General features: G+C 44.4%; 51 protein-coding genes, 1 tRNA gene and 1 pseudogene (2 of these 53 only partly in view). 25 read left to right on the top strand and 28 right to left on the bottom strand.

What is annotated here, in order from left to right; all coding sequences use genetic code 11:
* The 7 genes from EO131_RS03510 to EO131_RS03480 all read right to left on the bottom strand — a co-directional run.
* Positions 1–920, bottom strand: partial view of an ABC transporter permease gene (locus EO131_RS03510; RefSeq protein WP_127018953.1) — the start only. It extends 1,513 nt beyond the left edge of the window; 920 of the gene's 2,433 nt are visible here — the first part of the coding sequence; it begins with the start codon at positions 918–920; the stop codon falls past the left edge of the window.
* A 23-nt stretch (positions 921–943) separates the two neighbouring features.
* The gene (locus tag EO131_RS03505) at positions 944–3,343 is read right to left on the bottom strand and encodes an ABC transporter permease (protein WP_127018952.1); all 2,400 of its coding nucleotides are present in this window, start codon (positions 3,341–3,343) and stop codon (positions 944–946) included.
* Positions 3,344–3,363: 20 nt separating this feature from the next.
* Positions 3,364–5,781: an ABC transporter permease gene (locus tag EO131_RS03500; protein WP_127018951.1), complete on the bottom strand. Its 2,418-nt coding sequence runs from the start codon at positions 5,779–5,781 to the stop codon at positions 3,364–3,366.
* A gap of 20 nt (positions 5,782–5,801) precedes the next feature.
* Complete coding sequence (locus EO131_RS03495; protein WP_127018950.1) at positions 5,802–8,159, bottom strand: ABC transporter permease; 2,358 nt, start codon at positions 8,157–8,159, stop codon at positions 5,802–5,804.
* 30 nt (positions 8,160–8,189) lie between these two features.
* On the bottom strand, positions 8,190–8,885 hold the full coding sequence (locus tag EO131_RS03490) for an ABC transporter ATP-binding protein (protein ID WP_127018949.1): 696 nt from the start codon (positions 8,883–8,885) through the stop codon (positions 8,190–8,192).
* A gap of 63 nt (positions 8,886–8,948) precedes the next feature.
* Complete coding sequence (locus tag EO131_RS03485; protein ID WP_127018948.1) at positions 8,949–10,199, bottom strand: efflux RND transporter periplasmic adaptor subunit; 1,251 nt, start codon at positions 10,197–10,199, stop codon at positions 8,949–8,951.
* Positions 10,200–10,207: 8 nt separating this feature from the next.
* On the bottom strand, positions 10,208–11,548 hold the full coding sequence (locus EO131_RS03480; RefSeq protein ID WP_127018947.1) for a TolC family protein: 1,341 nt from the start codon (positions 11,546–11,548) through the stop codon (positions 10,208–10,210).
* A gap of 201 nt (positions 11,549–11,749) precedes the next feature.
* Between EO131_RS03480 and EO131_RS03475 the strand changes: the two genes are divergently transcribed.
* From EO131_RS03475 to EO131_RS03465, 3 genes are read left to right on the top strand one after another with little or no spacing between them, the layout of a single operon-like run.
* Entirely contained in the window at positions 11,750–13,114 is a 1,365-nt protein-coding gene (locus tag EO131_RS03475) for a sigma-54-dependent transcriptional regulator (RefSeq protein ID WP_127018946.1), read from the top strand.
* Positions 13,114–14,466, top strand: a complete 1,353-nt coding sequence (locus EO131_RS03470) for a sensor histidine kinase (protein WP_127018945.1) — start codon at positions 13,114–13,116, stop codon at positions 14,464–14,466. Before EO131_RS03475 ends, EO131_RS03470 begins: the two co-directional genes overlap by 1 nt.
* A gap of 9 nt (positions 14,467–14,475) precedes the next feature.
* Positions 14,476–14,919: a 3-oxoacyl-ACP synthase gene (locus EO131_RS03465; RefSeq protein WP_127018944.1), complete on the top strand. Its 444-nt coding sequence runs from the start codon at positions 14,476–14,478 to the stop codon at positions 14,917–14,919.
* A gap of 3 nt (positions 14,920–14,922) precedes the next feature.
* Here EO131_RS03465 and arfB read toward each other — a convergent pair whose 3' ends face one another.
* The 3 genes from arfB to EO131_RS03450 are packed head-to-tail and all read right to left on the bottom strand — an operon-like array spanning position 14,923 to position 18,508.
* Positions 14,923–15,327 carry an alternative ribosome rescue aminoacyl-tRNA hydrolase ArfB gene (gene arfB / locus EO131_RS03460; protein ID WP_127018943.1) on the bottom strand — a complete coding sequence of 135 codons (405 nt, stop codon included), beginning with the start codon at positions 15,325–15,327 and terminating at the stop codon, positions 14,923–14,925.
* On the bottom strand, positions 15,305–16,300 hold the full coding sequence (locus EO131_RS03455) for a sulfate/molybdate ABC transporter ATP-binding protein (protein WP_127018942.1): 996 nt from the start codon (positions 16,298–16,300) through the stop codon (positions 15,305–15,307). The genes arfB and EO131_RS03455 overlap by 23 nt, the downstream gene beginning before the upstream one ends.
* A gap of 39 nt (positions 16,301–16,339) precedes the next feature.
* Complete coding sequence (locus EO131_RS03450; RefSeq protein WP_127018941.1) at positions 16,340–18,508, bottom strand: prolyl oligopeptidase family serine peptidase; 2,169 nt, start codon at positions 18,506–18,508, stop codon at positions 16,340–16,342.
* A 173-nt stretch (positions 18,509–18,681) separates the two neighbouring features.
* Here EO131_RS03450 and EO131_RS03445 point away from each other — a divergent pair, with 173 nt between their 5' ends.
* On the top strand, positions 18,682–19,929 hold the full coding sequence (locus EO131_RS03445; RefSeq protein ID WP_127018940.1) for a S8 family serine peptidase: 1,248 nt from the start codon (positions 18,682–18,684) through the stop codon (positions 19,927–19,929).
* A gap of 63 nt (positions 19,930–19,992) precedes the next feature.
* Here the strand turns inward: EO131_RS03445 and EO131_RS03440 are convergent, their stop codons facing one another.
* The 4 genes from EO131_RS03440 to EO131_RS03425 all read right to left on the bottom strand — a co-directional run bounded on the left by EO131_RS03440 (position 19,993) and on the right by EO131_RS03425 (position 23,427).
* Positions 19,993–21,006 (bottom strand): aspartate-semialdehyde dehydrogenase, encoded by a 1,014-nt coding sequence (locus EO131_RS03440; protein WP_127018939.1) that lies wholly within the window; start codon positions 21,004–21,006, stop codon positions 19,993–19,995.
* Between the two features lie 193 nt (positions 21,007–21,199).
* A complete protein-coding gene (gene mscL, locus EO131_RS03435) occupies positions 21,200–21,607 on the bottom strand; it encodes a large-conductance mechanosensitive channel protein MscL (RefSeq protein ID WP_127018938.1) in 408 nt (135 codons plus the stop codon).
* 73 nt (positions 21,608–21,680) lie between these two features.
* On the bottom strand, positions 21,681–22,790 hold the full coding sequence (gene alr, locus EO131_RS03430; RefSeq protein ID WP_127018937.1) for an alanine racemase: 1,110 nt from the start codon (positions 22,788–22,790) through the stop codon (positions 21,681–21,683).
* The gene (locus tag EO131_RS03425; RefSeq protein WP_127018936.1) at positions 22,783–23,427 is read right to left on the bottom strand and encodes a thymidine kinase; all 645 of its coding nucleotides are present in this window, start codon (positions 23,425–23,427) and stop codon (positions 22,783–22,785) included. The genes alr and EO131_RS03425 overlap by 8 nt, the downstream gene beginning before the upstream one ends.
* A 158-nt stretch (positions 23,428–23,585) precedes the next feature.
* On the opposite strand from EO131_RS03425, the gene EO131_RS03420 reads away from it, so the two are divergent.
* The 9 genes from EO131_RS03420 to EO131_RS03380 all read left to right on the top strand — a co-directional run bounded on the left by EO131_RS03420 (position 23,586) and on the right by EO131_RS03380 (position 30,262).
* Positions 23,586–24,257, top strand: a complete 672-nt coding sequence (locus EO131_RS03420; protein WP_127018935.1) for a hypothetical protein — start codon at positions 23,586–23,588, stop codon at positions 24,255–24,257.
* A gap of 47 nt (positions 24,258–24,304) precedes the next feature.
* Positions 24,305–24,976, top strand: coding sequence for a 16S rRNA (cytidine(1402)-2'-O)-methyltransferase (rsmI, locus tag EO131_RS03415; protein WP_127018934.1), 672 nt, complete (start codon positions 24,305–24,307; stop codon positions 24,974–24,976).
* A 29-nt stretch (positions 24,977–25,005) separates the two neighbouring features.
* Positions 25,006–26,043 (top strand): succinylglutamate desuccinylase/aspartoacylase family protein, encoded by a 1,038-nt coding sequence (locus EO131_RS03410; protein ID WP_127018933.1) that lies wholly within the window; start codon positions 25,006–25,008, stop codon positions 26,041–26,043.
* Position 26,044: 1 nt separating this feature from the next.
* Positions 26,045–27,172, top strand: a complete 1,128-nt coding sequence (locus tag EO131_RS03405; RefSeq protein WP_127018932.1) for a DUF819 family protein — start codon at positions 26,045–26,047, stop codon at positions 27,170–27,172.
* A gap of 75 nt (positions 27,173–27,247) precedes the next feature.
* Positions 27,248–28,315 (top strand): helix-turn-helix domain-containing protein, encoded by a 1,068-nt coding sequence (locus EO131_RS03400; RefSeq protein ID WP_127018931.1) that lies wholly within the window; start codon positions 27,248–27,250, stop codon positions 28,313–28,315.
* A gap of 75 nt (positions 28,316–28,390) precedes the next feature.
* Positions 28,391–28,741, top strand: a complete 351-nt coding sequence (locus EO131_RS03395) for a nuclear transport factor 2-like protein (protein ID WP_127018930.1) — start codon at positions 28,391–28,393, stop codon at positions 28,739–28,741.
* Between the two features lie 9 nt (positions 28,742–28,750).
* Positions 28,751–29,104 carry an SPW repeat domain-containing protein gene (locus tag EO131_RS03390; protein WP_127018929.1) on the top strand — a complete coding sequence of 118 codons (354 nt, stop codon included), beginning with the start codon at positions 28,751–28,753 and terminating at the stop codon, positions 29,102–29,104.
* A gap of 30 nt (positions 29,105–29,134) precedes the next feature.
* A complete protein-coding gene (locus EO131_RS03385) occupies positions 29,135–29,608 on the top strand; it encodes a YHS domain-containing (seleno)protein (protein WP_127018928.1) in 474 nt (157 codons plus the stop codon).
* Between the two features lie 84 nt (positions 29,609–29,692).
* Entirely contained in the window at positions 29,693–30,262 is a 570-nt protein-coding gene (locus EO131_RS03380; protein WP_127018927.1) for a uracil-DNA glycosylase family protein, read from the top strand.
* Between the two features lie 31 nt (positions 30,263–30,293).
* Here the strand turns inward: EO131_RS03380 and EO131_RS03375 are convergent, their stop codons facing one another.
* On the bottom strand, positions 30,294–31,025 hold the full coding sequence (locus tag EO131_RS03375; protein WP_127018926.1) for a toxin-antitoxin system YwqK family antitoxin: 732 nt from the start codon (positions 31,023–31,025) through the stop codon (positions 30,294–30,296).
* A gap of 15 nt (positions 31,026–31,040) precedes the next feature.
* On the bottom strand, positions 31,041–31,643 hold the full coding sequence (locus tag EO131_RS03370) for a carboxymuconolactone decarboxylase family protein (RefSeq protein WP_127018925.1): 603 nt from the start codon (positions 31,641–31,643) through the stop codon (positions 31,041–31,043).
* 53 nt (positions 31,644–31,696) lie between these two features.
* Here EO131_RS03370 and EO131_RS03365 point away from each other — a divergent pair, with 53 nt between their 5' ends.
* The 4 genes from EO131_RS03365 to EO131_RS03350 all read left to right on the top strand — a co-directional run bounded on the left by EO131_RS03365 (position 31,697) and on the right by EO131_RS03350 (position 35,840).
* Positions 31,697–32,119, top strand: a complete 423-nt coding sequence (locus EO131_RS03365) for an OsmC family protein (RefSeq protein ID WP_127018924.1) — start codon at positions 31,697–31,699, stop codon at positions 32,117–32,119.
* Positions 32,120–32,292: 173 nt separating this feature from the next.
* Positions 32,293–32,868, top strand: a complete 576-nt coding sequence (locus EO131_RS03360) for a lysoplasmalogenase (protein ID WP_164731600.1) — start codon at positions 32,293–32,295, stop codon at positions 32,866–32,868.
* 20 nt (positions 32,869–32,888) lie between these two features.
* Complete coding sequence (gene recJ, locus EO131_RS03355) at positions 32,889–34,577, top strand: single-stranded-DNA-specific exonuclease RecJ (protein WP_127018922.1); 1,689 nt, start codon at positions 32,889–32,891, stop codon at positions 34,575–34,577.
* 6 nt (positions 34,578–34,583) lie between these two features.
* The gene (locus EO131_RS03350) at positions 34,584–35,840 is read left to right on the top strand and encodes an MFS transporter (protein WP_127018921.1); all 1,257 of its coding nucleotides are present in this window, start codon (positions 34,584–34,586) and stop codon (positions 35,838–35,840) included.
* Here EO131_RS03350 and EO131_RS03345 read toward each other — a convergent pair.
* The 4 genes and pseudogenes from EO131_RS03345 to EO131_RS03330 form a co-directional block, all read right to left on the bottom strand.
* Positions 35,837–36,604, bottom strand: a complete 768-nt coding sequence (locus EO131_RS03345; RefSeq protein WP_127018920.1) for a UDP-2,3-diacylglucosamine diphosphatase — start codon at positions 36,602–36,604, stop codon at positions 35,837–35,839. The genes EO131_RS03350 and EO131_RS03345 overlap by 4 nt on opposite strands.
* Before the next feature lie 100 nt (positions 36,605–36,704).
* Complete coding sequence (locus EO131_RS03340) at positions 36,705–37,472, bottom strand: enoyl-CoA hydratase/isomerase family protein (protein WP_127018919.1); 768 nt, start codon at positions 37,470–37,472, stop codon at positions 36,705–36,707.
* Positions 37,473–37,560: 88 nt separating this feature from the next.
* A complete protein-coding gene (locus EO131_RS03335; protein WP_127018918.1) occupies positions 37,561–38,895 on the bottom strand; it encodes an MATE family efflux transporter in 1,335 nt (444 codons plus the stop codon).
* Positions 38,896–38,907: 12 nt separating this feature from the next.
* A pseudogene (locus EO131_RS03330) lies at positions 38,908–39,408 on the bottom strand (GNAT family N-acetyltransferase).
* Between the two features lie 53 nt (positions 39,409–39,461).
* Here EO131_RS03330 and EO131_RS03325 point away from each other — a divergent pair.
* The 4 genes from EO131_RS03325 to EO131_RS03310 all read left to right on the top strand — a co-directional run bounded on the left by EO131_RS03325 (position 39,462) and on the right by EO131_RS03310 (position 41,632).
* Positions 39,462–40,259, top strand: a complete 798-nt coding sequence (locus EO131_RS03325) for a universal stress protein (protein ID WP_127018917.1) — start codon at positions 39,462–39,464, stop codon at positions 40,257–40,259.
* A 56-nt stretch (positions 40,260–40,315) separates the two neighbouring features.
* Positions 40,316–40,389 (top strand) — tRNA-Ala (locus EO131_RS03320).
* Between the two features lie 88 nt (positions 40,390–40,477).
* Complete coding sequence (locus EO131_RS17475) at positions 40,478–40,684, top strand: GIY-YIG nuclease family protein (RefSeq protein ID WP_127018916.1); 207 nt, start codon at positions 40,478–40,480, stop codon at positions 40,682–40,684.
* A gap of 237 nt (positions 40,685–40,921) precedes the next feature.
* A complete protein-coding gene (locus EO131_RS03310; RefSeq protein ID WP_127018915.1) occupies positions 40,922–41,632 on the top strand; it encodes an SDR family oxidoreductase in 711 nt (236 codons plus the stop codon).
* Here the strand turns inward: EO131_RS03310 and EO131_RS03305 are convergent, their stop codons facing one another.
* The 4 genes from EO131_RS03305 to EO131_RS03290 form a co-directional block, all read right to left on the bottom strand.
* The gene (locus EO131_RS03305) at positions 41,633–44,359 is read right to left on the bottom strand and encodes a PD-(D/E)XK nuclease family protein (protein WP_127018914.1); all 2,727 of its coding nucleotides are present in this window, start codon (positions 44,357–44,359) and stop codon (positions 41,633–41,635) included.
* A gap of 64 nt (positions 44,360–44,423) precedes the next feature.
* Entirely contained in the window at positions 44,424–45,782 is a 1,359-nt protein-coding gene (locus tag EO131_RS03300; protein WP_127018913.1) for an OmpA family protein, read from the bottom strand.
* A gap of 123 nt (positions 45,783–45,905) precedes the next feature.
* The gene (gene kbl / locus EO131_RS03295) at positions 45,906–47,099 is read right to left on the bottom strand and encodes a glycine C-acetyltransferase (RefSeq protein WP_127018912.1); all 1,194 of its coding nucleotides are present in this window, start codon (positions 47,097–47,099) and stop codon (positions 45,906–45,908) included.
* Between the two features lie 14 nt (positions 47,100–47,113).
* Positions 47,114–50,230, bottom strand: coding sequence for a UvrD-helicase domain-containing protein (locus EO131_RS03290; RefSeq protein WP_127018911.1), 3,117 nt, complete (start codon positions 50,228–50,230; stop codon positions 47,114–47,116).
* A gap of 121 nt (positions 50,231–50,351) precedes the next feature.
* Between EO131_RS03290 and EO131_RS03285 the strand changes: the two genes are divergently transcribed.
* Positions 50,352–50,960, top strand: a complete 609-nt coding sequence (locus EO131_RS03285) for a superoxide dismutase (protein ID WP_127018910.1) — start codon at positions 50,352–50,354, stop codon at positions 50,958–50,960.
* Positions 50,961–51,619: 659 nt separating this feature from the next.
* Here EO131_RS03285 and EO131_RS03280 read toward each other — a convergent pair.
* The 4 genes from EO131_RS03280 to purN all read right to left on the bottom strand — a co-directional run bounded on the left by EO131_RS03280 (position 51,620) and on the right by purN (position 55,785).
* Entirely contained in the window at positions 51,620–53,518 is a 1,899-nt protein-coding gene (locus EO131_RS03280) for an amidophosphoribosyltransferase (protein WP_127018909.1), read from the bottom strand.
* Between the two features lie 44 nt (positions 53,519–53,562).
* Complete coding sequence (locus EO131_RS03275; protein WP_127018908.1) at positions 53,563–54,489, bottom strand: PfkB family carbohydrate kinase; 927 nt, start codon at positions 54,487–54,489, stop codon at positions 53,563–53,565.
* A gap of 97 nt (positions 54,490–54,586) precedes the next feature.
* Positions 54,587–55,222, bottom strand: coding sequence for a ribonuclease H1 domain-containing protein (locus EO131_RS03270; RefSeq protein WP_127018907.1), 636 nt, complete (start codon positions 55,220–55,222; stop codon positions 54,587–54,589).
* Positions 55,222–55,785 (bottom strand): phosphoribosylglycinamide formyltransferase, encoded by a 564-nt coding sequence (gene purN, locus EO131_RS03265; RefSeq protein WP_127018906.1) that lies wholly within the window; start codon positions 55,783–55,785, stop codon positions 55,222–55,224. The genes EO131_RS03270 and purN overlap by 1 nt, the downstream gene beginning before the upstream one ends.
* 161 nt (positions 55,786–55,946) lie before the next feature.
* Here purN and EO131_RS03260 point away from each other — a divergent pair, with 161 nt between their 5' ends.
* From EO131_RS03260 to rnc, 3 genes are all read left to right on the top strand, one after another.
* Positions 55,947–56,180, top strand: coding sequence for an acyl carrier protein (locus EO131_RS03260; protein ID WP_009778413.1), 234 nt, complete (start codon positions 55,947–55,949; stop codon positions 56,178–56,180).
* A 99-nt stretch (positions 56,181–56,279) separates the two neighbouring features.
* Entirely contained in the window at positions 56,280–57,530 is a 1,251-nt protein-coding gene (fabF, locus tag EO131_RS03255; RefSeq protein WP_127018905.1) for a beta-ketoacyl-ACP synthase II, read from the top strand.
* 9 nt (positions 57,531–57,539) lie between these two features.
* Positions 57,540–57,671, top strand: the start of a protein-coding gene (gene rnc / locus EO131_RS03250; protein ID WP_127018904.1) for a ribonuclease III. Its footprint extends 606 nt past the window's final position; 132 of the gene's 738 nt are visible here — the first part of the coding sequence; it begins with the start codon at positions 57,540–57,542; its stop codon lies beyond the right edge, outside the window.

The raw sequence follows: 57,671 nt of genomic DNA, 5'->3' as shown, positions 1-57,671 counted from the left end.
AGGATCAGCGCAATAGCCCCCAGGATGTAAACATTTTTTATATCGCTTACCGGACTAAATTCCGGGCCTCTTCCTGAATATAGGTGTATATCCGTTAGGGCTATGGTCGAATATTTCATGTAATTGCCGGAATCCAAGAACTGTTGTTCGGTAATGCCCGGAAAAAAAGTTTGCGCATATGGAATCAAATATTTGCCTACCATGGACTGCATTTCAACCTGTAAATTTTCAACTGATGCACTGGGGATTAATTTGATGAGCGTATAATAATTATGGCTGCCCCATTCCGCCATTCGGGAATCCTCATACCCGGCCATGGCCAAGAACAAGTCTCTGTCCCTCAAAAACGAATTGTCTGGCATGTCGTCCACAATGCCGGAAACCGTGTAAACTTCGCGATCGTTCAGCACTACGGTTTTTCCAATGGCCTGCTCAATGGGGAAGTGTTTTTCTGCGGCCGATTTGGTCATCACCAACGTGTTGGGTTCTGTTAACGCTGATTTTTCATCACCATAGATCAGTTTTATGCCCAACATTTTAAAAAAGGTGGAATCGGCATAGGTAACCCCTGGTTCTCGAACATTGCTTCGTGCACCTTCCTCTTTAATGAAAACACTTCCAATGCCCCTGAATCGTGTTGTGAGTTCCACCTCGGGATAATCGTTCATCATTGCACCTGCCATGGGCGCAGAGACCTCGGCCATTTGTTCTTCCTTACCACCAAACTTCATATCTGCATTGAGCCTATAAATTCGATCCGCATCGGTGAACATGGTATCGTGGGTAAGCTCATCATAAATGTAGAGGCCGAGCAAGAGTCCGCCCGCCATTCCAATGGCCAATCCAAAGGTGTTGAGAAAGGTAAAAAAGGGTTGCTTTTTAAGGCTTCTCCAGGCTATTTTAATATTGTTTTTGAACATGACTTTGGTTTTTTGATGATGAATTATTCTGTACGCAAACTTTTGGTGGGGTTGGATCGCGCTGCTTTTATGGCCTGAAAACTAACAGTAATGACGGTGAGCAATAGCGCACCGATCATGGCAAGGGCGAAAATCCACCATTTAAGGATCACACGGTAGGGATACTCCTGAAGCCAACCATTCATCACATAGTAAGCGATGGGCACGGCGATGAAACAGGAAATGATTACCAATTTCAAAAAGTCCTTGGAGAGCATGTTCCACACATTGAACACAGTTGCCCCCAATACTTTTCGCACACCAATTTCCTTGGTACGCTGTTCGGCCACAAAGGAGGTAAGGCCAAAGAGCCCCAAGCAGCTGATCAAAATGGCCAAAGCTGTGAAAATGCCCGACAACCTGCCAATACGCACTTCAGAAGCAAATTTTTTGCCGTATTCCTCATCCACAAAAGCGTATTGGAAAGGAATGTTCGGAAAATGTTCTTTAAAAACCCGTTCTACGATAGCCAGGTTCTGCGCTGCACTTTGGTTGGGGTTCAATCTCATGTTGTAATACGAACCGTTCCCATGCCTATCATACACATACATGCCCTGCTTTACGGGTTCGTAGGGAGACTGGGCGATCATATCTTCCACCACACCTATGATTTTCATAGGTTCGAAAGGGTTTTCCGTGTCGGAATCGGTAATGAATTTGCCAACGGGGTCTTTGAGTCCCATATATTTTACAGCGGTTTCGTTCAAGAGCACGGCCGTGGAATCGGAGGCAAACTCCCTCGAAAAATCCCTTCCAGCCACAATCTTGAGATTAAGACTCTTTGCATATTCTGGAGAAACCTCGGTCCAGGCGAGATCTTCCTGAAAGCCTTCCGGTTTTCCTTCCCAATCGAATCCACTTCGGTTCGACCATATATTGGTGGTCGGTGCACTGGAAGTTGACATTTCAGTAATCGCCCCTGAATTGATGAACTCCTCACGCATCAATTCAAACTTACCCGTAAAGTCTTGGCTCATGGTCGGTATTTGGACCAATCCTTCCTTATCGTAACCAATGGGCCTGTTCTTGGCATGGTTGATCTGCTGCATTACGATCACTGTTCCGATAATGAACGCCACCGAAACCGTAAACTGGAAGACCACCAAGATTTTTCGGGGCAGGCCAGAGTGTTTCCCTGCCTTAAAAGTGCCCTTCAATACATCCACGGGTTTGAAGGAAGAAAGATACAGTGCCGGATAGCTTCCGGCGAGCAATGCGGTAAAAAAGATAAAGGCCAGCGAAGATCCCCAAAATGTAAGGGAGGTCCAAGGGAAACTCATCTCTTTTCGAGCCAATTCATTGAATCCGTTCAAGGATAACACCACAATAAAAACGGCAATGGCAAATGCGAAAAACACCACCAAGAACGATTCGCCCAAAAATTGGTTGATCAACTGGTTGCGTTGCGAGCCAATGGATTTACGAATACCCACTTCCTTGGCCCTTTTTTCGGAACGGGCCGTACTCAGGTTCATGAAGTTGATACATGCCAACAACAGCACAAAAGCACCGATGATACCAAACAACCAAACATATTTGATCCGACCACCTACTTGTTTGCCATTTTCAAAATTGGAACGCAGATGCCAATCCTTCATTGGAAGCAGAAAGAGTTGGGGGTTGAATTCCACTTCGTTTTCATTGGCCATTTTTTTAATGTCCTTTATGGTCGAGGTCACCCTTTCCATGGTGGTGTTGTCGGCCAGTTGTACAAACATTTGGAACGAGTTGTTGCCCCATTGGTCCTCCGCATTTTTGATCCATTCGTTCACCGAAACATATTTGTCCCATGGCATGATATACTTGGTGTCGTTAAAGGAATTGTTGAAGGGAATGTCTTCATATACCGCGGTCACCATCATATCGTACTGACTGTTGACCTCGATTGTTTTTCCAATGGGATCTTCATCTCCGAAAAGGGCATCGGCCGTTGATTCGGAAAGCATTATGGAATTGATTTCCCTGACACCGTCTTTCTCTCCCTTTAAAATGTTCAAGTCGAGCATTTCAGGGGCGTCCCGCTGCATAAAATTCCCGTCCCTGGAAATACTGTTTTCCCCGTATTTTAAATATTGGGGAGTGTTCCAGGATGCCATGACCACGTATTTGAAATTATCCATGTACCCTTCCCGGACCGCCATTTCCAAAGGGCGGGGAATGGCGGGACCTGTCCCGGTTTCTCCATTAAAGGTCTGTGATTGGAATATTTGGGCAATTTGGTCCTTGTTGGAAAAATAGTCGTTGTGGCTCAGTTCGTCGTTGATCCAAAGTCCAATGATCAGCGTTACGGCCATGCCCAAGGCCAGCCCACCAACGTTGATGATGGTATAGCCCTTGTGCTTGATTAGGTTTCTCCAGGCGATTTTTAGATAATTTTTAAACATGATGATCGATCTTGATTGATTTATTCGTTTCGTAAACCTTTTGTGGGTTTCATTAATGCAGCTCCAATGGATTGATAACTGATTGTTAGTATTGCTATGCTGAGTGCTATTAAGCCTGCGGTAAAAAATATGCCCCATCCAATAGTAATGTGGTATGCAAATCCCTCCAACCATCTGGACATTAAAATCCATCCCACAGGTATGGCCAAACAGATGGAAATAAGAATCAGTTTTAAGAAGTCGAAGGTGAGCAGTTGGTAAATGTTCTTGAAAGGAGCTCCCAAAACCCGCCGGATACTGATTTCCTTTCGTCGTTGCTCGACCATGAATGCCGATAGCGCAAAAAGTCCCAAACAGGCCACTAGGATGGCAAAGAGGGCAAAACTGTTGAAAATTTCTCCCATACGCTGAACATCCAAATGCATTTGGGCAAATTCTTGTTCCAAAAATGTATAACTGAGCGCTTGGTTGGGCACATTCCTGTTCCACACATTTTCTATGGCTGCCAGGGCATCTGAAGGATTCCCTTTTTCCAGTTTGATGGACACGGCTCCGAAATCTTTGCCTATGACCAAGGAAAGTGCAGAAATATCCTCTTTTAAGGATTTAAAGTGAAAATCTTCTATAACACCAATGACTGTAAAGGTTTGGCCGCCATTCTCCAACTTTTTTCCAATGGGATCTTGTAGTCCCAAGTCTGAGGCCATTTGGGAATTGATTACGATGGAATTGATGGAATCGTAAGCAAACTCCTTCGAAAAATCCCTTCCTTTTATAAGTTGGATCCCCAATGTTTTTATATAGTCGTAATCCACTCTCCAGATTTGGGCTGGAATACCTCTGCCCCCGTCGTCCTGGTCTTCTATATTAAAGGTGTTGCCGTTACGGCTGCCTCCCTCAATGGGCAAATAATTGGTGGCGGTTACATCTTTGATTTGGGATAAGGTCGCAAGTTGATCTTTGAAAGACTCCATCTTATCCCCGAGAATGTTGGTTCCCTCCAAAACCACAACCCGTTCTTTGTCGTAGCCTAATTCCTTTTGGGTGATGAAGTCCATCTGACGATAAATGATCAAGGTGCCAATGATCAATATTACCGAAGTGGTAAATTGGAAAATGACCAGGCCACTTCGCAACCTTCCACTTTTACTTCCAATGCTTAACGTTCCTTTCAATACATTCACGGGCTTGAAGGCAGACAGATAAAAAGCCGGGTACAATCCCGCCAGAATGCCAACGAGCAAAGCACTCGCCAATAGAGATGGCAAAAACCACCAAACGGACCAAGGAAGCACCATGCTTTTGGCCGCGATTTCATTAAAAGTGGGAAGTAACGCCCATGCCATGGCTATGCCCAAAACAAAGGCAATGATGCTGAACACCACGGACTCGGTAAGAAACTGGTTTACAAGGTTTTTACGGTAGGCCCCAATGGTTTTTCTAAGCCCCACCTCTTTGGCTCTATTGGCCGATTTGGCCGTGGAAAGATTGATAAAATTGATTATGGCCAAAACCAACACAAAAGCAGCAATGGCCGCAAACAACCAAACAAATTTGATGTTGCCGTGCTTAAGGCCATCTTGCATTTTCAGGTCCGATTTAAGATAGATGTCCGTTACCGGCTGTAATTTGTATTCCACCGTTCTCAATACGTCGATAAAATCGGCTGAGCGGCCTCTTTTTATTTGAGCGGGAATAACATATTTTTCAACAATGGAGGACATTTTTTGCTCCAATTCCTGAATATTGGTGTTGGGGTTGACCAATACGTAGGTAAAGTAATTCTGGTTGGTCCAACTGCCATAGGGGTCTTCTATGGGAAGAAGAAAATCAAAATCGAGATGTGAATTTTCAGGTATATCTTCCATCACCCCTGTAACGGTGTAGGGATTGGAAGCATCGTTGTCCAAGATTATCGTTTGCCCCAAAGCATTACCATTCGGAAAATATTTCCGCGCTTTGGATGCCGATAGTATAAGGCTCTTAGGTTCCGTCAGTGCGGTTTTTGGGTCGCCTTGCACAAGGGTCACCTCCAAAATATCGAACGCTTCTTGATCGGCCAGAATAAAGTTCTCCTCAAAGGTGTTCTCTTGCTCCCCTGACAGACGCATTCCCCGTTTTCCGGCGCCAAAAATTTCAATGGTATTTACTTTTCCTGCTTTGATAATTTCTGGAAAGTCAGATTGGAGCGCATCGGCAAAAGGCAGTTGAAAGTGGGTGCTTTTCATCACTTCGCCTTGGAGCACGCCTTGCATTACCACTCTGTAAATCTGGTCCTTTTTGGCGTAATGCTTATCGTAGCTCAGTTCATTCCGAATATAAAGGGCAATCAAAATACAGGCAGCAATGCCCACAGCAAAACCTCCTATTTTGATAACAGTGAAGAGCCTGTCTTTTTTAATGGTTCTCCAAGCGATATTTAGGTGGTTTTTAAACATGTTGTTCGATCTTGATTGATTTATTCGTTTCGTAAACTTTTGATGGGGTTGGTCAGTGCCGCCCTGATGGATTGAAAACTTACTGTGAAAAGAGCAATGCCCAGGGCAATAATCCCGGCAAGGGCAAACACCCACCAATGGATTTCGATTCTATAGGCAAAGCCTTCGAGCCAATTTTCCATAAAAAAATAAGCTATTGGAAAACCAATGAGCAGACTGAGCAGCACCAACTTGGCAAAGTCCATGGAAAGCATTTGACCAATCTTGGCCACGGTTGCCCCAAGAACTTTTCGTATGCCTATTTCCTTTCTCCGCTGCTCTGCAGTAAATGTGGAAAGGCCAAATAGTCCTAAACAAGAAATGATTATGGCAAGGAGCGCAAAAATTTGTGAAAGGTTGCCCACAAGTTTTTCGCTTTTGAATCTTGAACTAAACGCATCATCGACAAATTCGTACTCAAATGGAAAAGCCGGATTGTATTTTTTCATCACTTTTTCCATGGAGGCAAGAATTGAAGACATGGTATAGCCGGGCTTTGCCCTTACGTACATGTTATAGGTATATTGAGGGTAATTGTAGAACATGACCGGATCACTTGTGTTATACAAATTGCCGTATAAAAAATCCTTGACTACACCGATTACCGTAAACTGGTCTTCATCGCGGCGGATCGTTTTGCCTATAGCGGTTTCATCGCCCATTAATTTGGCAAGGGATTGGGTTATCAACACGTTTGTGCTGTCCAGTTCGACATTGTCACTAAAACCATGGCCTTCAATGATTTCCAGTCCCGCAGTGTCAAAAAAGCCGGAACTAACGAACCTATGGGAAATGAGCACATCCTTGGTGTCTTTACCTCCTGGCCATTCCCAACCAGAACTATTACTGCCCCCTGAAAGTATGGACGTATTTAAAAGAGCAACATTTTCAACAGTGCCAGACGCAATCATTTCTTGTTTTATAGGAACAAAATCCTTTAATACATTGCCATTTACGGGTAGTTGAATAAGATTTTCGCGATCATATCCCATATCGCGGCTTTGAACATGCCCAATCTGCTGGTATACAATAATGGTACTGATTATAAACACTATGGAAAAAGTGAACTGTACGACGACCAAGCCTTTTCGAATTAAAGGAGCGCTGCCTTCTTTCACCTTTATTCCCTTAATTATTTTTATTGGTTTGAAAGAGGAGAGATAAAAGGCGGGGTACCATCCGGCAAGAACACCGCAAAATAGATTGATTCCCAAAAGAGCAAACAAATGGGTGTAATTGAAGAGGTTTAATTCAATTTGCTTTTGCACAAGAATATTGAACTTGGGGAGAAGAAGTACCAACAGTAATACACTCAAAATGGTGGCCATTGTTGCGGTAAGCAATGCTTCGGCCATAAACTGCAGGATCAATCTTTTTTTGTTGGAACCCAACACTTTGCGCACGCCCACTTCCTTGGCCCTTTTTTCACTGCTTGCCGTGGAAAGATTCATAAAATTGATGCAGGCGATAAGCAAAATTATTATTGCGATCACAGAAAATAATCGCACATAAACAATCTGTCCACCAACTTTTTTACCGTTCTCAAAACTGGACCGTAAATGCCAATCTTTCATTGGGTGCAAAAAGGCATATTTCCCTTCTTTACCGGTCTTGGAAGGAATCAGCTTTTCCACTTTTGCGTTCACCGTTTCAAAATCAGCTTCCGGTGTAAGCTCAACAAAGATGTCGGCAAATCCATTTTGGTATTCATTGATCCAGTCTTTTCCAACAGCGAACCTTTCAAAGGGGGCAACCCAATCAAATTTGACGGTTACATTATTGGGCAAGTCTTCAAAAACTCCGGTTACTCGATAATTGGATTCATTGTTGACCCTGATCACTTTGCCCAAAGCATTTGACTCTTGGCCGAACAATTGGGTCGCCAACTTTCTTGAAATCACAATGGCATCAAAATCCTTTAAGGCATTCGCCCTATTTCCTTCAACAAAAGAAAGGCTGAACATGCTTAAAAAATCCGGATCTACAAAGCGACCAGATTTGTTAATGCCATTGTCGTTAACCGTAAACAACAGATTTTCCGCTACGGTTCTAGCGCTGCCAATTACGCCAGGAACTTCATCTTTTATTGCTTTTGCCAGGGGCCCTGGTGCAGATTCGTAAAACGTACGCCATTCACCTTCGTACAAGTTGTTGGTGGGCACATAGTATAACTGATCCTGTTTGGGAAAAACACTGTCGTAGTTTACTTCGTCTTCCACCCAAAGCAATATTAGGCCAGTACAGGTAATACCTATGGCAAGCCCAATAATATTTAGGGCAGTGAAGCCTTTGTTTTTCCAAAGATTTCGCCAAGCGATTTTTAGATAGTTCCTGAACATAATGTTCGTTTATGATTGATGAATAAACTCTTAGACCATGGCTCCCATAGGTTTGTTCTGGCTTTCGGTCACTATTTGACCGTCGAACAGGTTGATGACCCTGTGCGCGTAGTGCGAATCGCGATCGGAGTGGGTTACCATTACAATCGTGGTCCCTTCTTGGTTCAACTCGGTAAGAAGGTTCATCACCTCGATACCGTTCTTGGAATCCAGGTTACCCGTTGGCTCATCCGCCAATATCAGTTTGGGGTTGGTCACTACCGCACGGGCTATGGCCACCCTTTGTTGCTGACCTCCCGAAAGTTGTTGTGGGAAGTGCTTTTCCCTGTGGGCAATTTTCATGCGCTCCAATACTTTCTGGACTTTCTCCTTTCTTTCCGCTTTGCTCATTTTCAAATAAATAAGCGGCAACTCCACATTTTCGAAAACAGTAAGCTCATCGATCAGGTTGAAACTCTGGAAGACAAAACCCAAATTTCCTTTTCTGAGTTGTGTGCGTTGACTTTCTTTTAAGCCACCTACTTCGTGTCCGGCAAAATTGTAGCTGCCGTCGGTCGGGTTGTCCAACATGCCTATGATGTTCAACAAGGTGGATTTACCGCATCCGGATGGGCCCATAATGGCGACAAATTCCCCTTCGGCCACATTCAGGTTTACCCCGTTCAGGGCCAACGTTTCCACTTCCTCTGTTCGGAAACTCTTTTTAAGATTTTTGATCTGTATCATTTCTTTGATGGTTGTTTAAGATATATTAAAGACTCTTTTTTTCATTGCTGTTACACTTCTGGATCATTTGAGCACGATCCGTTCCGCATCACCAAACGTATCATAGTTACTGGTGATGACCTGTTCTCCTGGTTGAAGCCCTTCCAGGACCTCATAATATCTTGAATTTTGTTTGCCCAATCGCACATTTCGCCTAATGGCTTCATTGCCATTCGGATCTACCACAAACACCCATTGGCCCCCGGTACTTTGGAAAAATCCACCCTTCGGCAACAAAAGCGCGTCATTGGATTCGCCCAACTGCAATCTGATGTTATAGCTTTGCCCTGCCCTTATGGTTTCGGGCTTTTCATCCACAAAAACCAAATCCACGCGGAACCTTCCGTTTCGTACTTCGGGATAAACCTTGCGCACACGAAGTTTGTATTCGTTTCCGTTGCGCTCCAAGGAGGCAGATAGGTCACGTTTTACACGATCGATATAATGTTCGTCGATATCGGCCTCAATTTTAAAGTCGGTCAATACGTTGATCTGTCCAATGCGCTGTCCTTGTTGGATGTTTTGCCCGATTTCGGCATCCAAAAAGCCCAATTGGCCATCGGCAGGGGCCCTTACGTTGAGGTGGTCCAAGCGTTCGTACACCATGGAAAGGGTCTTGTGCATCCGCTCCAAATCAGTATCCAGTCCTTTTAGGGAAGTTTCCCGCAATTGGTCATCCTGTTCGGTCTGTAGCTTAACTATTTCATGTTGTTTTTGTGCCAGTTCATAATCCTCTTTGGCTTTCAAATAGACTTCTTTTGAGATCAATTCATCGGCATACAACTCTTGGTTCTGCTCAAAATTACGTTTGGCTCTTTGTAGATCATATTGAGCCGTGGCCAACGATTTTTTTCCTTCCACCTGTCGGGAATCGAAGGTAAGTTTGGTGGAGCGCAAATCGTTTTGCTTGAGCGCGAGGTTACTTTCGCTGGCCAATATTTGCTCGTAAAGCGCCATGTTTTCCAGTTTCAGGATGATGTCGCCTTTCTTGACCATGGAGCCTTCCTCGATCAACTTTTCCGAAACCCTCCCGCCTTCATAAGCATCCATATAAATGGTGGCAATTGGAGCAACGTTACCATTAATGGTAATATAGTCATCAAACTTGCCGTCGGTGACCGTTGCAATGGAAAGCCGTTCCTTTTCCGTCCTAAAAGTGGACAAGCTTGTGGCAAAGATCAGTTTCCATCCCACAAATAGGAGCAAAATTCCCAATGCGATATAACCGTAGTGCTTTGGTTTTAGTCCTTTCTTTTTTTCTAATTGTATATCCATGGTTGTTTTTAGTTGATATTAAAAATGGGCAGACCGCTGTAAAAATCGATAGTGCGTTGGTTCACCTTCAGCTTGAGCGCTGCCTGTAGGTTTTCGTTTTGTGCGATGCCATAAAGGTTTTTGGCCTGAAACAATTCCAAAGCGTTGATCAGTCCTTTTTCGTAGCGCTTTTGTGCAATGGTAAAGGCCAATTGTTGGGCTTTTACCTTTTGTGTGCTTTGGTCATATTCTGCCAATATGGCCTGGTTGTCCTGAACCAATTGCTGGATAAGTTTGAACAATTCCTGCTCTTGGATCTCCAGGTTGTTCTTGGCCTGCATATAGGCAATCTTTTGCTGTTTGGCCCTAGAGTGGGCCGACCATCCATTGCTTATAGGGATGTTCAACTGTGCGCCCACAAATTTGGAGGTATTGTCGTTGAACTGTGTCTTAAAAGGAATCACATTGCCGTTTTCATCCACATTCGTCTCAAAATAACTGGTCCCATAACCAGCCACCAACGATAGGGAAGGAAATAATGAACCACGGGTGGCATGCAGTTGTTTCTTGGCTGCCGTGACCCTATATTCTTGGGATTTTACCAAGGGTACAAAATTTCTGGCGGTCTGGTATATGGAATCCAAAGTAACTTCTTCGTTTTGTTCTGGAATCACCTCTTCCAATGTTTCCTGTATTTCAATGGTGTCAACATCGGTCAGGTTCATTTCCTGCATTAGGATTAATTTGGCATTGGCCAGTAAGTTTTTATTTTGGGTCACCAATAATTTATCACCCAGCAGGTTCGATTCCGCTTCATAAAGATCGGCACCCGCCATTATCCCCAGTTCCACTTGTTTTTGGACCAGATCAAAATTGCCTTGGGAAATTTCCAATTGCTCCAAGGAGTTGGCAACAAGCCCTTCATAGAATTGAATATCGTAAAAAGCGCGCATCACCCTAAAAGCCAGCAAGAATTTTTGTTGCATCACATCTTCTTGGGTGGCCTTGTAGATAAACTTGGTTGCTTTGATGGTATTCAATTTTTGAAATCCCCGAAACAAATCCAGGTTGGCTCCCAACGAATAATTGTTGCTAAAGAAATCGGTGTTCACAAAATCGTTGGTTTGTGGATCGGCCGATCGACCATATCGAATGGTGTAATCGGTATATCCACTCACCGAGGGCAACAGGTCCCTTACGGATTGCCTGTAACTTTCTTTACTGGAATCGTTATTGAAGGCCGTGTTCTTCACTTGAAGGTTGTGTTCAATGGCATAGGCCACACACTCATCCAATGTCCATTTTTCTTGCGAAAAGGAAACCAGGGAGACAAGTAAAACGAAACTTGATATGTATTTTTTTAGGTTCATAGTTTATTCCTGTGCCAAACTAATGACCATTCTTATGCCAAAAACATAAACAACAGATAATCAGACAGATATAAAAACAACTTATATCAATTTAAGAAGAACGTGTAAAAAAATTGTACAAAAAACGTCCAAATATTTTACACATTGATTGGTCGTATTGGGTCAATTTGTAGTTTTAGATGTCTTTTTGAGTCTTGAATTATGGTAGATGCCAATATTTTGGTCATTGATGACAACCGAAGCGTACTGAGTGCTTTGGAGATTTTGTTGCAGTTTGAGTATAAAAGTGTGCAGACACTTTTTAACCCAAACCAGATTTCTTCGTTCCCCAATATGGAGGACATCGACATTGTGTTGCTGGACATGAACTTTTCGGCAGGAGTAAATACCGGAAATGAAGGTTTGTATTGGTTGGGCGAGATCAAAAAGAAATCTCCCAACACTTCGGTGATCATGATGACCGCTTATGGGGCCGTGGACCTTGCCGTTACTGCCTTGAAACGGGGCGCATCCGATTTTGTACTGAAACCCTGGAACAACGAGCGTTTGATGACCACCGTAAAATCGGCTTATGAACTTCGGAAGTCAAAACAAGAGATTCACAATCTGAAGAAAAAAGAGAGCAACCTGAAGCAGGTGATCAATGAGGGACGAAATTTCATCATTGGTCAGTCCAAGGCTTTGACCTCTGTATTGAATTTGGTGGCCAAGGTGGCCAAAACGGACGTGAATGTGCTCATTACGGGAGAAAATGGAACCGGTAAAGAGCTTATTGCACGGGAACTTCATCGATTATCGGCCCGTAAGGATGAGGTGTTCATAAATGTGGACATGGGCTCAATTGCCGAAAATTTGTTCGAAAGCGAACTTTTTGGACATACCAAGGGCTCCTTTACCGACGCCAAGGAAGATCGTGCCGGAAAATTTGAAGCCGCCCACCAAGGCACATTGTTTTTGGATGAGATTGGGAACCTTTCCCTTCAAATGCAGGCCAAGTTGTTGTCTTCCATCCAGAACAGATCAGTGGTCCGGGTGGGATCCAACAAACACATACAGGTGGATATACGATTGGTGTGTGCCACCAACTGCAATCTGGAACAAATGGTGGCCGATGGGCTTTTCAGGGAAGATTTGCTCTATCGTATCAATACCATTCATATTGAAGTGCCCCCCCTTCGCGAACGGGGAGAGGATGTTCTGGTCCTAGCGGATTTTTTCCTGAAGAAATTTGCCCATAAATACGACAAACCCGGGTTGCGCATCAACAATGTGGCCCAAGAAAAGTTGATGGAATATCCATGGCCAGGCAACGTGAGGGAATTACAGCACACTATGGAGCGGGCCGTGATCTTATCCGATGGCAATGTGCTCAAACCTTCTGATTTTTTGCTACATGCCAAACCATCACAATCATTTGACCATCATCCGTTGACGCTGAATGAGATGGAACAACAAATGATCCTGAAAGCCTTGGAGCAGCATGAAGGAAACTATAGTGCTGCCGCCGAGCAATTGGGCATTTCCCGACAAACCCTGTACAACAAATTGAAGAAAAGGCACGACTGATGGCCAGTAGAAATTTTTACATCCAGCTCATTCTTCGGGTCATTTTTATGACGCTTACGGCTTTGGGTCTTGCGTTTTCCATTGTGGAAGGATGGTACTTTACTTCAGGATTTTGTCTTTTGTTGTTATTGGCCCAAGTGTACGGACTCATCACCTTTATCAATAGCACCAACCGAAAGATTGCCTATTTCTTCGACGCCATTAAAAATGAGGATTTTACCCTTCGTTTTCCAGAAGGGGTCACCATCAAATCGTTCAAGGAACTCAATCAAAGCTTGAATCGGGTAAACGGATTGATCCAAGAAGTGCACCTGCAACTCCAAATTCGGGAACAATACTATCAGGAAATCCTGAAACAGGCCAGCATCGGCATCATGACCTACAACGAAAAGGGACATATCCTTTTTGCCAACCCCACACTGGAAAAATTGTTGGATTATACCCCATTGAACCACATCAAACAATTGATGCAGGTTGATGAAAACCTGTATCATGTCTTCAAAAACTTTAAGCCTTTCGAGCGGAAACTGTTCCAGTTGGCCAATGAGCGGGAGCAGACCCAATTGGCCTTAAAGTCCACCCCATTGACCCTGGACGGGCAATCACTGCTTTTGGTCGTGGTACAGGACATTCATAAGGAATTGGATGAAAAGGAAACCGAATCGTGGGTGCGATTGATTCGGGTACTGACCCACGAGATCATGAACACCATAACCCCAATCGCCTCCATTTCAGATTCCATCATCAAATATTATAGAAACAATGGCAAGATCACCCCTTTGGAAGAATTGGAAGAGAGCCAAATTCGAAACACGCTAAAAGGATTGGAAGTGATCAAGGAACAAGGTGGTGACCTTATGGATTTTGTGCAATCGTATAGAAGCCTGTTGCATGTACCGGACCCCAACAAATCGATCGTAAAGGGAAAAGATCTTTTGGAAAAGATCGAGGTGTTGATGTCGGCCCGGCTGCATGAAGGAACTCCCGAGTTCAAAGTGCAATGCCACCCAGAAACCCTGGAGTTTTTTATAGATGAAAAACAGATTTCACAAGTATTGATCAATTTGGCCAAAAATGCGCTGCAATCTGTGGGCGATATGGAAGGAGGAAAAGTGATCATGATGGCCGGAACCGATACAAATGGGGCAAAATATATCGAAGTGGTGGACAATGGGCCGGGGATTACCCCAGAGGTGATGGAGGAGATTTTTGTGCCCTTTTTTACAACCAAGAGTGAAGGCACTGGAATAGGGTTGAGTCTTTCCAAACGGGTGATGCAATTGCACGGGGGAACCATTCAGGTACGATCGGTTCCCAATCAAGACACGGTATTTCGATTGACATTTGCTTAATACACAAGAATGAAGAAAGCATTGTTGCAATTTTGTTGGGACCATGTTGAGGTGCGGTCCAAACGACTAAAATTAAGTCTGGAAGGATTGCAGGAATCGCTGGATTCCGAGACCAAAAGTACCGCCGGAGACAAACACGAAACGGGAAGGGCCATGGTACAATTGGAGCAGGAAAAGTTGGCCCAGCAGGTACAGGAACTGGAACAAACCCGGAACATTCTCAAGAAAATCGATATTGAACGAAAGTCGAACAGTATTGGTTTGGGGAGCTTGGTCAAAACCAGTTTGGCCGATTACTTTATTGCCATTTCAGCCGGGACTTTTAAGCATGAGAGCGGCATGGTGTATTGCATTTCCGCCAAAGCGCCCATTGCGCAGCTGTTGATTGGAAAATCGATGGGGGACAATTTTATGTTCAATGGCAAAACCAACGCTATTTTGTCATTTGAATAATTTTCAATCCAATTTTGGAGGTTTTCGAGTAGCCTTCCGTTCAGCTGACATTTTTTTGAGCTTTAGCCTTTTTTCGACTGAAGATCTTGTGGGTTTGGTCGGCTTTCGTTTTTTGGGGACCATCAAGGCGTTTTTCAGCACCTCAAAAAACCGTTGGATCACGATATCCTTGTTTTTGTGCTGGCTCCGGGCTTCATCACATTGAAGTTGGAGCACTCCATCGTTGGTCAAACGTGATTTGAGTTTCAACAATACCCGTTGCTTTTCGGAATCGGACAACCCTTCGGAATCGGTCACATTAAAGGTGAGCTCCACTTTGGATGACACTTTGTTCACATGTTGACCTCCGGCACCACTGCTGCGCACTGCCTTAAATTGCAATTCCCTATGGATTTGATCCTTGTCCAACCTGAAGTCGTTTATTGATGGTCTTTAAAGATACATTAAGAAATACGTTTTTGCCCGCTATCTGTTTGTCCTCCGAATTGAAAAAAAGCGTAATCCCCTCCTCGGTTTTTCCTTCATTTAGGAAGTGGCTTCCTTTAAAAAATGAATGTACGACCTCCACTTTCAGGCCAGATGTCTTGGATATTTGAAACTCATGCGGATAGACCAGCACGGAGCGGTCGATTTCCGCATAGGATTTGAGCAGTTTAATGGGCACTTGGTTTACTTCGCCAAATAAGGATGCGGTGTAATAGTTTGGCGGTGTCCGATACAGTTTCTTGGTTTTTTGGTCGGCAATGATCTGTCCCTTTTCCATGATCAGGGTCCGCTTGGCAAATGGGAGCACATCGTTGGGGTCGTGGCTGGCGGTTAACACGGTAATGCCCTTTTTCTCGAGATAAAGGAAAAGGTTTCTCCGTAACGAATTGCGTTTAAAATTATCGATATGTCCGAAGGGTTCGTCCAGCAACAGAATCTCCGGCTCTTGCGCCAAAACCCTCGCCAACGCCACCCGTTGTTGTTGGCCACCGCTAAGGAATTGAACTTTGGTCTTGGCAAACTCTTCCATTTCGATGAGTTCCAATAATTCGGCTATCCGTTCGGGATGGTTGTCCCTTTCAAAAACCGATAAAAACTGGCCAATGTTCTCCTCCACCGAAATGAAGGGCATCAAATCAAAGTCCTGGGCCAAGTATTTCATGTAGGGCTCACCGGGCACCAAATTGAAGTTGGGGCCCATTGCTTCTGTCTCGCCCCAAAAAATGGAACCCTCTTCCACATGGAGCAAACCGTAGATGATTTTGAGCAACGTACTTTTTCCCGATCCACTCTCCCCCATCAGGGCCAAATGCTCCCCTTTGGCCACTTCAAAATTAATGTCCTTTAAAATGGTTTGGTCATTATACCCAAAGGATGTTACCTGAACTTTTAGCATAAATAAAAGGGCCGCTAACTAACGGCCCTTCGGTATTGTTTAGTCTTTAAATTCTTTTAGGACCGCTTGGTTGGGCAACTCATCATAGCCCATGTTGAAAAAGGTAAACCCAAAAATATCGGCATACTGTTCAATGGTCTTGCTCACCGGTGTCCCCGCACCATGACCGGCATTGGTCTCGATTCGGATAAGGGTCGGGTTGTTTCCGGCCTGCTTTTCCTGTAGTTCCGCAGCAAACTTAAAACTGTGTGCCGGTACTACACGATCATCGTGATCGCCCGTAGTCACCAAAGTAGCGGGATAGGCAACGCCTTCTTTCACATTATGGACAGGGGAATATCCTTTCAGATATTCAAACATTTCTTTGTCGTCCTCGGCGGTTCCGTAGTCATAGGCCCATCCAGCTCCTGCTGTAAAGGTGTGATAACGCAACATGTCCATAACACCCACAGCCGGCAGGGCCACTTTCATTAGATCGGGTCTTTGGGTCATGGTGGCACCCACCAACAATCCACCGTTGGATCCACCTCTTATGGCGAGGTAGTCCTTGGAAGTGTAATTGTTTTCAATCAGATATTCCGCGGCTGCGATAAAATCGTCAAAAACATTTTGCTTTTGAAGCTTGGTACCGGCAATGTGCCATTTTTTGCCATATTCGCCACCACCTCTTAGGTTTGGAACGGCATAGATGCCTCCTTGCTCCATCCACACGGCATTTACAATGCTGAAAGAGGGGGTCAGGCTAATGTTGAAGCCTCCATAACCATACAAAATGGTCGGATTTTTTCCATTGAGCTCCAATCCTTTTTTATAGGTAATGATCATTGGCACTTTGGTGCCGTCCTTAGAGGAGTAGAATACCTGCTTGGATTCATAATCATCCGGATTGAAATCGATTTGGGGCTTCCAATACTGTTCGTAAGCACCCGTTTCCACGTTGTACTTGTACAAAGAACCGGGAGTGTTATAATTGGTGAAGGAGAAGTAGAACTCCTTGTCTTCCTTTTTACCACCAAAGCCTCCTGCACTTCCCACACCGGGTAATTCCACTTCGCGGATCAACTTTCCTTCATAGTCGTACTGCATTACTTTGGAGATGGCATCCACCATGTATTCGGTGAAGAAATAGCCGCCACCCGTACCGGCGGTCAACACATTTTCGGTTTCAGGAATCAAGTCCTTCCAATTTTCAGGGGTGGGGTTTGCCGCATCCACGACCACCACTTTTTTGTTGGGGGCCTCCCTATCGGTCACCAAAAACAATTGGGGACCTTCGTTGTCGATCACATAGGTGTCCGAATCGGTATCGTCCAAAATGGTCACGAGTTCGGGATTTTCTTGGGTGAGGTCCATCATAAACAATTTATTGCCCGAAGTGGAAATGGATGCTGAAATGAAGAGGTAATTTTGGTCTTCGGAAACATAACCGCCCACATATCGGTGCTTTTCTTCGGGGGTGCCTCCAAAAATGACCTTGTCCTCGGATTGGGGCGTACCCAGTTTATGATAGTACAATTTATGTTGGTCCGTTTTGGCAGAGAGCTCACTACCTTCCGGTTTGTCGTAGCTGGAATAGAAGAACCCTTCGTTGCCTTTCCAAGAAATGCCACTGAATTTGATGTCCACCAAAGTGTCCTCTACGATTGTCTTGGTTTCTGCATCGATTACAATGCCCTTACGCCAGTCGCTTCCGCCTTCAGAAATCAAATAAGCGGCTTTCGAGCCATCCTTTGTAAAACTGAGTCCCATTAACGAAGTGGTCCCGTCTTCAGAGAAAGTGTTGGGGTCCAGGAACACTTCTTCGTCCCCATCTCCTTTTTTGCGGTACACCACATATTGGTTCTGCAACCCATTATTTTTGTAGTAATAGGTGTAATCACCTTCTTTGAACGGGGAACCTATTTTTTCGTAGTTCCAGAGTTTTTCCAACCTATTTTTAAGGTCTTCCCGAAAAGGAATCTTGTCCAAATAGCCAAAGGTGGCCGCATTTTGTTCTTTGACCCATGCTTCGGTCTCGGCACTGCGGTCATCTTCCAACCAACGATAAGGGTCTTGTACATCTGTTCCGAAGTAGTTGTCGACCGTATCGACTTTTTTGGTAGTTGGGTAGTTCACGGTGATAGTTTCGTTTTTTGGTTCTGATTTACATCCTACAAACAGTATGGTTACTGGTAGCATATAAATCAATCGATGAAGGTAGTTTTTCATGTTGTTTAGAGAATTTTTTTAAATGTATGATACAATAGGGAAAGGTAGAATAACTAGGTAGTTTTCATGTCCATATTTAACTTGCTTTAAGATTTTTTTAAGAAATATTTGATTTGATAACAAATAATTAGGAGGAAAAGTATTACATTCAAACCAATCAAAATTATATCATTATGAAAAGACCTCTTTTAAAAAGTATGGCCCTTGTGGCCAGCACCGGTTTGATTCTGTTCTCTTGTTCAGAGGATAGCCAAACAGAAATGGAAAACATCGAAAACCAAATTGCAATTCCTGAAATTGAAGAAGCAGTGATGTTCAATCAAGGCAGTTATGAGATTGAAGGATCGTACATTATCGTATTCGACAAAAAGGTTACCGGTGATGTGGGAGCAAAATTCCCAAATGATTACACCTCGGCCAAAAGTGCAGTAAAACAATTGGCAACGGATGTTTTGGGCAGTTTGCAAATGAAAGGTGAAGCCATCAATAATGTGTATAGTAAGTCTTTAATGGGTGTCTCTGCATCCATGACGGCGGAACAGGCCGCAAAATTGGCCAATGATAATCGAGTGGCCTATATAGAAAAAGATCAGATGTTCACCTTGGCGCCTCCTCCAGGAAAGGGACCAGGCGGCGGTGGCGGTGGCGGTTCCACAGGCCAAGAGACCCCTTGGGGCATTGCCCGTGTAAATGGTGGCACTACCTACACTGGTAATAACGTAGCCTGGATCATCGACTCGGGTATCGATTCCAGCCATGAAGATTTGAATGTGGATGCCAGTCGAGGTTTCAACGCCTTTACAAATGGCCCAGATTCTGATATTTTGGTTGACAACAACGGACACGGAACCCACGTGGCCGGTACTGTTGCTGCTATTGATAATTCCGTGGGTGTTGTGGGTGTCGCCGCAGGCGCCACTGTTATTCCGGTAAAAGTATTGGACCGTCGAGGTAGCGGTTCCTATTCCGGGGTAATTGCCGGGATTGATTTCGTGGCGGCCAATGGTTCCAACGGGGATGTGGCCAACATGAGTCTTGGTGGTGGATTTTCTCAAGCGGTAAACGATGCGGTTATTGCGGCGTCTTCCACTGTGAAGTTTGCCATCGCTGCCGGTAACGAAAGTTCTGATGCGAACGGTTCGTCTCCTGCCTCTGCAAATGGTCCGAACATTTATACCATTTCGGCGATGTCACAGGGAGATAACTGGGCGTCCTTCTCGAACTACGGAAACCCACCAGTGGATTATTGTGAGCCAGGTGTGGCCATTAAGTCCACATGGCCAGGTGGGTATAACACCATTAGCGGTACATCCATGGCATCGCCACACGCTTGCGGTATTTTGCTACTGGGCAATATTGGCAATGGTGGAACAGTTAGCGGAGATCCAGATGGTAATGCCGATACCATTGGTGTCAACTAAAACAAACCAAACTAAAAGGAAAAAGGGGCCATTTGGCCCCTTTATTTTTTGAACACTATAATATTATGAGATGGCTTCAGGCGTGTTTGAAACCAAATTATGCGCCACCAAATATTCTGCAATTTGAACCGCATTGGTGGCAGCTCCTTTTCTTAGGTTGTCTGCAACGATCCACATGTTCAAGGTATTGGGTTGGGTTTCGTCCCTACGGATGCGTCCCACAAAAACATCGTCCTTGCCATTGGCGAACATGGGCATCGGATAGGTGTTGGTTTCTGGATTGTCCTGAACCACCACACCTGGGGTTTCGCTCAATAATTTGCGCACCTCTGCCAAATCAAAATCGTTGTGGAATTCCACGTTCACCGATTCGGAATGCCCACCAGCTGTTGGTATGCGAACAGCAGTTGCAGTAACGGAAAAGGTACGGTCGTCCAATATTTTTTGAGGCTCCCGGGCCAATTTCATCTCTTCTTTGGTGTAACCGTTTTCCAAGAACACGTCGCAGTGTGGCAAGGCATTTCTATTGATGGGATAGGGATACGCCATTTCCCCATCAATGCCGGCAGCTTCATTTTCCATTTGTTGTACCGCCTTTACCCCAGTTCCTGAAACGGATTGATATGTGGATACGATGACCCGTTTCATTTGGTATTTTTTGTGCAAGGGATCAAGGGCCATCACCAATTGAATGGTGGAGCAGTTCGGGTTGGCTATGATTTTGTCCTCAACTGTAAGTTGATCCGCATTGATTTCGGGCACCACCAATTTTTTGGTGGGATCCATCCGCCAAGCTGATGAATTGTCGATTACCGTGGTACCTACTTCCGCAAACTTGGGTGCCCATTCCAAAGAAGTGTCTCCTCCAGCGGAAAAAATGGCAATATCGGGTTGGGCAGCAACCGCATCGGCCAAACCAATCACAGTATATTCCTCATTTTTATAAGTAAGTTTTTTGCCCACAGAGCGCTCCGAGGCAACCAACAACAATTCGGTAATGGGGAAGTTTCGCTCTTCCAGCACCTTCAACATAACTTCGCCGACCATTCCGGTGGCACCTACAACTGCTACTTTCATTTTAATTTGATTTCTTGCCGCAAAGGTAACCCAGCCAACGGTTTAAACAAGTAATTTCGCCATCAATAATCAAAAAATAACAAAATGTTATAAATAAAACAACCATCAACATGTTAGCGAAACACATTGATGGTTTTTAATGGATTATTGTGGTGTAGCGGCAGTGCCGAAACTAAATCGACACCAACGATTTTTATTTCTTCAACAAATCGCGAATTTCTGCCAACAGCTCTTCTTGGGTTGGTCCTTTTGGAGCTTCTGGAGCAGATTCTTCTTTTTTCTTCATCTTGTTCACACCTTTCACGATCATGAACATAACGAAAGCAACGATCAAGAAGTCGATAACGTTGGTTAAGAACTCACCGTACATTACGGCTATTTCCCCCACGGTTTCCCCAGCATCATTCACAGTTCCCTCGTTAATTACATATTTTAGGTCGTTGAAATCGGATTTGAACAGCAAACCGATCAATGGTGAAACAATGCCACCGGTAAAAGAGGAAACCACTTTATTGAAAGCGGCACCCATAACGAAACCTACGGCGATGTCCACCAGGTTTCCTTTCATTGCAAAGTCTTTAAACTCTTTTAGAAATCCCATTTTATAGTCAAGTATTGGTTAACAGGAAACAAATTAAGTAAAAAAGGTATTATTTCTTAAAAAAAGTTTAAAATCAATCATTGAAAACTACTCTTTTCACACGTTGGGATATAGCGGTCAAAATTTCATAGGAAATGGTACCAGCTCCCGAAGCAAAGCTTTCAGCTGAATTTTGGGGGCCAAAAACGATGACCTCATCCCCTTCTGCACAATCGATATCGGTAACATCGACCATGATCATGTCCATGCAAACGTTGCCGATCAACGGAGCCATTTTGCCATGGATTTGAACAGCGGACCTTCCCTTGCCATATTGTCTGTTGATGCCATCGGCGTGGCCAATGGGCAGTGTTGCCGTACGTTTCATTGCCCCGGATTTGAACGCTCTGTTGTACCCCACGGATTCATTGGGACCTATTTCGTGGATTTGCGAAATGATGGTCTTTAAAGTGGCTACAGGCTTTAACTCGGCATCCACGACAGCTTCGTTCCCATATCCGTACAAACCGATGCCACTGCGGACCATTTCAAATTGTGCCTCCGGATAATTGATGATCCCGGACGTGTTCAGCATATGTCGCATGGGCGCATAGCCCAACTTTTGTATCAAAGCGTCACTTGCTTTTTTAAAGGATTCGATTTGTCCCAAACTAAAAACGCGCTCGTTTGGATCTTCCGAGGCGGCCAAATGGGAAAAAACGGATTTGACCCGTATAGTATCATTATTGGTTACCTGTTGTGCGATCCAACTGGTATCATTTTCACCAAAGCCCAAGCGGTTCAATCCGGTGTTGAATTTGATATGGACGGGATAGTCTTGTTGCTGTTTGGCAGCTGCCACCTCCAAAAATTGTGTCAGTAAGTTTCTGGAGTACAGGTTGGGTTCCAGACAACGGTCGATCAAATCATCAAAATTGGAAGCCAAGGGGTGCAATACCAAAATGGGTGTTTTTATGCCTGCATCCCTGAGCAGTACGCCTTCCCCCACATAGGCCACGGCAAAGTAATCCACTCCGAGTTTTTCCAGTTTTTTGGAAATTGCAACCATATCGCTGCCATAGGCAAAGGCCTTAACCACGGCCATGAATTTGGTTTCAGGCTCAATTTTGGTCCGCAGATAGTGGTAGTTGTGTTCCAGGGCGGCAAGGTCGAGGAACAATGTGGTCTCGCCAACCTTAACCATTTGAACCTTTCTTTTTGGGAACAACTTCCTCTGAATTTACATCCATTTGGCTGATTTTTTCTCGCAACATCGCCTTGTAAAAAGCAGCACGGCTCAAGGGTTCGTATTCTTCGGTTTCTCCAAGGAGCACCAATTTTTCGTTGTGTGATTTCCGAAAACTATAGTTGGCCAAATTTCCGGTGCGGGTGCAGACCGCATGCACCTTGGTCACATATTCGGCTGTTGCCATTAGGGCAGGCATGGGTCCGAAGGGGTTTCCTTTGAAGTCCATATCGAGCCCGGCAATCACCACCCGTACCCCACGGTTGGCCAAATCGTTGCAGACAGTTACAATTTCATCATCAAAGAATTGGGCCTCATCAATGCCCACCACATCACAATCATCGGCCAATAGGCGGATGTTGGCCGCGGCCGGCACCGGGGTGGAACGAATTTCATTGGCATCGTGTGACACAACCATTTCCTCATGGTATCGGGTATCCACGATGGGTTTGAAAATTTCCACTTTCTGTTTGGCGAACTGGGCCCGCTTGAGCCTGCGGATGAGCTCTTCGGTTTTTCCGGAAAACATGGAGCCGCAAATGACCTCAATCCATCCAAACTGTTCTTTATGATTGACCGTGTTTTCGAGAAACATACCTTATTTTTGAAAGAAATTGTGTGTTTTCCCGTTTAATATTGGGACAAGCACAAAGCTACTAAAAAAATGTACCCCTGTATTTGGTTTGAAATTTAACCTTTCATTCATAAGGGGATTGGCAAATAGGTTATATTTTTATAAGAAATACTACAGCTATGATCAGGAAATTGCGGGAAGAATTGATAAAACTATCAACAGAGATCATCACGGCTCGGGAAGATTCCGACCTAACACAATTGTATGATACGGCAAAGACAATCTATGAGAAATTGGCCGTGCTCAAATTTATAGATGAGAAATTGTCCGATGTACAGGTGGATGTTTCCAAAAATGTGATTGCCACCCGTTTTGAAAAAGTGGCCAATGCGGTGTTGAGTGGAAACCTATCCGTGCCTGAAAGCAACCCGCATGAAGAGGATATCATGACTCCTGGCATGGACACCATTAAACACATGGTTTCCGAAATGCCCTCCGAAGCAGCTTTGGAACAGGTTTTTGCGGAATTTGTGGCGAAGCCCGATTACATGAAAAATGAAAAGGACATTATTGCTCCCAAGGAGAACACCATAAAAACGCAGTCCCTGAACGACAAACTCAATAAAGACCTTCAAGTAGGGCTCAATGACCGGCTGGCCTTTGTGAAGCATTTGTTCAACAACAGCATGGAGGATTACACCCGGGTATTATCGCAGCTCAACACGATTGATACCGAGGAGCGTTCCATTGCCTTCATCAACAACATGGTGAAACCGGAATACAACAACTGGGAAGGCAAGGAGGAATACGAAGCCCGTTTCCTTTCCCTGATTGAGCGCAGATTCGCCTAATTCCTATTTTATAACCATATTTTTCGGGAAGACCGTACCTTTGGATCATGGGAAAATTGTATCTGGTACCGACACCCATAGGAAATCTTGAGGACATCACACTTCGAGCCATTAAGGTATTGAAGGAAGTAGATGTGGTTTTGGCCGAAGATACCCGAACCAGTGGCAAGCTCCTGAAACATTTTGAAATAGACACCCCCTTACAGAGTCACCACATGCACAATGAGCACAAGCAAGTCGAGCATTTGGTGGGAAAATTGAAGGGAGGAGCTGTTTACGCTTTGATTTCCGATGCCGGTACCCCCGCCATTTCCGACCCTGGGTTTTTATTGACCCGCGCCTGCGTGGAAAATGGTATCGAAGTGGAATGCTTGCCCGGTGCCACGGCTATTGTACCCGCTTTGGTGAACAGCGGTTTGCCCAACGACCGGTTTGTTTTTGAAGGGTTTTTACCCGTGAAAAAGGGACGCCAGACCCGATTGCAACAATTGGCGGAAGAAACCCGCACCATGGTGTTTTACGAATCGCCCCATAAGCTCGTAAAAACACTGACCCATTTTGTTGAATATTTTGGGCCGGACAGACCCGTTTCGGTATCCAGGGAACTTACCAAACTCTATGAGGAAACCGTTCGTGGCACTATGGAGGAGGTGCTACAACATTTCATTCACAAACCTCCAAAAGGCGAATTTGTGATCGTGGTGGGTGGGAAGAAATAAAGACTATATTTATTTCAAATACCAACACCATGAAAACCAAGCTCTTTTCCTGTTTCATATTCGTATGCGCGATACTTTTTGGACAAAAGAACAACTACCCAGTTGTGGAGCAATTGGACCTTTCTCAGTATGAAAAAGGCCAAATTCACAACCTATGGTTGAAACTGGGCGAAGACACGGTTGGGGAACCGATCAAAATACCGGTTATTTTGGCCATTGGAAGTCAAGAGGGAGAGGTATTGGGACTTACCGCCGCCATTCACGGCAACGAATTAAATGGGATAGCCATCATCCAACGAATCATGTCCTCTTTGGATACGGCGACGATGAAGGGCACCATCATAGCCATTCCAGGGTTAAACCCTTTGGCGATAGCCAACAACCAACGCGAATTTATCGACCTACAGGATTTGAACCGCTTATTCCCGGGAAAGGAGAAAGGCAACCGTTCCCAACAAATGGTCTATCAAATTGCACAAAAAATCATTCCCCTTTTTAATTATCATGTGGACCTGCACACCGCAAGTTTCGGACGGGTAAATACCCTGTACGGACGAGGTGATATGCAAAACGACACCTTGTCGACCATGCTGCGGCTTTTGGAACCGGACATCATCGTTTCCAACAAGGGAACGGCCAGTTTTGGCGAAGCCAGTGGCCTTACTTTGCGGGCCTATGCCATTTCCAAGGGTGTACAGAGTATTACCTTGGAGTATGGCAATCCACAGGTCTATCAAGAAGAAATGATTGAAAGAGGAACTAAGGGCCTTCAAAATTTGATGAAATGGCTGGGTCTTCAACCGGGCGAAGCAACTATTCCTCCAGCCAGAAATATGTGTTCCAAATCGTATTGGATGTTTACCCAAAAAGGGGGGTATTTGGAGCTTTATGTGGATTTGAATGAAAAACTGATCAAAGGTCAGCCCATTGGAACCATGCGAAATGCGTTTGGTGAAATCATCGAGGAGTATGTGGCACCAGAGGCCGGTATCGTTATCGGAAAAAGCACGAATCCCGTGAATATTTCGGGCGGACGCATCATTCATCTGGGCATTTTACAGCAGTAGCATGGAGTGGTTGCCATGGAGCATAACAGTATTTACGGTGGTCTGTGTGTATTTTTTGGACCGTTGGGAACACAAATGGATCAAATCACTGTTCGATTGGGTGCCTGCCATACTCCTTTCCTACGTAATTCCGGCCATCATTTGCCATGTGTTCGGTTTCGATTTTTCGCAGGCCAACATCCACAACCTGAGCCGGGACTTTTTTATTCCGTTAACCATTGTTGCCGTAATGGCCAGTTTGTCCCTGGGTCAGTTGAAGTCTATAGGCTACAAACCCATCGTGGTGTTTGTGGCGGGCTCTTTGTTCATTGCGCTGTTTCCAGTGGTGTTCATTTGGGGTTTTACCGACTCCGAACTTGTATCCACTACCTTGGCGGCGAAAGGGTTTTGGAAGGGCGTGCCTCCAATTGTGGGTAGTTGGATCGGGGGAAGTACCAGTCAGTTAGTGCTCAAGGAACTGGTGGAATGCCCTGAGAATATTTTTCTTTCCGTATTGGTGATGGACAATATTTTGGTGAATGTCTGGACCATCATTATGTTCCAGACCATCAAAAAGAGTGATGGATTGAACAGGGCGCTGCGCATTTCTGACCAAGAAATCCCCGAGCGTATTGTTGATCAAAAAGAAGTTCTGCTTTCTTCATGGTGGTGTATGGGCATTTTGCTGTTGGTGGTTTTGGCGAGCCATCTTATTCTCGACGTTTTTGTTGCAAAAGTGGTTGTACTTTCCCTAATCGGATTGCTTTTGGGCAATGTTGTGCCCAAATGGAATTTTCGCTTTACGCTTAAAATCGGGAGTATTCTGATACTTTTGGTGATGTCGATCCTAGGCTTGAAACTGCAATTTGCCTTGTTCGGTTTTGATATGTCCTTTTTTGGATTTTTGTTAATCTGGCTTGTGGGCCACTTTGTGTTTATGGTGTTGGTGGCCAAACTGTTGAACGTAAACATGGCGTGGGTTCCCATTGCCAGCATGGCCAATGTGGGAGGCATCGCCACGGCCCCAGCGGTTACGGCGGCCTACCGTCCCAATTGGATGCCACATGCCATCATTCTGGCGATTTTAAGCATGGCCACCGGTACGTTTTGGGGAATGCTCACCATTTATCTATTGCAACTCATTCTTTAGAATGGGATGTACCTGTAGGTTCATCTTGATAGCTAAGACACTTCAATACGACCAAGTATAAAAACACTTGGGAAGATGGTCCAACTGTTCAATCCAGAACTGAATAAAGTGTATTTCATCAATCAGTACACATTGCTGCACATCCTTTCGGGATCGGGCGGTATTCAGGTCGATTTTAAAAACTACTTTGACTGGGAAGACAAGGTCATCTATCTGGAAAAAGGCCAATACATCAAGTTCTTATCGGATGATTTTAAGGCGCAGAAAATGGAGTTTCCCAGTAAAACGATTTTTGAGAACAGGGAGGTACGTGTCTTGTTCAAGCATCTAATTTCCTTGGGTTACATTGATGCCCTGCAGGGATCGCCTTTGGAAAAATACTTATCGGGAAAAGCATCCCAACCCGATTCGAGGGAAATTATCGACCATTCTTTGGTACAATGGTTCCAACAAAACCCTTTTAATGCCAGTAAATCGGAATACCGATCCATTTTTGATGTAAAGGAAAGCATTGATCAACTGTTTTCGACACAGGTTGCCCTTTTGGAGCTGAGAGATCTGGCCTGTGGGGACGGAATGGATGCTTCCCGCCTCATAAAGGAAAAACTTGGGGTAACCGTGCGTTCCATGTTGGAGGAGAAGCGATTGGTGGAAAGCAAGAAAAAAGTGGTTTTTACCGATTGTAGCGTTCAGGAAGTCTGCTTTGATGTTGGTTTTAAAGATCCGGCCTATTTTAATCGGGTCTTCAAAAAAAGAACAGGCTATACACCGATTGAATTCAGGGACAATTTTGATTACGAGCGACAAGACCGCTTTGTGGAAAATTTGATGGAGCTTATCCGTCTGCACCATAAAAATGAACACCAAATGGAGTTTTATGCGGATAAAATGAACCTTTCCGTAAAGGCCCTCGCCAAAAAGACCAAGGACAAAATGCACGATACCTTGGGAAGCCTGATTCGAAACGAATTGATCGGCACTTCAAAAAAAATGCTTCAGCAAGAAATGTCCATTAAAGAAATCTCCCTTCAATTGGGTTTCGAGGAGCCCAATCATTTCTCAGCGTTCTTCAAGCATAGCACCGGAGAGACCCCGTCCCAGTACAAAAACAAAAAAGTACAAGGGATTACTCCTTTTTTGTAGGTCTTCCCCGCCCATCCTACAAGACATTTGCCCTGTAATTACAACACAAATTGTTTAATCAGTAAAACATAGCAAATGGATATTAAAAATCTAGCTACGGACATGGACAGCATTGTTGCACAAGGTGCGATCGTTGAAGCTGTCGAGAAGTATTTTGCCGAGGACGCGAATACTTCGGACTACAACCAGGTGACCACGACCGGAAAGGAACAAATGGTGGAAAAAATGACCGGATTTGCAGGTGCCATTGCACAGGTGAATGGCATACAATTGCACCGTACAATTGTGGACGGAAACGTGTCGGCCTCCGAGTTTACCTTCGATTTTTTGATGAAGGACAACAGCAGGGTGTATTGGCACGAAATCATTCGCCGAATCTGGAACGACGAGGGCAAAGTGGTCCACGAGGAATACTTTAATGCTTAATCTTCGCCCATGAACTTAAGGTTTATAACGCCCACGCTGCATGGCGTGGCCGATTACACAGCTGGTTTGGGGCTATTGGTCGCTCCCTTTTTACTGGGTTTGGGCGAATCCTCGTCCATGGCGGTCTGGTTTTCGGTGGCTACTGGGTTGGCCGTATTTGCCGCAAGCCTGCTTACCGATTACAAACTGAGCATTTTTAAGGTGATTCCCTTTGAAGGGCATTTGGCCATCGATCTTTTGGTAGCGGTGACCTTTATGATCGCTCCCTTTGCCTTCGGGTTCGAAGGAATCGATGCCATTTACTACTGGTTCAACGCAACCGTAGTGTTCTTGGTGGTGGCCCTGAGTGCCAGTGACAATTAAAAACAAAAACAATTAAAAATTTTACAAACAATGAAAGCAATTAAAAACATTTCAATTTTAGCGGTAATGGCCCTTAGCATCAATTTGGCCGTTGCCCAAGACAAAAAAGCGTACAACATCGATAACAGTAACATCGCCTTGGAAGGCTATAGCCCGGTTTCCTACTTGGATCTAGGTATTGCACAAAAAGGATTGAAGCAATTTAAGTCGGAACATGAAAAGGTGGTTTATTATTTCACCGACGCCGATCAAAAGAAGAAATTCGATAAAAACCCAAGCAAGTATTTGCCCCAGTATGGCGGTTACTGTGCTTTTGGAGTGTATGCGGGCGCAAAGTTTAGACCGGACCCGAATAAGTTTATCGTAAAGGATGGCAAATATTTTCTGTACCTGTACAACATTGAATTGGATGCCCAACAATTATGGTTGGCAGAGAACAACCACGCGAAGTTGGTGGGAAAGGCCAACGAAAACTGGAGCAAGTTGAAAGGCACCTATAATTAATCATTTTGGTGATAGGGTGTGAAAGCGTCCCGACTGAAAGGTTGGGGCGTTTTTATAATTTTATACCACAGGAATCACAATAAAATGAACGAGTTACTCCAACAGATTCGAAATTGTACACTTTGCCAAGAACACCTTCCGTTGGGTCCACGGCCCATTGTGGCCGCCAACCCCAAAGCACGGATTCTGATCATCGGACATGCCCCGGGAACCAAAGTTCATGAAACCGGGGTACCATGGGACGATCCCAGTGGGAAACAACTCCGCAATTGGATGGGTGTTACCGATGCAGAGTTTTACGATGAAACCAAAATTGCCCAAATGCCCATGGGATTTTGTTATCCCGGAAAGGGAAAATCGGGCGACTTGCCCCCTCGGCCCGAATGTGCCCCACAATGGCACCAAAAAGTATTGGAGGGCATGCCCAATTTAAAATTAACCCTGCTGATCGGCCAATATGCACAGAAACATTACCTCGGTGATCAAATGGAAAAAAACCTCACGGAAACCGTTAGGAACTACAAAGCCTATCTGCCCCAATACTTTGTATTGCCCCATCCATCACCTCGAAACCGGTTTTGGTTGAGCAAGAATCCTTGGTTTGAAAAAGAAATAATACCTACTTTAAGGAAACAGGTATTAGGACAATTTTAAGGTAGAAAAAATCTTCACTTTGTAAAAGCCATCACATCCCTTTATCCATAGACATTATTAATTGCATCGCTTTCATTCTATCTTTATTTGGGTCGACGGAATCCACCACCATATCGTGCTCATCCAAAATATAAAGTAAATCTTCCTTCATGGTGTTGTCAACCATAATGAAACCAAGGGAAAGTTTCACCTTACCAGTTGTATCATATACTCGAGAAACCCCAAGTTCTTGTCCATTATAATCAATATCATACTCTTCATGAACGAGTTTTCCATTTTCAAAAAATTTGGAACGTGATTTCCCGTTTTCAATTTCCCATTCCATATATACACTGCCATCTTCCCTAAATTCTGTTGATTTACCTATTAGCTCTCCGTTTAGGTATTCACTTTTTCGTTTGACCTTACCCGATTTAAAATAAAAGATATCTTCTCCGTTCTTGATTCCATTGTTGTATTGAATTGTATTTGCCATGGAACCATCAGGATAATATGTTGTGAAAGTATTATACAACAATCCATTTTCCACATAAAACTCTTCTGATTTCACAGTATCTTTTTCCACAACATAATGGCCGGTCATCTTTGAATCATCGCTGAAATGGTAGACTTTGTTTTCATTTGGGTCATAACTGATATAGTAGTCATCGCTTGCGATAATTTCGGAATCATTTTCAACTGATTCCTCCGATTGCGGGGTTTTGAATTGTATACAAGAAGCGAGTAAGCCAGTAAACAAGAGAATCAACGATTGATTTTTCATAAATAAATTGATTTTTCAATAAATACTACCATCATGCTTTCCTTTTTCCCAACCGTGTTTGCCCAAATACTGTTCGGCACTTTCCACGGCACCGTCTTCAATGGAAGTGCCCATGGAGTCGTTCCAACGGTTGAGGTAGCCAAAAAGGGATATCACTCCCAACATTTCCACAATCTCCCCTTCGTTCCAATGTTGGTACAGTCGGTCCTTGATTTCCTTGGAAACCGCATTGGGTACTTGGGAAGCCGCCAGTGAAAAATCCAAAGCGGCACGCTCTGCTTCCGAAAAAGCGGGGTGGGTGCGGTACTCCCAAATATGGTCCAATTGTTCCTGTTCGGCGCCATACCGTTCTGCGGCACGTATGGCATGGGCTTGGCAATACCGGCATCCTGTGGCATTGCTGCTTACCCAGGCAATCATGCGTTTTAATGCCGAAGTTACTCGGCCCTCGTTGGCCATTACCGCTTTGTTGAGGTTGATAAAGGCCTTGGAAATAGCAGGTCTGTGCTGCATGGTCAAAACCGAATTGGGACAAAATCCCAGGGTCTCGTTAAAGAATGCTGCCAATTGTTTGGTTTCGGGATCATGATTGGGGTCTAAGGGTTGAACTAAGGCCATGGATGCGATTTTAAATTGTATTTTTGAACAACAAGAAACGAAAAATTGACTTCATGACAAATCATATAACAACCACCTGGTTGGGTGGAATGGCATTTGAAAGCAATAATCCCTCGGGACATACCTTAAAAATTGATGCAGGACCCGAAAGTGGCGGCGATGGTTCCGGTCTACGACCCAAGGCATTGATGTTGTCCTCACTGGCTGGATGTTCCGGATTGGATGTCGCTTCCTTGATCCAAAAAATGAAGCTGGAAGTGGACGATTTCAAAATCGATACCATTGCGAACTTGACCGAGGAGCATCCAAAATTTTACGATTCGGTGGTAATCGAGTATCATTTTTACGGTTCCAACCTAAAAGAGGAGAAATTGAAAAAAGCGGTCGATCTATCTGTCGAACGCTATTGTGGGGTCATGGAAATGTTCCGGAAATTTGCCAAATTGGACATCAAGATCGTGTACCACCACAAATAGGAAGTGCTCTTAAGGACAACAACCCCTGGTTCCTTTTATTGTTGAATGTCATTAAATTAAATAGTATGTGGCTATCTAAAAATTGGGCTTATGGGTTATTGGCAATAGCCGTTGTTCTTGCCATTTTGGGGGTGACAACCTCCAATTTTGTTTTTAAATCTGGCACGGCCGGAATGGGAATTATTATTATTTTGGGATTCCTGTTCGGCAGAAAGGGAAACAACAAAAACCTTTGGATGCTGGTGGGCGCATTTGTGTGTTCCATTATTGGCGATTGGTTTTTGTCTCGCATGAACGGCGATGTTTCCTTGTTCGTAAAGGGAATCGCCCTATTTTTCTTGGCCCATGTCGGATATCTGGTGTACGCTTTGCTGAATGGAAAGATGCATTGGAAAGCAACCGCAATAGTACTGATCGGGTTTCTTGCCTTTTTCTTTCTGGTGCTGTACCCAAAAATTACCGATACGGCCTTAATGGCGGCATCGTTGATCTATTTGCTTATCTCTTGTTTTTCGTTGGGCGCTTCCATGGGCATGGCGGTGGACCAGACGGAAAAATGGAGTTATGTCGTCGGAATTGGACTTATCCTATTTTCTGATACCATCATCGCCTTTAAGGAATTTGTAGGTTATCATACCTTTGATTTTTTGATCACACCGACCTATTACCTTGCCCATATTTGCATCACCTATTCGGTGATCAAACGATTTGAAGCAGCAGCAATCCAGACCCCAAATGTTACCCAATAAGAACCTATTTGAACTGAATTATGCGTTGGACCGTAAAACCCATCCCTACACAAGAAACTATCGACGATCTCGCTAAAGAATTGAAGGTCGAGAATATAATTGCCCAACTCCTTATCCAAAGGGGAATCACCAATTATGACGAAGCAAAGGCCTTTTTTCGGCCCGAACTTTCCCATTTGCACGATCCCTATTTAATGAAGGACATGGACAAGGCCGTGGTTCGGATAGAGCATGCCATGCAGGAGGAGGAAAATATTTTGATTTATGGGGATTATGATGTGGATGGCACCACTTCGGTAGCGTTGGTATCGTCCTTTTTATTGGAATTTTACCCCAATGTAGCCACTTATATCCCCGACCGTTATTTGGAAGGTTACGGCATTTCATTTCAAGGTATTGATTTTGCAGCGGACAACGATATTTCCCTGATCATTGCCTTGGATTGCGGGGTTAAGGCCTTGGACCAAATTGCCTATGCCAAACAAAAAGGCATCGATGTTATTGTATGTGATCACCACCGCCCTGGCGATACTTTGCCCGATGCCGTTGCCATTTTGGACCCCAAACAAGAGGCATGCCCATACCCGTACAAAGAGCTTTGTGGTTGTGGCGTGGGCTTCAAGTTGATTCAGGCTTTGGGTGTACGCTTGGGCAAGACCATACACGATTTGGTGCCGTTTCTGGATTTGGTGGCCACGGCCATTGCTGCAGATATTGTGCCGATTACCGGAGAGAACAGGGTGTTGGCACATCATGGTTTGCAGGTCATCAATTCCAATCCCAGGATTGGTTTTAAGGCCATTATCGATCAAATCAAAAAGAAAGAATTGACCATAACGGATGTGGTCTTTATCATTGCCCCACGCATCAATGCCGCAGGCCGAATGAAACATGGGCAGCATGCCGTTGAATTATTAACAGCGGCCGATTTTCTTACGGCCCAACGATTTGCACAAGAGATTGAGGTGTTCAACGCGGAACGTAAAACGTTGGATCAAGAAATTACCGAAGAAGCCTTGTTGCAGATTCAGGAGAATAGTGAAGAGGACCGATTTACTTCCGTGGTGTACAAAGAAAATTGGCATAAGGGTGTAATTGGCATTGTAGCATCCCGACTAACAGAGACCTATTACCGTCCGACCCTGGTTTTTACCAAAAGCGGAGATAAACTGGCGGCCTCTGCACGGTCGGTGAAGGGTTTTGATATTTACAATGCCCTTGAAGGGTGTTCCGATTGGCTGGAGCAGTTTGGCGGACACATGTATGCCGCCGGGTTGACCTTGATGGAAGAACAATACGAACAATTCAAGACACAGTTTGAAAAGGTGGTGGCAGAAACCATCGATCCCAAATTGTTGCAACCCGAAATTACCATTGATGCCAAGATCAATCTTGACCAAATTACCCCAAAATTGATGCGCATCTTGAAACAGTTTGCTCCCTTTGGCCCAGGTAATATGACCCCTGTTTTTATGGCGGAGGGTGTTATGGATTCAGGTTATGCCCGAGGCGTTGGTGAAGATGAAAAACATTTGAAATGCGCTTTGTACCAATTCGGTTCGGCACCCATTGGAGCCATCGGGTTCAATTTGGGAAATAAAATAGATCGTGTTAAAAACGGAAAGCCATTTGATGCCGTATTTTCGTTGGATGAAAATGAATGGAACGGCACAGTGAGCCTTCAACTAAAACTGAGAGATATTCGCTAGCAACCTATGGACCCCTACGCTGCGCTTCGTTATAAGGAATTCAACATATTTTTAATTGTTCGCTTTGCCATGGTATTTGCCTGGTCCATGCAGTTCATTGTGATTGAATGGCAGGTGTATTCGTTGACCAAAGACCCTTTATCCCTAGGTATTATCGGATTGATGGAAGTAATTCCTGCTGTGGGCATGGCCCTTTTTGCCGGACATATTGTGGACCAACGGGAAAAGCGAAACTTGTTGGTGTTGTGTATTAGCGGGTTTTCAGTGATCAGTTTGGGCTTGTTTGCCTTGAGTTGGCCGGGGCTGGAAGATACATGGGCGCCCAAGACCATTCTGTACTCCATTTATGCCTTGGTGTTTTTGGGCGGGTTTGTACGATCATTTTTGGGACCTACGATTTTTTCGTTGATAGCCTTGATCGTACCCAAAAAAATCTATCCCAATGCAGCCACATGGAGCAGTTCCACATGGCAAATGGCCTCGGTTTTGGGACCTGCCTTGGCGGGGTTTTCCATCGGCTGGATAGGGGTGCATTGGAGTATGTGTGTAATCTTTGGTTTTTCGTTGATAGCCCTAATTTTTCTATTCCGCATTCCCCAAAAACCCATATTAAACCCGAAAATTGGCGAACCCGTCTTCCAAAGTTTAAAGGACGGTCTCAAGTTTGTTTTTAACAGTAAGGCCATTTTTGGTGCTTTGACGTTGGATATGATCGCTGTACTTTTTGGAGGAGCTGTTGCCCTGTTGCCCGTGTATGCCCAAGATATTTTGCATGTGGGTTCCGAAGGATTCGGAATTTTAAGAGCAGCACCTGCCGTTGGTGCCTCAATCACCATGTTGGGGTCCACAAGGTTCCCCTTGCATAGAAATGCGGGCAAAAAATTATTATGGGCGGTTTTTGCCTTCGGAATCTGCATTATCGTATTTGGCCTTTCGGAACTTTTCTGGTTGTCGGTCCTGGCCTTGTTCATCAGTGGTGCGGTGGACGGCGTTTCCATGATCATTCGGCAGACCATTCTACAAATAAAAACACCCGATCATATGCGGGGAAGGGTAGCATCTGTCAATTCCATTTTTGTGGGATCGTCCAACGAGTTGGGCGCTTTTGAAAGTGGATTGGCAGCCAAATTAATGGGAACGGTGACTGCTGTGGTCTTTGGCGGTACCATGACCTTGTTGACGGTTGGTGCAACCGCAGTGATTTCACCCTCGTTCAGAAGACTGGATTTGCAAAATGATATTGACGAACATGAAAAGGACTAACCTTCCAGTTTTTGCAAGGTCAGTTGCTCCCCATCAAAAACAGCATAGGTAAAATAGGAAATCCAATCCCCAAGGTTGGTGTAGGTCGATTTCTCGTTCAATTTGATTTCCAATGGTAAGTGTCGGTGACCAAATATAAAATGGTCGTAATGGTGCTGTTCCAATTTTCGCTTGGCATATAAAATCAGCCATTCCTTATCCTCGCCTAAGAATTTGGCATCAGCTTCCCCAGAAATGATCTTGTTGTTTACGGAAAGATGTTGACCCAAACGCACGCCCAAATCCGGATGTAACCATTTGAAGAACCATTGGGCCACAGGGTTGGTAAACACTTTTTTCATGCGTTTAAATCCCTTGTCGTGGGGTCCCAAACCATCACCATGGCCGATAAAAAAAGAGGCGTCGTTAATGGTAAACTGTTGCGGTTTGTGGTAAACGGGTATGTTTAGCTCTTCTTCAAAATACCCATTCATCCAAAGGTCGTGGTTGCCCACAAAATAGGTAATCTGAATGCCCATATCCGATAACTCGGCCAATTTGCCCAAGGTACGCGTGAAGCCTTTGGGAACAACGGTCCTGTATTCGAACCAAAAATCAAAAAGATCGCCCATCAAGAAAATGGCATGTGCATCGTGTTTGATGGAATCCAACCAAGCGACGAACTTTTTTTCACGCGGAAGGCTCTCCTTTCGGGTGGGCGCTCCCAAATGATTATCGCTGGCGAAATAGACTTTTTTGCCTTTCGGCAGATCGATGTTCTTCATCTATCGTTTATATCGTCGGTTGCTTCGTACTCTATTGACCACATAGACCACGACAACAAAAAGGGCCAATAAGGGGAACAATAAATCGGTCATAATTCTTTTATTTTTTAAATTTTTCCAACGCTTTTTTGGTATTCGGGGACAATGCCAATTTGCCGGATGCTTCGGCGCGTTCCAACAATAATTTGTCCCAATGTTCGGTTCCTTCCCACAACACTTTCTTCATTTGGGACAGGGCCTCTGGATTGTAACCGGCCAATTTTTGAAGGTGAATGTCCAGTTCCTTGTCCATTTCTGCAATGGAATCGTAGACTTTGGCAAACAGGCCCTTTTCTTTGGCCCAATAGGCATTTTTCCATTCCGTGGGATAGAGGGTCAGCTCGGCAAGAGCAGCTTTTCCCATTTTGCGTTCCACGGCAGGTGCGATTACAAAGGGTCCGATTCCGATGGAAATTTCCGATAGTTTGATGGCGGCATCCACGGTGGCGTGCACATAATCGCAGGCAGCGGCCAATCCGACCCCTCCGCCAACGGTTTTGCCTTGCACCCTACCTATAATGGGTTTGGGACAGCTGCGCATGGCATTGATCACATGGGCAAAACCACTGAAGAATGCTTTGCCTTCCTCCAAATTGGAGATGGCCACCAACTCATCGAACGATGCCCCGGCACAAAACGCACGGTCACCCTCCGAACGCAGCACGATCACCGAAACCCCATCATCCGAAGAAAGCTTCTTTAACTCATGGGCCAGTCTGGACAACAGTTCAGACACAAAGGAATTGCTGGCCGGGTGGCCAAATTCGATGGTGGCAATGCCATTTTCGATTTTTGTGTATAAACTACCGTTGGGTCTTTCTGTGGACATGTTGCAATAAACAGTTTACAATGAACAATACGCAATTATCAAATTTCTGATATCTGATGTCCGATTTCAGACTTCTGACGTTGCTAAATTACGGGTTTTGAACATAGGGCCTGAATTTTCTCCTAAATTTCCAGACCAACGAAAAGCCCCGTATCATCATCCAAACCACAAAGGCAATCCAAATGGCATAGAATCCCCATCCCATAAATTTGCCGAGGCACAGTGTGGGTACAAAGCCCAAAAAGGTGGCGGACATAAGCACGTTTCGCAAATATTTCATTTCGCCAAGACCTTTAAAAAGGCCATCGAACACAAAGGCGAGCGTATTCATGGGCAATCCTAAAATCACAATGTAAAATATGCCATAAAAGGTTTGGAGCACAACAGTTTCATTGGAAAAGAGATGGCCGATGGGACGGTAAAAAAGAAAACCAAATACCATCAAGACCACACTGACGACCATACCATAGGACACTACTTTTTTGGCCAAGTTCCAAAGCCCATCATAATCACCAGCCCCTAAAAGCTTGCCGCCCATGCTGTTGCCGGCGGCGGCAAAACCATCGATAAAAAATGCGGCGAACAACCAAAGGTTAATGGCGATGGTATGAGCACCGATATAGGCATCGCCCAAGGCCGTGGCCTCCCGTACTGCTAAGATCAAGGCTGCGTTTAGGGCCAAGGCACGAACAAATAGGTTCAAGCTCATGAACACCACCCGTTTGATCTCTTTGTTCAACGGAAAGGTAAGTTTCATGCTGATTTCGGTTTTTTTCAATAACAACACAAAGGCCATCAATGCCATTACTGCTTGGGCGATTAGGCTTGCCCAGGCAGCCCCCTCGAGGTAAAGTGCAGGCACCCATCCTTCCACGCCATACACCAAAATGAAGTCCAGCACAATGTTGAGCAAGGCTCCGATAATGGCTATGATCATCGGGTAATACGTGTTTTGAAGTCCCCTAAAAATGCCAAAAATGGCAAAGGTGAAGAGGGTTAACGGAAACCCCCAAACCCGAATGGAGTAGTAGGAGATGCAATAATCCAAGATTTTACCCGAGGCATTGAACAGTTCAAAAATGGGTTCAATGATAAAGACCGTGGACAAGAGCACCACAACACTCAACATAATATTGAAAAAGATGGCTTGGGCGGGCAGGTTTTTTACCTCTTCCAATCGGCCGGCCCCCAAATATTGCGAAATGATTGCCGAAATGGAGCTTCGTGTCTGGCCCAACACCCAAATGAGCATGGATAAGAACGAACCCACAATACCCGCAGCAGCCAAGGACTCCAAGCCATCCACGGGAATATTGCCCACAACGGCCGTATCCGTGATGTTCAACACAGGTTCGGCAATGCCCGAAATGGTTGCGGGAATAGCTAGCCTATTGATGCTCTTAAAGTTTACTGGTGTGCTCAAAACGGCTGCAAGTTACAGCACTAATTCATAACAATGAAAGGGATGCTCGCTTTGTTTGGGAAAGAAGATATCGCCCAGTTTTTGATACCCTCTTTGTTCGTAGAACCGTTGGTTGCGTAGGTTTTGGGAGAAGGTGTCCAAACGCACCGAAACAAAACCCTGTTCCCGTGAATAACTCTCGGCGAAATCCATGAGTTGTTGGGCATAGCCCTTGCCTTGAAGGTTGGGATGTACGCAAAGACGATGGATGTACGAACTATTGCCATTGGGAGTGAGCCAATCTATGGGTTCGTATTCCTCATCCATCCATGTAGAAACCACGACGGCCCCAATAATTTGATGGTTTTCTTCCAACACGTAGAGCTCGCCTCGGTCCACATCGATTGCAAACGCCTTTTCATTGGAGTAGTGCTCGTTTCATTGAAAAATGCCATTATCCTGCATTTTTTGGGCACAGGCCTGGGTAATGGTCAAGATATCGGGGATTTCAGATATCTTTGCACGTCGTATCATTGCTTCGTTTTAATTAAATTGTAAATTTAAGTGTTAATCATAATCGCCAAACCATGAACAACATACTTGTACCGATCGGAACTTCACCGGATTCCTCCAAAACTTTACAATATGCCATTGATTTTGCCATCAATTTTGGAGCTAAGATCTATGTGATGGATGTATTCTCCGTGACCACAGCCGTGGGGAGTTTGGCCAATGTGGAAGAGAAGGTGGCCAAGACCAGCAAGGAACATCTCAAGGAAGTGATCGACCAGGTGGACACCAAGAACTTGGACATTAAGATAGCTACCTATAACGGGGACATTATTGACGGACTCAATGAAATCAACAAAGAACTCGGTATCGATTTGATCATTATTGCCCCGCGAAGCAACGATATTAAGGAAGAGTTGTATTTGGGGCATACTTCGGGACGCATAATCAAACAAACGGATATTCCCACGCTGATTGTGCCGAAGGGAACCGAATTTAAACCCATGAAAAAGATAATGACGGCCTTTGGATCGGGGATTTTAAAACGCAGCAGTATTTTGAATCCATTGGCGATGATCAAGAACAAATTTCGTTCAGAGATCAGTTTATTGTTGGTAAAAAGACCTGGCTATACCGAGGACGATCTTAAGGTTAATACGGCCTTGTTGGACTTGAGCAAGAAACTAACCATCACCGAAAATGCCACTACGTATTTGGGGGTGATTGAACATTACCAAGAGGAACATCCTGATATGTTGTGTGTATTCCGCAGAAAGCGTGGGTTCTTTAAAAAACTCTGGGAGAAGAACACCATTTTAAAATCGGAGTTCTACGTGCCCGTACCCGTATTGGTATTGAGCGTTAAAAAAGACTAAGCAAGGGGTTTAAATTTTGATACTTTCAGAAAAAGTATTTCCTTTGCACGCACTTTGGGGGATTAGCTCAGTTGGCTAGAGCGCTTGCCTGGCAGGCAAGAGGCCACCGGTTCGAATCCGGTATTCTCCACAAAAATCAATAGCACCTCGATCGAGGTGCTTTTTTTATGGAGTATTTTGTGTACATCATTTATAGTGAATCGGTTCACTGATACTATGTGGGGCATTGCCAAGATTTGGAAGATAGGATAGGCCGGCACAAAGGCGGACGGTCTAAGTACACGAAAACCGCTACAGATTGGGAAGTAAAGTACACCGAGCGTTTTTCAACAAGGGGTGAAGCTATGATAAGGGAAAGGGAAATCAAGAAAAAGAAGAGTAGGAAGTATATTGAGTTCCTTATTTGTGGAGGGCAGATTGGCTAGAGCGTTCCGAGGGCTTTCGGAAAGGCCACCGGTTCGAATCCGGTATTCTCCACAAAAATCAATAGCACTTCAATCGAGGTGCTTTTTTATTGGGGTTGTTTTTGTGTTGTTGTTTGCCACAAGATGCAATCTTGCGGCAGCAGGGGACGGTATGCCACATAAAATTAACCATCCTTTAGGATGGTTTTTTTGTTTTTGGCCCTGTCTTTTTTGAACTTTACTTCAAAACAAATCAACATGAAATTAGAAGGAAAAGTGGCCTACATTACAGGAGGCACTAAAGGAATAGGCTACGGTATTGCGGAAAGTTTGTTGGATCAAGGCATGAAGGTGGCCATTAGTGGCCGTGGGCAAAGGGGAGTGGACCAAGCAGTGGATGCCCTTTCAAGAAAAGGTGAAGTATTGGGCCTGGTGTCTGACGTAACCAAATTGGTAGATGAAGAAAATGCCGTACAGTCCATTTTAAAGAAATTTGGACGCTTGGATGTGGTCATGGCCAATGCAGGGGTTGGGCATTTTGCACCTATTGATGAAATGTCGGAGCACGAATGGCACGGCATGATCAACACCAATTTAAATGGGGTGTTCCACACCTTAAAAGCATCCGTGGAAGCCTTGAAAGAATCCGAAGGCTATTACATGACGTTGGCCAGTTTGGCCGGCACCAACTTTTTTGCCACAGCGGCCGGCTATAATGCCACAAAGTTTGGGGTGGTCGGGTTTACCCAGGCGGCCATGTTGGACTTGAGGAAGTACAACATCAAGGTCACCACGATCATGCCGGGATCCGTGGCAACCCATTTCAATGACCATGAACCCTCGGAAAAAGATGCCTGGAAAATTCAGCCCGAAGATATCGGAAAGCTGGTGGTGGATTTGCTGAAAATGCACCCACGAACATTGCCCAGTAAAATTGAAGTGCGGCCCACACGGCCGGATTTGAAATAATCAGTCTACCTTTTCAGTCAAGGGGATTTGCACATTGCAAATTTCCTTGACCAAAGTATGTAGTTGCTGCTCGAATTTGGCCAAGGTCTGATGGTCGATTATACCATTTTTGTCTTCAGTGAACCGAAACAATCCTTGACTTAAATTTTTGAAGGAATAGATTCCGGCCACGCCCGAATCAAAATCATGGTTTTTAGCGTATAGGTAGGCATAGCAAAGGAGCTGGAACGCCTTAGCCTTGTCGTAATTCGTGATCAACTCGTCCCAATCGCTGATTTTTACATTTTTGGGCTCGACTTTTCCGGTTTTGTAGTCAATAATGCGAAGTACGCCGTCAACTTCATCCACGCGATCCAATGTACCTTTCAGTTTAATGGGAAAAGACAGGTCTGGAAGGTCCAGAATGGTTTCATATTTGGTTTCCAACGCCAAGATTTTAATCTGATTACGTTGAATGTCAAGTAATTCCTTATCCAGAAAGTTTTGCAGGTATTTGACGATTACATTATACACCAATAAAAATTTTCCTTTACCAATGTCTATCCCCGGCAATTGTTTTAGAAATTGATGCTTGACCACGTCAGAAATTTGTGTTTTCGTCTTTGACAAAGCCTCTTTGGTCAACACTTGGGAAATAAAGGGGGTATACAATGTTTCAAGGCTATCGTGCACTATGGTCCCGAAAGTATTGGCCGCAATGTTTTCTTCCACTTCTTCCAAATCATTGATCTTTAAAATATTCCGGGTATAAAAATCCATGGGATTTTTAATATAATTGGTCAAGGAAGTCGGTGAAAACCCGTTTAGCGCAAAATTTTTGATGTCTTCCAACAATTGGCCATTCTTGGGAATCTGTGTCAGTGGAGGTTGCTCAATGCGTACTTCGGGCGAAACTATCTGGTGAGTGACGAATGGTTTCAAGTTTTCATCGGTCAGCAGCTGGGTTACCAATCGACTTTTTTCGCCACCTTCCAGCACATCGGGTTCCGTATTGTAAACGATATAAACGTTTTTGGCCCGTTGGATCAATCGATAAAAGTGGTACACATAGATGGCATCTTTTTCCTTATAGGTCGGCAATCCGTAAGCACGTTTTACATCGAACGGAATAAAGGAATTGTTCGATTTGCCAGAGGGCAGTATCCCTTCATTGACCGAGGTGATGATAACCGTTTCGAAGTCGAGATTTCTACTTTCCAGCATCCCCATGATCTGTAAACCGGATAAAGGTTCCCCAATAAAATCAAGGGTTTCCATCGATGCCAGCTGTTTGAACAGGGTTTTGATGGACTTTAACTCCGACACAAAGGCCACATTCTCCAAGAATTGGGACAACTGGTTGAAAAGCGTGTAGAACCGGTACAAGTATTCCAGTTCTTGGGCGTTCTTTTCCTGCTGATATGTTTCTTTTAGCTGTTGTATGATGGTTTGGCATTGATGAATCCAATCAGTTGGAGTAGTCAAATCATCAGGAAAAACCAGTTGGATGGCCTTTTGATGATCCTTTAACCTAGACAGCATGCTTTCATTTACAAATAACCAATTGTGTGAATTGATCTGTTCGATAAGTTCGGCAGCAAAATTGGATTGATTCGATCGAAGCAATGCTGCCGCATAAGGATTGGAAAGAAATGCAACTACATGTTTATGGAACCAGCCCCTGTCCGATTTGTTCAGTTGCAGTTCCAGATAAGATTGGAAAAAGGCGTACAGCACTGTTTTATTGAGCGGGAGCCCCATGGTAATGTTCACTTCGCCAATACTGGTCGGAATTGATTTCAATACGGGGTTCAAAAGGGTTTCATCTGCCAATACCAAAGCCGTTTGCTTTAGATCAACGGTAGAGTCGTTTTGGATGTGTTGCAGTAGCTGCCCTGCATATTTGGATTGTGCCACATTTTTGGGCGCTCCGGTAATGGATATTCGTTTAGGCTGTAAAAAATGCTCTTGTCCCTCAATTTTTCGATTTTTGTAGTACGGCCAATTACGCTGATAGTTTCGGATAAAAAGCCCAGCATCATGTATGGGGTCGTTTAAAAAGTAGGTGTCGATATCCCAGTAAATGTGCGCATTTCCACGCTCAAGATAATGTTGTATAATAGTGCTTTCGGCTGCATTCAAGGCATTGAAACCTACAAAAACGATGGTTTCACCGTTATGGACTTGGCTTCCCTTTTTAATTTCTTCCACTGCTTTTCGTTGTACCAAACCCTGATAGCCCGTTTTATGGTCTAAGAGCTCGGTGGTTAAGCTGTGGTATATCCCTTCCAGATTCGACCAAAGGTCCAAATAATTTTCAATAAGTTCGGTTTTGTCCTTTTGAAGGGACCAGTGGTTGAGTTCTTTAATGGCGGATAGGTAGTTCAATATTTCCTTGGCTGGAATCAAGTAGCCATCAATATCGTTGAAGTCCTGTAATAATGTCTGCCCCCATTTTAAAAAGGAAGCAAAATCGTCGTGTTGTTTAAGTGCACTTTTCTTATACGCTTCAAACAGTTGGAGCAACAATTCCAAATTGGAAGCTTGAGACACCCCTGAAATTTGTGCAATAAAGTCTTGAATTGAAAGCACTTTTGGACTGAAGATGCTCGTTTCAAGGGATTGTGCGATGTATTTCTTGAGAAAGGTTCCCGATCGTTTGCTGGGAAGCACAAAGGTACAGTTGGTGACGTCCAACTGTTTATCGGCAAGATCTTTTAAAACATGTTCTAGAAAAGTGGTGTGCATGTACTAAAAATAAAAAAGGCCCCGCATTTGCAGGGCCTTTTCCTAGAAAACTTTGTTTTCTTTATTATTTAACCAAGTTGATCTCAACTCGTCTGTTTTGTGCTCTACCAGCTCTTGTGTTGTTGGTAGCGATTGGCTTAGCTTCACCGTATCCGATAGCAGAAAGTCTATCAGCAGCAATTCCTTTGTCGATCAAGAAATCTCTAACAGAGTTAGCTCTAGACTCAGAAAGCTTTTGGTTGGTAGACTCGCTACCTACGCTGTCAGTGTGTCCTTCTACAGTAAACTTAGCGTTAGGATACTCGTTCAAGATTTGGATGATGTCAACCATTACAGAAGTAGATTCTGCTTTGATGGAAGATTTACCAGTATCGAACAAGATAGTTCTAGCGTAGTCGTTCAATTGTTTTTGAACTTCTTCAGTTACTTCAGGACATCCGTTGTTGGCAACAGTACCAGCAACTTCTGGACATTGGTCGTCTTTGTCAAGAACACCATCGCCGTCAGAATCAGGCCATGGGCATCCTTTGTTGGCAGCAGGGCCAGCTTCGTTAGGACAAGCATCATCTTTGTCGGCAACACCGTCACCGTCAGCATCAGGACAACCTGCTAGGGAAGAAAGACCTGGAGTGCTTGGACAAGCATCGTCTTTATCAGCAACACCGTCACCATCAGAATCAGGACAGCCGTTCAATTCTTTTGGACCAGCTTCGTTAGGACAGCTATCTTTAGCATCTTCGATACCATCTCCGTCAGAATCAGGACATCCGTTGAATGCTTCCAAACCAGCTACTTCTGGACAAGCATCATCTTTGTCGTATATACCATCACCATCAGTATCGGTACCACCGAATTTGATGCTGATACCAGCCATGTGCTGGAAGTGACGAATCAAGTAATCTTCGAAGGCGTGCTTGTATTGTGTTTGAACAGTCAAACCTACGTTCTCAGAGAACCAAAGGTTAAAACCAACACCTCCGTTAACAGTACCGGCTCCGATTTCATCTACCCAAGTATAACCACCACCTACTTCGATAAAAGGATCGATAGTAGTATTTTTAAGGAAGTTGTACTTAATGGTACCGTCAATGGCATAGTGAGAAAGATCATCAACTGAAGCATCACCGATTTTCTCGATTCTGTTCAAAGATCCTCTTGCACCTACAGAGAAGCCATCACCGACATACTTAGAAATGCCGATGTAAGAAACGGAAGGCAAAATATTCCAGTGGTCAGTTACGTTGAAGTACTCATCAAATAATGTAGTACTGGAAAAAGGATTGTTGCTATCGTTTGTTGGATAAGCATCTATCGCATTCACTCCAACGGTCACTTGCCATGGATTATTCTCGTCTTGCGCTTGTATGCTGTTAATCCCTACAAACACTAGGGCAACAACCAATAATTTGCTAAGATGTTTCATGCTCAAAATTTTAAGTTTAAGTGTTTATCAGCAGCAAATGTAAGTTGTTAAGACTTATTAACAAAATCTAAATTTCTTTTTTTTTGACTCATTTGCCAGAAGAATTGCTGCATTTCAACGATTTTAGACGATTTTCAACGATTTTCCCACCTTGGTGAAGGCATTTATGGCATGATCCAGGTGCTGTTTTTCGTGTGCTGCGGACAATTGAACCCGAATCCGAGCCTTGTCCTTGGGAACCACAGGATAAAAGAACCCAATCACATAAATACCCTCCTCCAACAACATATCTGCCATTTGTTGTGAAAGCTTGGCATCATATAGCATTACCGGTACAATAGCCGAATCCCCATCAATAATGTCGAAACCGGCAGCTTTCATTCCTTTTTTAAAGTATTCCGTGTTGCTTTGAAGCTTGTCCCGAAGGGTGGTATCCTTATCCAACATGTCAAATACCTTAATGGATGCGCCCACGATGGCCGGTGCCAAGGAGTTGGAGAAAAGATAAGGACGGGATCGTTGTCGCAACATTTCGATAATTTCCTTCTTACCGGTTGTATAGCCGCCCATGGCACCGCCGAGCGCTTTACCCAATGTCCCGGTAATAATGTCGATTCGGCCCATAACACCTTTTTCTTCCAAGGTACCCCTTCCGGTTTCGCCTATAAATCCGGCCGCATGGCATTCATCGATCATAACCAGAGCATCGTATTTATCGGCAAGGTCACAGATTTGATCTAGGGGCGCCAATAGTCCATCCATGGAGAAGACCCCATCGGTTACGATGATCTTAAATCGTGCACCATCCTTCACACTTTGTTGCAATTGTGCTTCCAGATCGGCCATGTCGCTATTGGCATACCGGTAGCGTTTTGCTTTGCAAAGTCGCACCCCATCAATAATGGAAGCGTGGTTCAACGAATCCGAGATGATGGCATCCTCTGGTCCCAAAAGGGGTTCAAAAACGCCCCCGTTGGCGTCAAAGGCAGCAGCATATAAAATAGTATCCTCCGTACCATAGAAATTCGCTATTTTTTGCTCCAATTCCTTATGGATGTCCTGTGTACCACAAATAAAACGTACCGAGGACATGCCGAACCCGTGGGTGTCCATAGCATCTTTGGCGGCTTGGATCACTTCAGGATGTGAGGACAGCCCCAAATAATTGTTGGCACAAAAATTAATCACTTCCTGTCCGGTGGATATTTTGATCACCGCCCCTTGTGGTGAGGTAATAATGCGTTCTTTTTTAAAGAGGCCGGCTTCTTTTATGGCTTCCAGCTCCGCGGCCAAATGTTCTTTGATTTTTCCGTACATCGTTCTTTTATTATTTAAGCAAAAACTAATTCAATTTGTTGGTCAATATAAACAATAATGGCATGTTTTATTTGATAACCCATGTCTTTCAAAACATCGGCATATTGCATGATCTGTTCCTTGTGCGCTGGCGACGGCTTTCCTGTTTTATAATCGATCAAGATCGCCTGATCTCCGTGAATCGAAATGCGATCGGGCCGCAGGGTCAACCCATTGGGCATCAATATTTCCTGTTCGTTCAAAACTTCACCGTTACTTGAGAAGTAAGATGAGAGCTTTGGATGTTCGATCACTGCTCTGATTTTTTGTTCAATTTCTTTTTTGTTTTCCTTTGGAAAATCTCCCGCAGTATTCAATTGTTCCAAAACCGTTGGTACATCTTCCAGCGTTTTGATCTGGCTCAGCGCATGGTGGATAACATTTCCCATTTCAATGGCTTCCGTACGGGTATCGTCCCAGAGTCTTCCTGATTTGGTTGAGATTACAAAACCAGGGTCGTCAATAGGTCGGGTAATGTATGGGATGTATTTTCCTTCTTCAACGGTTATGTCATGGCCAGCGGAAATTTCAGGGAGGGTACCGATAAGGTACTTCCCGGTTTCGTAGGCTGTTAGCTGTTGCTGTTGCAGGAACCAGCCAAAAAGATCGGCATAGGAGCTTGCTTCGGATAGGCTATCCGGTTTCTTTCCGGTTTCGGTAACCACGAACAGTCCTTTTACAGGCCGTGTAAGGGCAACATAGAGCACATTCATGGCATCGAGGACCGATTTTTGTTCTTCTTCCTTATATAATAGGTGTGTTATGGAATTAAATTCCAATAGGTCCTTATTGGTGTTCAATAAAAATTCATCCAATTCCAATCCATCTTCATCAGACGTGGCCGGGGCCCAAATTTTTTTGTTGGGTTTTTTCAATGTGGCATTGGCAAAAGGAAAAATAACAAATGGAAATTCCAGCCCTTTGGATTTATGCACCGTCATAATACGAACGGCATCCACGTCGTCCGGTGCAGCAATGGAGAGGGAATCCTTTTTGATTTCCCAGTAGGTCAAGAAGGCATGTATACTGGGGCCTTCCCTTTTTTCCAGGTCCAACACCTCATCCATCAAAAAGGTTATATGTGCTGCCGAGCCGGTGGCCAAACCAAATTGGGAGATGGCCTTTTCCAAAATCGTGGACGTGGATTCGGTTTGCAATACTTGGATATCGAATGCAAAGGTTTTGGAAAGATAGTGATCAATGGCATCCAAATGTGTTGTTATAAATTGGTGCGCATCATTTTCATCCTTGCACAAATACGTTAAAATAAAGTATGCGGCCTCCCTATCCCTTTTGTTTTGAATTACCTTTAAAAGGGCAACCAGGAAATTTACCTGGACATTGGTGCCCAACAAGAGGGCTTCCGATGAAATAATGGGAATATGGTTTGTGGCCAAATAATTCGCCAATACCATGGCCTTGTTATTGTCCCGCACCAATATGCAGATATCCGAATAAGGATTGTTTTTTGACTTGAGCTGGTTGATGGTTTGCAATACTTCATCACAATATGCTTCATCCTTATCTTCCAAATCTTTATCCAACACGGTCAGATGTACAAATCCACCCGGGATATTGTTGGTTTTTTGATGGGAGTCATGCAGAAAAAGATTTTGGTAATCCTGATTTTCCATCACTGGGGCCAGGGTGGTAAAGAAAGCGTTGTTAAATTCCACAATGGTGTCGCAACTCCGCCAATTGGTATCCAATGATCGGACGATTGGTTCCACGGAAAACGGATGGGCAGTTCCGTTGATCAAGTTTAAAAATTGTTCGGCCCTTCCGCCACGCCAACGGTAAATGGCCTGTTTTACATCGCCCACCAAGAAAAGAGAACCCTTTTCCTGTCGTTCATTCTCACTTTCCAGCGCATTTCCGATAAGGGGCACCAAGTTCTCCCATTGCATTTTGGAGGTGTCTTGGAACTCATCAATAAAATAGTGCCGGTATTTTTCGCCCATGCGTTCATAAATGAACGGTACCGGCTGCCCTTTGATCTCCTTGGACAAAATCGCATTCAGGGAGGAAATGGGAATAATGTCCCTTTCCAGTTCTATTTGTTTTATTTCCTTGGCAATTTCGTTCAGCACGGTCATCGGGACTATATTGCCGTAGATGTTCTTAAGGAAACGGTGACGGTAGATTTTTTCTTTTTGTGACAGGTAGGTTTGCAACAGTGCAGGTGCGAGGGAAGAAACATCCCTTTTGTCATTGGCTTTGAGGATTTTGCCTTCGACCAAATTAGGTTCCAGGTTCTTGCTGGTATAAAGTGCACTTGGACTGAATTCCCCATCGGTCATTTTTTTAAAATGATTGGGCAATGTTTGCCTTGGAAAATCGGCAAATTCAAAACCTTGGCTTTCAATTTCCTTTAAAACCGTTTGGGCTGCCAGTACAATTTGTTGTTCCAAGTGCCCCAATCTCTTGGCGATCCGCTGTTGGATGTCCTTAAAATCCCCAATGGTTTTGGACAGCAAGGGAGCCACATGGTCGGCATGGTTTTCTTGGAACAGCAACTTTCCCATTTCAATAAGATCTAGGGCAATGTTCCAACTTTTGTCCTCATCGATTTTTTCCAGTGAAAAAGCGATGAGCACTTCGGTCAGTGCTTCATCGGTACCTGCCCGTTCCAGAAGATTGCCCACGGCTTCCTCCAACAGCAGATCGGTATCCAGCTCCACTTCAAAATTTTGGGACAGGTGCAGGTCCCGGGCAAAGGTCTTGATGATCTTATGGTTGAATTTATCGATGGTAGAAATCTCAAAAAAGGAATAGTTGTGTAGTATTCGTTTTAAAATGAGCTTGCTCCGTTCCCCGAGATCGAATGCCTCAAGGGAAAGTTCCGAACAAATTTCATGGAAAAGTGCGGCTTGTTTTTTGGGTACGGGCTCCAATCCAAAGGCATAGAGATTGTCAAGAATCCGGGTTTTCATTTCGTCCACGGCCTTATTGGTAAAGGTAATGGCTAGGATCTGCCGGAATTTGGAAGGCGCATCGTGCGTCAACAACAATTTAAGGTACTCTTTGGCCAAGGCATACGTTTTCCCCGAGCCGGCAGATGCACTGTATATTTTAAAATTGGCGTCTTCCAAAGAAGTTTTTCCTGCAAATTACGGATTCCCTACCTGATGTTAACATCCTTTTAGCGGAATATAAATGTTAAAAACCGTATTTTTACAGGAATTGATTTATAACCTAAAAAACAAAAAAATTATGGCTTTTGAATTACCAAAATTACCTTACGCATACGATGCGCTGGAACCAAATATAGATGCTAGGACCATGGAAATCCACCATACCAAGCACCACAATGGGTACACCACCAAATTGAACGATGCCATTAAAGGAACCGATCTTGAGGGAAAAGGGATTGAAGATATCCTTTCCAATCTCGATATGTCCAACATGGCAGTAAGAAACAATGGTGGGGGTTACTACAACCACTGTTTGTTCTGGGAAGTAATGTCCCCCAATGGTGGCGGAGCACCTAGTGGAGCATTGGCTTCAGCAATCAATGATGCTTTTGGTTCATTTGATGCCTTCAAGGAAAAATTTGCCGCGGCTGCCGCAGGACAGTTTGGTTCGGGTTGGGCATGGTTGTGCGTGCACAAAGGTGGAAAGGTGGACATCTGTGCCACTCCAAATCAAGATAACCCCATTATGCCAGGTATCGGCTGTGGCGGTCACCCAATCTTAGGATTGGATGTTTGGGAGCATGCCTATTATTTGAACTATCAAAACAGAAGGCCCGATTATATTACCTCTTTTTTCAATGTGATCAATTGGGACAAAGTTTCAGAAAACTACGAGGCCGGTAAGTAATTGCTTGGCACATGGAATAAAAAAAGCCCCGCATTTTGTGCGGGGCTTTTTTTATACTGATAGGGTATAATAGAAAAGAGCGAGGAAGCCCCCGCTCTTTTCGTCCCAAATCTTACCATAAACTTAACCTACTTATGCTATGGCGAGACTAAAATACTGGTATTGTGTTAAATAACAAAGGTTTTGGGATAAATTTTTGAATTTCGACGGAAAAAGAAAACGTGCAGTTCGTCGATAAAATAGATAAATCCTTGGTTCTCAAACATAAAGAAGGCGGAGTGTTCTCCGCCTTCTTTCCCCAAATCTTACCATGAACTTAACCTACTTATGCTATGGTCCTCCAAATGTAAGGCAAGGCAGGTTTTCGACCCTAAGCTTTTAGATGAAACTCCCTAAAATGGGTTGAACTGCCAAACTGGTCGACTGCGCGTACGGTAAACAAGGAAAAAGACTACTAGATCGAGGATTCGGAAATGCGGTAAAATAAAAAAGGTGGAATAGTTTCCACCTTTTTTGCCCCAAATCTTACCATGAACTTAACCTACTTATGCTATGGCAATACTAAAGTAGGATTGTGGTCACGCCACCGTATAAAAACACGCCAATCTGCTACTTTCATCGATGAAATGCATGCTTTCTTCGGTAGTTGTGAAAATGTTTCAATAGGCTCTTTCGTTTTTTCCTTCAAAGAAATTGATGAAAGCTCGGTTCACAACCCTGTTTCCACCTGGTGTGGGATAATTTCCGGTAAAGTACCAATCACCCAAGTTTTTCGGACAGGCTTCGTGCAAACCTTCAATACTCTGGTAAATGATTTCTACCTCGGCTTTTATTTCATCAGGACTCAGTATTTCTGCAATTTTTTTGGAAATCTGTTCAGCTGTGAACGGGGCATAAAAGTCCTTCACATAGTTCACTACATCCTTGTCCTTGGATGCTTTCTGAGCCAAACACTTTTCATATATCTCTTTGATCTTATGTGTGGTGCCATGCTCTTCATGGAGTGCTTGGGCTGCCTTGAAGGCCACAAAATCTTCCAATTTGGCCATGTCAATACCATAACAATCAGGATATCTGATCTGTGGTGCCGAAGAAACTACCACAATCTTTTTCGGCGACAAACGATCCAAGATTTTTAAGATGCTTCGCTTTAAGGTGGTACCTCGAACTATACTATCATCTATGATCACCAAATTATCGGTAGGTTTCACAGACCCGTATGAGATGTCGTAAACGTGGGTTACCAGATCATCCCTGCTACTGTCCTGTGTAATAAAGGTCCTAAGCTTCGCGTCTTTGATCGCCACTTTTTCGATACGAGGTCGGACTGCCAATATCTTGTGGAGCTGTTCGCCAGTGATATTGGGTCCGAGGGCAAGAATCTGCTCTTCCTTTTTCTTGTTGAGGTAGTTCTGGGCTTCCTTTACCATCCCAAAAAACGAAGTCTCTGCGGTGTTGGGAATATAGGAGAACACGGTATTCTCCATATCGCCATCGATGGACTCCAAGATTTGTGGGAACACCAGTTTCCCCAATTTTTTACGCTCCTGATAAATTTCTTTGTCGCTTCCGCGGGAAAAATAGATGCGTTCAAAGGAACAGGCCCTACGTTCCGTGGGCTCCAAGATCTGTTTTATGGCCACGGTGCCATTTTTCTTCACGATAATGGCATGCCCGGGATCCAATTCCTTAACGTCATCAAATTTTACATTGAATACGGTTTGGATGGCAGGTCGCTCGGAGGCTACCACCACTATTTCATCATCCTGATAAAAATAAGCGGGACGGATTCCGGCAGGGTCCCTAAATACAAAGGAATCGCCATGGCCCAAAAGACCACCCATGGTGTATCCGCCATCCCAGTTTTTGGAGGCCTTCTTCAAAATTTTGGCAACGTTCAACCGCTCGGCGATCAAAGGGGAGGCTTCTTGTTTGTTGTAGCCCTCCTTTTTGATCTGTTTGTACAATTTGGCTACGGCATCATCCAAAAAATGGCCTATTTTTTCCATTACGGTCACCGTATCTGCCATTTCTTTGGGATGCTGTCCCAAGGTGACCAAGTTGCCAAACAACTCATCCACATTGGTCATGTTGAAGTTACCGGCCACGATCAGGTTCCGGTGCATCCAGTTGTTCTGTCTAAGGAACGGGTGAACACTTTCAATGCTGTTCTTTCCAAAAGTGCCGTAGCGCACGTGCCCCATCAACAATTCGCCGATGTAGGGGATGTTCTTTTTCTGCCAAGCCACATCGTCTTTATGGCCCGGGTTTTCTGTCAATGCCGTATTGATCCGTGCATTGATCTGGTCGAAAATGTCCTGAATGGGCTGTTGGTTTGCCGACCGTACCCGGCTCATATAACGTTCCCCAGGTTGCATGTCGAGTTTGATGCTGGCAAAACCAGCACCGTCCTGTCCCCGGTTGTGTTGCTTCTCCATCATCAGGTACATTTTGTTAACCCCATAAAAGGCCGTACCATACTTTTCCTTGTAGTATTCAAGGGGTTTAAGCAAACGGATCAATGATATTCCGCATTCGTGCTTAATGGCATCACTCATAACAAACCAAATAAAAAAAGCCCCGAAAGCTTCAGGGCGTGTATTTACGTTAATTCTATATTGAACTGTGTCAATTCCCTAAATTGTACCAAACGGGCCTCCACCTCATGTTTGGGAAGGTTTACCATGCGTTCCGTTCCAAAACGTTCCACACAGAACGAGGCCAAATTGGAACCATGGATAATGGCATTTTTCATACTCTCGAATGAAATGTTCCCCGATTCGGTCAAATAGCCTGCAAAGCCTCCTGCAAACGTATCGCCTGCACCGGTTGGATCAAAAACCTCTTCCAATGGTAGGGCGGGTGCAAAGAAAATTTGGTCCTCGTGAAACAATAGGGCACCGTGTTCCCCTTTTTTGATCACTACATATTTCGGACCCATTTCCTGGATTTTTGTGGCTGCCTTAACCAAGGAATATTCATCGGTCATCTGTCTTGCTTCAGCATCATTTATGGTAATGACATCTATTTTTTTAACGACCTCCATCAACTCGTCCCAAGTGTTGTCCATCCAAAAATTCATGGTATCGAGAATAATCAGTTTTGGTCGTTCTTCCATCTGATTGATTACACTCAACTGGATGTTCGGGTGCAGATTGCCCAACATGACCACGTCGGCATCCACAAAGTTGTTGGGCACCACCGGATTGAAATCGGCCAAGGTGTTCAGTTCGGTGACCAAGGTATCCCGGGAATTCAAATCGTTGTGGTATTTGCCGGCCCAGTAAAAGGTTTTTCCACCTTTAACCACTTCCACACCGGATAAGTCGATGTGCCTGTCGGCCAACATATTCATATAGGACTGGGGAAAATCATCACCGACCACGGACACGATCGCGGAGTCGATTTTGAACTGGGAAGCGGCGAGTCCGATGAAGGTACCAGCGCCACCCAATATTCTACCTGTTTTTCCGAACGGTGTTTCAATGGCATCGAAAGCCATTGTCCCCACGATCAGTAATTTGCCCATTCCCTAAATTTTGGTGCAAATATACGGTTTAGCAATGCCATTTGGTACAATGGTGGTTGCAATTATGAATTTTTAGGAAATTAATGGCAACTGAGGCTTATTTACGGCCAAAATCAGCAGGAATTTCTCCCCATGCCTTGGTCTCCCATTTTACGATTGGGGTCGAGTATCGGTTCTTTTTGAGCCACTCCTCTGCACGGGCCACCAGTTCGAACAATTTCGTATTCGTACTGTTTTTTTCGAGTTTGGTGCCGCACTTACCTTTGCGCACCCAGCCAATTGCAATTCGGGAGTCGGAATAAATGATGCGATCGCTTTTTTGTTGTTTTAAAAAAGCCAATCCGTGGACCAATGCCAAGAACTCACCCACATTGTTGGTGCCCTGTTCGAAAGGACCTTGATGGAAGAGCACTTTTTTGGACTTGGTGTCCACCCCGCGGTACTCCATGCGGCCAGGGTTGCCGCTCGATGCTGCATCCACGGCAATGGAATTGTAGTTGGGCTCGCCAATTTTGAGCAACTCTTCTTGCGTTAAGCCCGGTTTGCCCTTCGATTTTCCCTTGTACTCCAGATAATTGCTATTGTATGCCTTTTTGGCCTCGGCAAAGGTGGCGAAGGATTTGTATTCTGCCCCTTTGAACCCTTCGATCTGTGCCTTGCAATCGGCCCAAGATTCAAAAATGCCAGGGTGTTTTCCCTTCCAAACCACATAAAACTTTGCTTTTTTGCCCATTAACTAAGCAGTTTTTCGATGATTTTGGGAAAATGTTCGTACTCCAATTGGTGTACCTTTTCGGCAATTTGGTCCGGGCTATCGGATGGTTCTACCTTGGTTTTGGCTTGGAAAATAATGGCACCTTCATCATAGTTCTCGTTTACGTAATGTATGGTAATGCCTGTTTCAGTTTCTTTATTATCCTTTACTGCTTGATGCACTTTTTCACCGTACATGCCCTTGCCTCCATATTTGGGCAGCAGTGCCGGATGTATGTTTATGATTTTTTTTGGGAAGGCTTCAATCATGTTTTCCGGAACTTTCCATAGGAACCCGGCAAGTACCACTAAATCGGTGTTCAGTACTTTCAAAAGATCAACCACCGCATCGGTTTTGGTCAAAGCAACTTTGTTGAAATAAAAGGCAGGAACTTCGAGCCTATCGCAGCGTTCCAACACCTTTGCCTCTTTCTTATTGGTGAGGACCGCAACCACATTAATAGTAGGTATGTTGTTGAAGTACGTTATGATGTTTTCTGCATTTGAGCCACTTCCAGAGGCCAAGATGACTATTTGTTTCATCTGTTAGGAATTGATGGTATTTTGGACTAACTTCAGGCGGCTAAAGTAATGTACTGAACCTTAAGATGTTTAATTTGGAGTACATTTTATCGACAAATGGTGTAATTAATCCAAAGTTTTATATTTTTGCCAACGATTAAATTTTTAAAACCACTATAATTATGTCAGACATTGCATCAAGAGTAAAGGCTATCATCGTTGATAAACTCGGTGTTGATGAGAATGAAGTTGTAGCTGAAGCTAGCTTTACCAACGATTTAGGAGCGGATTCCTTGGACACTGTTGAGCTTATCATGGAGTTTGAGAAAGAATTTGATATCCAAATACCAGACGACCAAGCAGAAAACATTGCCACTGTAGGTCAAGCCATTAGCTACATCGAAGAAGCTAAGTAATTATATGATATATTGCTAAAGAATTGGAATTATCCATGTGGTGATTATCACATGGATAATTTTTTTATAATTTAGGTCTAAAGGGTAAAACATAGTTCAATGCAGTTAAAGCGAGTTGTAGTTACCGGAATGGGTGCTTTGACCCCGATCGGAAACAATTTGGAAGCTTATTGGGAAGGACTACGGACCGGTAAAAGCGGTTGCGCCCCCATAACATATTTCGATACCGAAAAGTTCAAGACAAAATTTGCCTGTGAGCTTAAAGGGTACGATCCCAATGATTTCTTCGACCGCAAGGAAGTAAGAAAACTGGATCGGTTTGCCCAATATGCACTGGTATCTTCCGATGAGGCCATAGCCGATTCCGGGATTGATTTGGACCACGTGGACAAGTTTAGGGTCGGAGTCATTTGGGGTGCAGGCATTGGAGGGTTGGAAACCTTCCAGAATGAAGTCATTGGTTACGCCGAGGGCGATGGAACGCCTCGTTTCAACCCCTTCTTTATCCCAAAAATGATTGCCGACATCGCACCAGGAAACATTTCCATTAAGCATGGATTTATGGGGCCTAATTATACAACGGTTTCTGCTTGTGCATCTTCTGCCAATGCTATGATCGATGCACTCAATTATATTCGATTGGGTCATTGTGATGTTATTGTGACCGGGGGTAGTGAAGCAGCAGTGACGATAGCAGGTATGGGTGGTTTTAACTCCATGCATGCCCTGTCCACAAGAAATGATAGTCCAGAGACTGCCTCCAGACCTTTCGATGCCACACGTGATGGTTTCGTATTGGGCGAGGGAGCAGGTGCATTGGTCTTGGAAGAATACGAACACGCCAAGGCACGCGGTGCCAAAATCTATGCCGAAGTGGCCGGAGGAGGCATGTCTAGTGACGCCTATCACATGACCGCACCCCATCCAGAAGGTATCGGTGTGGTTCGGGTAATGGAAAATTGCTTGAGGGATGCTGGGCTAAAACCAGAGGATGTGGATGCCATCAATACGCACGGTACTTCCACACCACTTGGTGATGTTGCCGAGCTTAAGGCCATTTCCAAGGTATTTGGTGCACATGCATCCAAGATCAATATCAATTCCACCAAATCCATGACCGGACACTTGTTGGGTGCTGCTGGGGCCATAGAAGCCATTGCGTCCATTTTGGCCATGGAGCACAATATGGTTCCACCGACCATTAACCACAGCGTGGTGGACGAGGAAATCGATCCATCGCTCAATCTTACGCTGAACAAGGCTCAAGAGAGGGAGGTTAAGGTGGCCATGAGCAATACCTTTGGTTTTGGAGGACACAATGCGTGTCTTATTTTCAAAAAATTAGGGTAGTTTTGTAACATGAAACTCACCTCCAAAATATTCAATTCCCATCCGAACTCGGATGGGGATTTTTTTTTGGGGATGAAAAAAATCTTGGGATTTAAACCCAAGAACATTGAGGTCTACAAAAGAGCCTTTTTGCATCGTTCC

It is taken from the genome of Flagellimonas beolgyonensis (assembly GCF_003992615.1).
Taxonomy (GTDB): domain Bacteria; phylum Bacteroidota; class Bacteroidia; order Flavobacteriales; family Flavobacteriaceae; genus Flagellimonas; species Flagellimonas beolgyonensis.
This window is presented reverse-complemented; position numbering and strand designations above follow the sequence as displayed.

Coding starts and splice junctions, on each gene's coding strand:
- EO131_RS03455 (WP_127018942.1), bottom strand. CDS start 16,300: ATGCTAAAAGTTCAGGTAACATCCTTTGGGTATAATGACCAAACCATT.
- EO131_RS03490 (WP_127018949.1), bottom strand. CDS start 8,885: ATGATACAGATCAAAAATCTTAAAAAGAGTTTCCGAACAGAGGAAGTG.
- rsmI (WP_127018934.1), top strand. CDS start 24,305: ATGGGAAAATTGTATCTGGTACCGACACCCATAGGAAATCTTGAGGAC.
- EO131_RS03390 (WP_127018929.1), top strand. CDS start 28,751: ATGAACTTAAGGTTTATAACGCCCACGCTGCATGGCGTGGCCGATTAC.
- mscL (WP_127018938.1), bottom strand. CDS start 21,607: ATGGGATTTCTAAAAGAGTTTAAAGACTTTGCAATGAAAGGAAACCTG.
- EO131_RS03285 (WP_127018910.1), top strand. CDS start 50,352: ATGGCTTTTGAATTACCAAAATTACCTTACGCATACGATGCGCTGGAA.
- recJ (WP_127018922.1), top strand. CDS start 32,889: ATGCGTTGGACCGTAAAACCCATCCCTACACAAGAAACTATCGACGAT.
- EO131_RS03345 (WP_127018920.1), bottom strand. CDS start 36,604: ATGAAGAACATCGATCTGCCGAAAGGCAAAAAAGTCTATTTCGCCAGC.
- EO131_RS03420 (WP_127018935.1), top strand. CDS start 23,586: ATGATCAGGAAATTGCGGGAAGAATTGATAAAACTATCAACAGAGATC.
- alr (WP_127018937.1), bottom strand. CDS start 22,790: ATGGTTAAGGTTGGCGAGACCACATTGTTCCTCGACCTTGCCGCCCTG.
- EO131_RS03360 (WP_164731600.1), top strand. CDS start 32,293: ATGGGAATTATTATTATTTTGGGATTCCTGTTCGGCAGAAAGGGAAAC.
- EO131_RS03495 (WP_127018950.1), bottom strand. CDS start 8,159: ATGTTCAGGAACTATCTAAAAATCGCTTGGCGAAATCTTTGGAAAAAC.
- EO131_RS03340 (WP_127018919.1), bottom strand. CDS start 37,472: ATGTCCACAGAAAGACCCAACGGTAGTTTATACACAAAAATCGAAAAT.
- EO131_RS03325 (WP_127018917.1), top strand. CDS start 39,462: ATGAACAACATACTTGTACCGATCGGAACTTCACCGGATTCCTCCAAA.
- fabF (WP_127018905.1), top strand. CDS start 56,280: ATGCAGTTAAAGCGAGTTGTAGTTACCGGAATGGGTGCTTTGACCCCG.
- EO131_RS03365 (WP_127018924.1), top strand. CDS start 31,697: ATGACAAATCATATAACAACCACCTGGTTGGGTGGAATGGCATTTGAA.
- EO131_RS03485 (WP_127018948.1), bottom strand. CDS start 10,199: ATGGATATACAATTAGAAAAAAAGAAAGGACTAAAACCAAAGCACTAC.
- kbl (WP_127018912.1), bottom strand. CDS start 47,099: ATGTACGGAAAAATCAAAGAACATTTGGCCGCGGAGCTGGAAGCCATA.
- EO131_RS03275 (WP_127018908.1), bottom strand. CDS start 54,489: ATGGGCAAATTACTGATCGTGGGGACAATGGCTTTCGATGCCATTGAA.
- EO131_RS03465 (WP_127018944.1), top strand. CDS start 14,476: ATGAAGAAAGCATTGTTGCAATTTTGTTGGGACCATGTTGAGGTGCGG.
- EO131_RS03305 (WP_127018914.1), bottom strand. CDS start 44,359: ATGCACACCACTTTTCTAGAACATGTTTTAAAAGATCTTGCCGATAAA.
- EO131_RS03440 (WP_127018939.1), bottom strand. CDS start 21,006: ATGAAAGTAGCAGTTGTAGGTGCCACCGGAATGGTCGGCGAAGTTATG.
- EO131_RS03405 (WP_127018932.1), top strand. CDS start 26,045: ATGGAGTGGTTGCCATGGAGCATAACAGTATTTACGGTGGTCTGTGTG.
- EO131_RS03505 (WP_127018952.1), bottom strand. CDS start 3,343: ATGTTTAAAAATTATCTAAAAATCGCCTGGAGAAACCTAATCAAGCAC.
- EO131_RS03400 (WP_127018931.1), top strand. CDS start 27,248: ATGGTCCAACTGTTCAATCCAGAACTGAATAAAGTGTATTTCATCAAT.
- EO131_RS03500 (WP_127018951.1), bottom strand. CDS start 5,781: ATGTTTAAAAACCACCTAAATATCGCTTGGAGAACCATTAAAAAAGAC.
- EO131_RS03380 (WP_127018927.1), top strand. CDS start 29,693: ATGAACGAGTTACTCCAACAGATTCGAAATTGTACACTTTGCCAAGAA.
- EO131_RS03480 (WP_127018947.1), bottom strand. CDS start 11,548: ATGAACCTAAAAAAATACATATCAAGTTTCGTTTTACTTGTCTCCCTG.
- EO131_RS03395 (WP_127018930.1), top strand. CDS start 28,391: ATGGATATTAAAAATCTAGCTACGGACATGGACAGCATTGTTGCACAA.
- EO131_RS03375 (WP_127018926.1), bottom strand. CDS start 31,025: ATGAAAAATCAATCGTTGATTCTCTTGTTTACTGGCTTACTCGCTTCT.
- EO131_RS03300 (WP_127018913.1), bottom strand. CDS start 45,782: ATGAAACATCTTAGCAAATTATTGGTTGTTGCCCTAGTGTTTGTAGGG.
- EO131_RS03350 (WP_127018921.1), top strand. CDS start 34,584: ATGGACCCCTACGCTGCGCTTCGTTATAAGGAATTCAACATATTTTTA.
- purN (WP_127018906.1), bottom strand. CDS start 55,785: ATGAAACAAATAGTCATCTTGGCCTCTGGAAGTGGCTCAAATGCAGAA.
- EO131_RS03475 (WP_127018946.1), top strand. CDS start 11,750: ATGGTAGATGCCAATATTTTGGTCATTGATGACAACCGAAGCGTACTG.
- EO131_RS03425 (WP_127018936.1), bottom strand. CDS start 23,427: ATGTTTCTCGAAAACACGGTCAATCATAAAGAACAGTTTGGATGGATT.
- EO131_RS03270 (WP_127018907.1), bottom strand. CDS start 55,222: ATGGGCAAAAAAGCAAAGTTTTATGTGGTTTGGAAGGGAAAACACCCT.
- EO131_RS03470 (WP_127018945.1), top strand. CDS start 13,114: ATGGCCAGTAGAAATTTTTACATCCAGCTCATTCTTCGGGTCATTTTT.
- EO131_RS03410 (WP_127018933.1), top strand. CDS start 25,006: ATGAAAACCAAGCTCTTTTCCTGTTTCATATTCGTATGCGCGATACTT.
- EO131_RS03385 (WP_127018928.1), top strand. CDS start 29,135: ATGAAAGCAATTAAAAACATTTCAATTTTAGCGGTAATGGCCCTTAGC.
- EO131_RS03450 (WP_127018941.1), bottom strand. CDS start 18,508: ATGAAAAACTACCTTCATCGATTGATTTATATGCTACCAGTAACCATA.
- EO131_RS03370 (WP_127018925.1), bottom strand. CDS start 31,643: ATGGCCTTAGTTCAACCCTTAGACCCCAATCATGATCCCGAAACCAAA.
- EO131_RS03310 (WP_127018915.1), top strand. CDS start 40,922: ATGAAATTAGAAGGAAAAGTGGCCTACATTACAGGAGGCACTAAAGGA.
- EO131_RS03280 (WP_127018909.1), bottom strand. CDS start 53,518: ATGAGTGATGCCATTAAGCACGAATGCGGAATATCATTGATCCGTTTG.
- EO131_RS03445 (WP_127018940.1), top strand. CDS start 18,682: ATGAAAAGACCTCTTTTAAAAAGTATGGCCCTTGTGGCCAGCACCGGT.
- EO131_RS03260 (WP_009778413.1), top strand. CDS start 55,947: ATGTCAGACATTGCATCAAGAGTAAAGGCTATCATCGTTGATAAACTC.